The 49,315-nt window shown below is 71.5% G+C and carries 48 protein-coding genes; 25 read left to right on the plus strand and 23 right to left on the minus strand.

The features are described 5' to 3' along the window. The first annotated feature begins 715 nt into the window (after nt 1-715). On the plus strand, nt 716-1,441 hold the full coding sequence (locus ABZ923_RS26135) for an XRE family transcriptional regulator (RefSeq protein WP_361476016.1): 726 nt from the start codon (nt 716-718) through the stop codon (nt 1,439-1,441). Between the two features lie 3 nt (nt 1,442-1,444). Continuing rightward, a complete protein-coding gene (locus tag ABZ923_RS26140) occupies nt 1,445-1,918 on the plus strand; it encodes an NUDIX domain-containing protein (RefSeq protein WP_361476018.1) in 474 nt (157 codons plus the stop codon). Here ABZ923_RS26140 and ABZ923_RS26145 read toward each other — a convergent pair. The 4 genes from ABZ923_RS26145 to ABZ923_RS26160 all read right to left on the minus strand — a co-directional run bounded on the left by ABZ923_RS26145 (nt 1,906) and on the right by ABZ923_RS26160 (nt 4,740). Then, nucleotides 1,906-2,472: an HD domain-containing protein gene (locus tag ABZ923_RS26145; RefSeq protein WP_361476020.1), complete on the minus strand. Its 567-nt coding sequence runs from the start codon at nt 2,470-2,472 to the stop codon at nt 1,906-1,908. The two genes, ABZ923_RS26140 and ABZ923_RS26145, sit on opposite strands and share 13 nt — an antisense overlap. Before the next feature lies 1 nt (nt 2,473). Next, nucleotides 2,474-2,962, minus strand: a complete 489-nt coding sequence (locus tag ABZ923_RS26150; RefSeq protein WP_361476022.1) for a GntR family transcriptional regulator — start codon at nt 2,960-2,962, stop codon at nt 2,474-2,476. Nucleotides 2,963-3,262: 300 nt separating this feature from the next. Continuing rightward, nucleotides 3,263-3,838 (minus strand): hypothetical protein, encoded by a 576-nt coding sequence (locus ABZ923_RS26155; protein WP_361476024.1) that lies wholly within the window; start codon nt 3,836-3,838, stop codon nt 3,263-3,265. Nucleotides 3,839-3,876: 38 nt separating this feature from the next. Then, nucleotides 3,877-4,740, minus strand: a complete 864-nt coding sequence (locus tag ABZ923_RS26160; protein ID WP_361476026.1) for a hypothetical protein — start codon at nt 4,738-4,740, stop codon at nt 3,877-3,879. A gap of 424 nt (nt 4,741-5,164) precedes the next feature. Between ABZ923_RS26160 and ABZ923_RS26165 the strand changes: the two genes are divergently transcribed. Further along, nucleotides 5,165-6,199 carry a DUF3883 domain-containing protein gene (locus ABZ923_RS26165; RefSeq protein WP_361476028.1) on the plus strand — a complete coding sequence of 345 codons (1,035 nt, stop codon included), beginning with the start codon at nt 5,165-5,167 and terminating at the stop codon, nt 6,197-6,199. 203 nt (nt 6,200-6,402) lie between these two features. Here the strand turns inward: ABZ923_RS26165 and ABZ923_RS26170 are convergent, their stop codons facing one another. Then, complete coding sequence (locus tag ABZ923_RS26170; RefSeq protein WP_361476030.1) at nt 6,403-8,247, minus strand: SpoIIE family protein phosphatase; 1,845 nt, start codon at nt 8,245-8,247, stop codon at nt 6,403-6,405. A gap of 316 nt (nt 8,248-8,563) precedes the next feature. Between ABZ923_RS26170 and ABZ923_RS26175 the strand changes: the two genes are divergently transcribed. Further along, on the plus strand, nt 8,564-9,457 hold the full coding sequence (locus ABZ923_RS26175) for a glycosyltransferase (RefSeq protein WP_361476032.1): 894 nt from the start codon (nt 8,564-8,566) through the stop codon (nt 9,455-9,457). Nucleotides 9,458-10,002: 545 nt separating this feature from the next. Here ABZ923_RS26175 and ABZ923_RS26180 read toward each other — a convergent pair. Continuing rightward, nucleotides 10,003-10,155 (minus strand): hypothetical protein, encoded by a 153-nt coding sequence (locus ABZ923_RS26180; RefSeq protein ID WP_361476099.1) that lies wholly within the window; start codon nt 10,153-10,155, stop codon nt 10,003-10,005. A gap of 181 nt (nt 10,156-10,336) precedes the next feature. On the opposite strand from ABZ923_RS26180, the gene ABZ923_RS26185 reads away from it, so the two are divergent. Beyond that, nucleotides 10,337-13,582, plus strand: a complete 3,246-nt coding sequence (locus ABZ923_RS26185; RefSeq protein WP_361476095.1) for a BTAD domain-containing putative transcriptional regulator — start codon at nt 10,337-10,339, stop codon at nt 13,580-13,582. Nucleotides 13,583-13,608: 26 nt separating this feature from the next. Here the strand turns inward: ABZ923_RS26185 and ABZ923_RS26190 are convergent, their stop codons facing one another. Further along, complete coding sequence (locus ABZ923_RS26190) at nt 13,609-15,297, minus strand: bifunctional 3'-5' exonuclease/DNA polymerase (protein ID WP_361476034.1); 1,689 nt, start codon at nt 15,295-15,297, stop codon at nt 13,609-13,611. A 48-nt stretch (nt 15,298-15,345) separates the two neighbouring features. After that, nucleotides 15,346-16,092, minus strand: coding sequence for a Clp protease N-terminal domain-containing protein (locus ABZ923_RS26195; protein ID WP_361476036.1), 747 nt, complete (start codon nt 16,090-16,092; stop codon nt 15,346-15,348). A 134-nt stretch (nt 16,093-16,226) separates the two neighbouring features. On the opposite strand from ABZ923_RS26195, the gene ABZ923_RS26200 reads away from it, so the two are divergent. Next, nucleotides 16,227-17,336, plus strand: coding sequence for a DUF2786 domain-containing protein (locus ABZ923_RS26200; RefSeq protein ID WP_361476038.1), 1,110 nt, complete (start codon nt 16,227-16,229; stop codon nt 17,334-17,336). 3 nt (nt 17,337-17,339) lie between these two features. Here the strand turns inward: ABZ923_RS26200 and ABZ923_RS26205 are convergent, their stop codons facing one another. The 4 genes from ABZ923_RS26205 to rpmB all read right to left on the minus strand — a co-directional run bounded on the left by ABZ923_RS26205 (nt 17,340) and on the right by rpmB (nt 19,137). After that, nucleotides 17,340-17,855 carry a DUF4232 domain-containing protein gene (locus ABZ923_RS26205; RefSeq protein WP_361476040.1) on the minus strand — a complete coding sequence of 172 codons (516 nt, stop codon included), beginning with the start codon at nt 17,853-17,855 and terminating at the stop codon, nt 17,340-17,342. Nucleotides 17,856-18,022: 167 nt separating this feature from the next. After that, entirely contained in the window at nt 18,023-18,526 is a 504-nt protein-coding gene (locus tag ABZ923_RS26210; RefSeq protein WP_361476041.1) for a hypothetical protein, read from the minus strand. A gap of 69 nt (nt 18,527-18,595) precedes the next feature. After that, entirely contained in the window at nt 18,596-18,901 is a 306-nt protein-coding gene (rpsN, locus tag ABZ923_RS26215) for a 30S ribosomal protein S14 (RefSeq protein WP_361476042.1), read from the minus strand. Then, nucleotides 18,901-19,137, minus strand: coding sequence for a 50S ribosomal protein L28 (gene rpmB / locus ABZ923_RS26220; protein WP_361476044.1), 237 nt, complete (start codon nt 19,135-19,137; stop codon nt 18,901-18,903). Before rpmB ends, rpsN begins: the two co-directional genes overlap by 1 nt. 61 nt (nt 19,138-19,198) lie before the next feature. Between rpmB and rpmG the strand changes: the two genes are divergently transcribed. From rpmG to ABZ923_RS26245, 5 genes are all read left to right on the plus strand, one after another. Beyond that, a complete protein-coding gene (gene rpmG, locus ABZ923_RS26225; RefSeq protein WP_361476046.1) occupies nt 19,199-19,363 on the plus strand; it encodes a 50S ribosomal protein L33 in 165 nt (54 codons plus the stop codon). Nucleotides 19,364-19,368: 5 nt separating this feature from the next. Then, nucleotides 19,369-19,623 carry a type B 50S ribosomal protein L31 gene (locus tag ABZ923_RS26230; RefSeq protein ID WP_361476048.1) on the plus strand — a complete coding sequence of 85 codons (255 nt, stop codon included), beginning with the start codon at nt 19,369-19,371 and terminating at the stop codon, nt 19,621-19,623. Further along, nucleotides 19,620-20,774: a GTP-binding protein gene (locus ABZ923_RS26235; RefSeq protein ID WP_361476050.1), complete on the plus strand. Its 1,155-nt coding sequence runs from the start codon at nt 19,620-19,622 to the stop codon at nt 20,772-20,774. The genes ABZ923_RS26230 and ABZ923_RS26235 overlap by 4 nt, the downstream gene beginning before the upstream one ends. Next, nucleotides 20,774-21,007: a 30S ribosomal protein S18 gene (gene rpsR / locus ABZ923_RS26240; RefSeq protein WP_361476052.1), complete on the plus strand. Its 234-nt coding sequence runs from the start codon at nt 20,774-20,776 to the stop codon at nt 21,005-21,007. The genes ABZ923_RS26235 and rpsR overlap by 1 nt, the downstream gene beginning before the upstream one ends. A 351-nt stretch (nt 21,008-21,358) precedes the next feature. Further along, nucleotides 21,359-21,628 (plus strand): DUF397 domain-containing protein, encoded by a 270-nt coding sequence (locus tag ABZ923_RS26245; RefSeq protein WP_030342654.1) that lies wholly within the window; start codon nt 21,359-21,361, stop codon nt 21,626-21,628. A 110-nt stretch (nt 21,629-21,738) separates the two neighbouring features. Here the strand turns inward: ABZ923_RS26245 and ABZ923_RS26250 are convergent, their stop codons facing one another. Beyond that, nucleotides 21,739-22,236: an ATP-binding protein gene (locus tag ABZ923_RS26250; RefSeq protein ID WP_361476054.1), complete on the minus strand. Its 498-nt coding sequence runs from the start codon at nt 22,234-22,236 to the stop codon at nt 21,739-21,741. 344 nt (nt 22,237-22,580) lie between these two features. Between ABZ923_RS26250 and ABZ923_RS26255 the strand changes: the two genes are divergently transcribed. The 4 genes from ABZ923_RS26255 to ABZ923_RS26270 all read left to right on the plus strand — a co-directional run bounded on the left by ABZ923_RS26255 (nt 22,581) and on the right by ABZ923_RS26270 (nt 26,332). Further along, a complete protein-coding gene (locus ABZ923_RS26255) occupies nt 22,581-23,405 on the plus strand; it encodes a helix-turn-helix transcriptional regulator (RefSeq protein ID WP_361476097.1) in 825 nt (274 codons plus the stop codon). Between the two features lie 87 nt (nt 23,406-23,492). Beyond that, nucleotides 23,493-24,953, plus strand: a complete 1,461-nt coding sequence (locus ABZ923_RS26260) for an aldehyde dehydrogenase family protein (RefSeq protein WP_361476056.1) — start codon at nt 23,493-23,495, stop codon at nt 24,951-24,953. Nucleotides 24,954-25,150: 197 nt separating this feature from the next. Continuing rightward, the gene (locus tag ABZ923_RS26265) at nt 25,151-25,702 is read left to right on the plus strand and encodes a DinB family protein (RefSeq protein WP_361476058.1); all 552 of its coding nucleotides are present in this window, start codon (nt 25,151-25,153) and stop codon (nt 25,700-25,702) included. A gap of 24 nt (nt 25,703-25,726) precedes the next feature. Next, nucleotides 25,727-26,332 (plus strand): PadR family transcriptional regulator, encoded by a 606-nt coding sequence (locus tag ABZ923_RS26270; protein ID WP_361476060.1) that lies wholly within the window; start codon nt 25,727-25,729, stop codon nt 26,330-26,332. On the opposite strand, the gene ABZ923_RS26275 is transcribed toward ABZ923_RS26270, so the two are convergent. Continuing rightward, nucleotides 26,326-27,732, minus strand: coding sequence for a glutamate decarboxylase (locus ABZ923_RS26275; protein ID WP_361476062.1), 1,407 nt, complete (start codon nt 27,730-27,732; stop codon nt 26,326-26,328). The two genes, ABZ923_RS26270 and ABZ923_RS26275, sit on opposite strands and share 7 nt — an antisense overlap. Before the next feature lie 26 nt (nt 27,733-27,758). Beyond that, nucleotides 27,759-29,042: an ion channel protein gene (locus ABZ923_RS26280; protein WP_361476064.1), complete on the minus strand. Its 1,284-nt coding sequence runs from the start codon at nt 29,040-29,042 to the stop codon at nt 27,759-27,761. A 112-nt stretch (nt 29,043-29,154) separates the two neighbouring features. Between ABZ923_RS26280 and ABZ923_RS26285 the strand changes: the two genes are divergently transcribed. Further along, entirely contained in the window at nt 29,155-29,919 is a 765-nt protein-coding gene (locus ABZ923_RS26285; protein ID WP_361476066.1) for a MerR family transcriptional regulator, read from the plus strand. Between the two features lie 139 nt (nt 29,920-30,058). Next, a complete protein-coding gene (locus ABZ923_RS26290) occupies nt 30,059-31,090 on the plus strand; it encodes a VTT domain-containing protein (protein ID WP_361476068.1) in 1,032 nt (343 codons plus the stop codon). A 27-nt stretch (nt 31,091-31,117) separates the two neighbouring features. On the opposite strand, the gene ABZ923_RS26295 is transcribed toward ABZ923_RS26290, so the two are convergent. Beyond that, nucleotides 31,118-32,770, minus strand: coding sequence for a threonine/serine exporter family protein (locus tag ABZ923_RS26295; protein ID WP_361476070.1), 1,653 nt, complete (start codon nt 32,768-32,770; stop codon nt 31,118-31,120). Nucleotides 32,771-32,884: 114 nt separating this feature from the next. Continuing rightward, nucleotides 32,885-33,376 carry an inorganic diphosphatase gene (locus ABZ923_RS26300; RefSeq protein ID WP_030342671.1) on the minus strand — a complete coding sequence of 164 codons (492 nt, stop codon included), beginning with the start codon at nt 33,374-33,376 and terminating at the stop codon, nt 32,885-32,887. A gap of 124 nt (nt 33,377-33,500) precedes the next feature. Between ABZ923_RS26300 and dacB the strand changes: the two genes are divergently transcribed. The 6 genes from dacB to folE all read left to right on the plus strand — a co-directional run bounded on the left by dacB (nt 33,501) and on the right by folE (nt 41,209). Next, entirely contained in the window at nt 33,501-35,057 is a 1,557-nt protein-coding gene (dacB, locus tag ABZ923_RS26305) for a D-alanyl-D-alanine carboxypeptidase/D-alanyl-D-alanine-endopeptidase (RefSeq protein ID WP_361476072.1), read from the plus strand. Between the two features lie 89 nt (nt 35,058-35,146). Next, entirely contained in the window at nt 35,147-36,280 is a 1,134-nt protein-coding gene (locus ABZ923_RS26310; RefSeq protein ID WP_361476074.1) for a zinc-dependent metalloprotease, read from the plus strand. 192 nt (nt 36,281-36,472) lie between these two features. Next, nucleotides 36,473-37,531 carry a tRNA lysidine(34) synthetase TilS gene (gene tilS / locus ABZ923_RS26315; protein WP_361476076.1) on the plus strand — a complete coding sequence of 353 codons (1,059 nt, stop codon included), beginning with the start codon at nt 36,473-36,475 and terminating at the stop codon, nt 37,529-37,531. A gap of 110 nt (nt 37,532-37,641) precedes the next feature. Continuing rightward, nucleotides 37,642-38,202, plus strand: coding sequence for a hypoxanthine phosphoribosyltransferase (hpt, locus tag ABZ923_RS26320; RefSeq protein WP_030342680.1), 561 nt, complete (start codon nt 37,642-37,644; stop codon nt 38,200-38,202). 217 nt (nt 38,203-38,419) lie between these two features. After that, entirely contained in the window at nt 38,420-40,459 is a 2,040-nt protein-coding gene (gene ftsH / locus ABZ923_RS26325; protein WP_361476078.1) for an ATP-dependent zinc metalloprotease FtsH, read from the plus strand. A gap of 144 nt (nt 40,460-40,603) precedes the next feature. After that, on the plus strand, nt 40,604-41,209 hold the full coding sequence (gene folE, locus ABZ923_RS26330) for a GTP cyclohydrolase I FolE (protein ID WP_030342684.1): 606 nt from the start codon (nt 40,604-40,606) through the stop codon (nt 41,207-41,209). 115 nt (nt 41,210-41,324) lie between these two features. Here folE and ABZ923_RS26335 read toward each other — a convergent pair whose 3' ends face one another. The 6 genes from ABZ923_RS26335 to ABZ923_RS26360 form a co-directional block, all read right to left on the minus strand. After that, nucleotides 41,325-41,813, minus strand: coding sequence for a DUF3180 domain-containing protein (locus tag ABZ923_RS26335; RefSeq protein WP_361476081.1), 489 nt, complete (start codon nt 41,811-41,813; stop codon nt 41,325-41,327). Nucleotides 41,814-41,914: 101 nt separating this feature from the next. Next, a complete protein-coding gene (folK, locus tag ABZ923_RS26340; RefSeq protein WP_361476083.1) occupies nt 41,915-42,526 on the minus strand; it encodes a 2-amino-4-hydroxy-6-hydroxymethyldihydropteridine diphosphokinase in 612 nt (203 codons plus the stop codon). Continuing rightward, nucleotides 42,523-42,882, minus strand: coding sequence for a dihydroneopterin aldolase (folB, locus tag ABZ923_RS26345; RefSeq protein WP_059251576.1), 360 nt, complete (start codon nt 42,880-42,882; stop codon nt 42,523-42,525). The genes folK and folB overlap by 4 nt, the downstream gene beginning before the upstream one ends. 254 nt (nt 42,883-43,136) lie before the next feature. After that, nucleotides 43,137-43,667: a nuclear transport factor 2 family protein gene (locus tag ABZ923_RS26350; RefSeq protein WP_361476085.1), complete on the minus strand. Its 531-nt coding sequence runs from the start codon at nt 43,665-43,667 to the stop codon at nt 43,137-43,139. Beyond that, entirely contained in the window at nt 43,664-44,578 is a 915-nt protein-coding gene (folP, locus tag ABZ923_RS26355) for a dihydropteroate synthase (RefSeq protein WP_361476087.1), read from the minus strand. Before folP ends, ABZ923_RS26350 begins: the two co-directional genes overlap by 4 nt. Before the next feature lie 127 nt (nt 44,579-44,705). Then, on the minus strand, nt 44,706-46,520 hold the full coding sequence (locus tag ABZ923_RS26360) for a phosphatidylglycerol lysyltransferase domain-containing protein (RefSeq protein WP_361476089.1): 1,815 nt from the start codon (nt 46,518-46,520) through the stop codon (nt 44,706-44,708). A 225-nt stretch (nt 46,521-46,745) separates the two neighbouring features. Here ABZ923_RS26360 and ABZ923_RS26365 point away from each other — a divergent pair, with 225 nt between their 5' ends. Both ABZ923_RS26365 and ABZ923_RS26370 read left to right on the plus strand, forming a co-directional pair. After that, on the plus strand, nt 46,746-47,873 hold the full coding sequence (locus ABZ923_RS26365) for an alpha/beta hydrolase-fold protein (protein WP_361476091.1): 1,128 nt from the start codon (nt 46,746-46,748) through the stop codon (nt 47,871-47,873). Nucleotides 47,874-47,970: 97 nt separating this feature from the next. Beyond that, complete coding sequence (locus tag ABZ923_RS26370; RefSeq protein ID WP_361476093.1) at nt 47,971-49,269, plus strand: hypothetical protein; 1,299 nt, start codon at nt 47,971-47,973, stop codon at nt 49,267-49,269. Nucleotides 49,270-49,315: the final 46 nt, after the last annotated feature.

The following is a 49,315-nucleotide window of genomic DNA, read 5'->3' on the forward strand; positions in this document are numbered from 1 at the left end:
CTGTGGGGGTCCCCCCCCCCGGCTCCCCCCCCCCCCCCGCGGCGCCGTGTCCCCCCCCCGGCCCCCCCGCGCCGTTGAAGTCGGATCGTTCCGGCTCCCCACGCCTCGCCCGTACGGTCACCCCAGGAAGCTGGGGTCCGGACGGGCGAGGGAGGCAACCGGCCGCAGCGCTAGCCGCTGCGAGGGCAGTAGAGAGCGGACCGGGGTGACGTGCTGGCGCTGGCCGGCCGGTCCGTCGCGGCGGCGCCCAGAGTCTTCGTCTGTGCACGGGGCTTCCCCATCAGTCGAGGTCACAGGGGTGAAGCACTGCAAGGGGGATCACGTCCCCACTCTCCGGCCGTTGATCGCGGTCGCCGGGCCACCTCGCCAGTACGGGCCGTAGCCCTGTTCTGCCTGGCCTTCAGCGGGATTGCAGCGTCCCCGCCTTCTGCACATGCGGCATGAAGCCGCCAACCAGTCGAGTCGTTGCGTTCGGCTGTGTAGTACCTGTTTTACAGGTACTACATGAGGGCCCGTCAAGTAGCTCGGCGGATCCTCCTGGTGTGGCGCCGGGACGTCTCGACGCACATTCAGAATCGCTGCACGTCAGGGGAGTTGGTCACCCCGTGCGTAGACAGCTGTGGGACTTCTGGCTACGGTCGAGAAGTCCCTAGACGTCCCAACGGGGGTGCAGATGTCGAACGAGCGGTTACGGTCGGCCCTTCTCGCCCGCGGTATGACCGTGCAGAGCCTCGCTGAAGCGATCGCGGTTAACCCGAAGACGGTCGAACGCTGGATCACTCAGGGCAAGGTGCCGTACCGACGTCACCAGTACGCGACAGCGGCGGTGCTCAAGGTCGACGTCACGACGCTGTGGGAAGACGGCCGGACCGTCGACAGCGCGACGGATCTGACGAAAGCCGAGATAACGACCGTCTACCCGCACCGGCATACCGTGCCGTCGGGACTGTGGCGGGAACTCTACGGCCGTGCTGAGCGGAACCTGGACGTACTCGTGTACTCCGGTCTGTTCCTCTCCGAGGATCCCCGTTTCCATGACCTGGTGAAGGCCAAGGTGGAGGCTGGCGCCCAGGTGCGCATCCTGCTCGGAGACCCTGACTGCGCAGCCGTCCGACAGCGCGGCATTGACGAGGGCCACCAGATCATGGACGGCAAGATCCGCAACGCCCTGCTGCTGTACCGCCCGCTCCTGCGCAGCCACCCGGACATCGGCTTCCGGCTGCACGACTCGACGCTCTACAACTCCATCTACCGTGCCGACGACGAGATGCTGGTCAACCCCCACGTCTACGGCATCGGCGCCTATCTGGCGCCAGTCCTGCACCTGCGTCGCCTACCGGGCGGAGGACTCTTCGACACGTACGCGAATAGCATCGACCACACGTGGGAGAACGCCCGTCCGATCACCGCCCAGGACATAACCAGCATCACGGGAGCCTGAACCATGGGACGCATCGACTACCTGCACGACCCCGACGCCCCGCCGGCCAACTCCGTCGTGCCGTCCGTCGTCGCGTTCGTCCAGAACGACGCCGGCGAGGTGCTGATGATTCAGCGGTCCGACAACGGGCGCTGGGCACTGCCGGGTGGTGGCCACGACGTGGGCGAGTCCATCAGCGACACCGTCATCCGCGAGGTTTGGGAAGAGACCGGGATCAAGGTGGAAGTGGTCGACGTGTCCGGGCTCTACACGGATCCGGGGCACGTGATGCAGTACGACGATGGCGAGGTGCGACAGCAGTTCAGCATCTGTTTCCGTGCGCGGCCGGTCGGCGGCGAACTTCGTACGAGCAACGAGACGACTCAGGTCCGCTGGGTCGCCCCGGCGGACCTGATGGAGCTGGACGTGCACCCCACGATGCGGCTCCGCATCGAGCACGCCCAGGACAGGGCACGCACGGCGCCCTACATCGGCTGACGCTTGGCGGCGGCGACGCGTTCGAGCACCCGGGACGTGCACGCCAGGATCTCGGGTTCGGCCCGGCGAATGAACGTCCCGATCAGGCTGTCCGGCCCGTACCGCCCGGCAATCTCGTTGATCCGATCAACCGGGTTCGTGGGCGTGCCATCCGGCGTGGTGTTCATGTCGCAGTAGCAGAGCGCATCGTTCAAGTGCTCCTGCTCGCGGGGGAACTCGCCGTCCAGCTCCTCGCGCATGCCGCGCGCTTCCGCCTCCAACCAGGCGCAGGAGTGGTGAGCGACCAGGTTGATGACTCGCTCGTCGGCGCCGGCAACATCTCGGAGGTAGCGCGCACCGTCCAGCGGGTGAAAGCCCGTCTTGGCGAGATCCGGCGCGTACCCGATGTCGTGCAGGACGGCCGCGGCCTCCAGCAAGTCCGCGTCCTGGTCGAGGACGAGTGCGATGGTGCGCGCCCGCTCGGCGACCCCAAGGCAGTGATTCCAGCGCCGGGGCAACGGCTGGGCGAGCAGGGACTCGGCCAGGGGATAGGCCCACTCGGTCAACTTCGGCAAGCTATGAACGCTCCTCTCGAACCGGCACGGCGCGGACCCTCCGCACCTTGCCTTGGCCTCCGCTCGCGAGCACGCCAGCGACTTCCAATCTGTCCAGAGCCTTGGTCACAGTGGGACGCGAGACCCCGAAACGTTCGGCCAGCTCTGAAGCGCTCGGGAACTCGGACCCTGCTTGGAGCTTTTCAGCGGGGATGATCTCCGCGATGCGCTCGTGCAGCGGTCGCCTGTCGATGGCATCACCCGCCCGCACGACTCGCCACCGACTTCCGCGTACTGGCTCGGCTAGGCCCTGTTCCTGGAGAACTTTGAACGCTCGGAGCGCGACACCACGAGACACCCCGTGATCGCGCATGACGTCTGCGGCAGACGGGAGATGGGTCATCTGAGGATCCGCCGCGATCCGAGCCTTGACCGATTCTGCAACTTGCAAAAACGTCCCCCGCGGGCTGGCCTGCTGAGCCACGCGGTCTCCCTCCCTGGATGCCTGCATGCCACCGTATCTACCCTCTCAGCATTGCACTGCAATGCTTGAAGCGGTATGCGGTTGGTGCTGGTAGTGCCCACGACCGGCTCCTTCGTTCCGGGATACCGCCCACATCCGACCGCGCTCGGCAGGGGGCTCGGGTGATCGGACGGGCCCTGAACGGCCGGCGAAGCCCCTGCCCGCCATGTGTTCGATAGGGGTTGAGGCGGCAGACGAGTGCGGAACCCCTTGGGGTGTCACCGTTCCCATGGCAGACGCAGGAGGGGGCTGTCGTTGAGCTGGGTGAAGGCGTGCTCGACCATCAACCTATTCGGGTGTGGTCGGATGATTCCCAGTGCCCGGACGTCTGGTCTGAGGAATTGCCACGGCTGGAGACCGACGTGGCTCTGTCACGTCTTGATCCGCTACATCGATAAGCATGCCGAAGAGCCAAATCAAGCGAACAGCTCGCATCGTGCCTAGAAGAAGTGCAACTTCAACTAGCCATCCTGTGAGGCCGGGATTTTTCTGAGAGTCAAGCATCAGAGCGAGCAGGCAAATCCCAGTGATGATCAGCATGGAAGAAAGTATGCCGCCCCAATTGCGCCGGAGGCTGGCGCCAAATCGGCGACGGATCTCTAGCATTCTCCTGCCGCTTGCTGTGGCGTACTGACTGATTGCAGCCGTCCCGAAGCCGCCGATCAGCGCTGATGCCGATGCGGCGGTGGTGTAAATATCCTTTCGTCGGTCCGGTGTAATCGATACGAAAAAAGCATCGGTGTTGGCTGCGTGACAGTAGATGAGGTGGCCAGCGAGTAACGCCAGAGCCATGAGCCAGTCGACTGCGGGTCGTTCGCCCCATAGATCGCGTATGCGGCGTGCGAAGACACCGAAAGATGCCACGTGACTACCCCCCTAAGCTGAGGTTCGTCACTGTAGACCTAGCCACTGACAGCGCGTCGGAGGTCGCTCGCGTGCTCCTGGGCTGCCTCGAGGATCGCTTCCACGGCCGCCGTGTACCTGGGACGCGCGTCTTCGTTGCTTCGCACTTCCACGTGCTTCTTGGCAGTCACGTGGTGCTTGAGGAAGTCGAGCGCCTCCTCCTTAACGTGACCATCTTCCGTGGGAAGGGTGACCAACGCTCTCGCGCGTTCGATGCCACTCGGGCCAATCAGATAACCCAACTCCGACATGAAATGCATGGCATCTTCCTGGAGGCGTCTGTGCCCTCGGGCTCGAGAGGTGACTTGCCCGCGCTTTGGAACTTCAACCTTGAAGGTGATGCGGTGATCAGGGTAACGGTTGCTCGCCTGCTTGAATCCGAAAATGGATGAGCTTTCCGATGGCATGAATGCCGGATTGGGGCGAAAGGTGAACTCAAAATTATGGACTGCGTTCGCGTTCTGAAGCTTCGTCCAAACGTCCTGGCTGATCACTGGCCAGAGGGCAACTTCTTCTGCTGCTAATCCGCAAGCGTTCATCCATCGCTGGATAGCTGTTGCGCGAGGAGAGGCCTGACTGCTCCCCATCATGCCGATAATGTTTCCGTGCTCCAGGAAACAGACTGTCGTGGTGTCTACAAAGCCGCGGTTCCCGTCAAGCCGCAGGTCCTCGATGTGGCCATGGTCAAGGTCAACTGTTTGCAGTTCCCCGGAGCCGATCCGCCCGACGAGTAGATGCATAGCATCAGACGCGAACACTGCCTCCCCGATATAGCGGTCGCCATCGGGTGTGACAAACCTGCGCTCCTCGTAGCGCTTGGCGGACATCTCTTCAAGCGCCCGCTGCCAGGGGACGTCATCCATGCGCGGGTTGTAGTCGTCCTTCGCGCGTACCACTTCATAGAAGTAGACAGTCCTGACGCGCCTTGTCATGGCGAAGCCCCCCTCGCGCTGCCCAGTCGAGATCGTGATGCTATCGCCTGTGCGCCGCACGAATCAGTGCATGGGGCAACTCTGTAACACCTTAGGGATGCCAGACTGCTTGGCCAGATCACGGGCAGCTGCGAGGCCGTCGATCGGTCCACGCCTGCGGCAGTGCACGAGTGAGCCCAGCACGGCTCCCCCCGGTCCAGCGAGACGGTAGGGCGAGTGAAACGAACTCAGGAGCCGCCTCATCGCCTCTGAGGCGAGAAGGGTCCGGCCACCGCCCGGCGTTGGGTGTGTGTTCGGAACGGTACCCAAGCCTGGAAGGATCAGCGGCAGCGTGCTGCTGAGAGTCAGGGGGACCATGATCATAAACAAGTGGTGGAGACACGATCCGCACGAGCGGTACTGGCTGGAGATCACGAACCGCGAGGACATCGGTACCAACCTGCTGGCCCCTCAGACCAACGATCGGGGCGAGGAGTATTGGTCCTACACACTCGTCCGTGAGGTAAGACCTGGTGATCTGGTGCTGCACTGGGACAAGAACCACGGTCCTGGCGTGGTGGGGTACTCCCATGTTCGGGGTGAGGCCTTTGCTTCCACGATCGTCTGGCAGAGCCGGGGGACGTACGGCCGGCAGCGGGGTGCGTCCGGTCCCGAGCCCGCTTGGGAAGCTCCCCTTGGCGGATACCGAGAGTTGGAGCGACCCGTAACTCAGGCGCGCCTCCGTGAGATCGAGTCCACCATCCGAGCTCTGCGCGATTACCTCACGGAGGCGGTCGTTGGGCCGCTCTACTTCCCATTTGCGTTGTCGGAGAAGCGGCCCCTTCGCACAGCGCAGGGCTACCTGACCAAACTGCCGCGAACGGTAGTGGAAGCACTGCCTGAGCTGCGGGAGTTGCGCCAGACGGCCGTCTCTGAGCCCCACGAGCCGGAAGTCCCCGACCTGTCGCCCGCTTCGCTACCCAAGCAACGCAGTCCCACCGGCTACGGCCGGCAGAAAGACGTACAACGGCGGCGGGCCGTCGAGCGGTACGCGATGGATCTTGTACTCAGCCACTATCGCTCCCACGGCTATGAGGTTCAGGACGTGGGTGCACATTCGCCGTGGGACGTAACAGCGCGCAAGAACGGTGCCGAGGTCCACATAGAGGTGAAGGGCAGCACCGTCACACGCGAGGTGATCGACCTGACCGAGGGGGAGGTGCGTCACGCTGAAGGCATCCCCACCTGCCTCGTGGTGATAGATCAAATTGAACTTGGTGACGACCTCCGCTGTCATGGGGGGCGCTGGCGTTCGTGGAGCGACTGGTCGCCATCACGTGGCGAGCTTGTCGCCACTGCTTACCGCTACCCGCTGCCGGCGGGAGGCCAAGAGGGCCGACCCCCTGTTTAGCCGGCACTGGTCTCAGTCGTGGTCTCGTTCGGGGTTGAGTCCGTAGCTATCCGGCCGCATCCACTACCGTCCGGCAGGCTGTCTGATCAGGAGCGTAAGCAACCCGACGAACGACGACGGACACCCCCGGACCAAGATCGCACAACTCGTAATGCGTAGGTCTCGGGTTCGAATCCCGAAAGCGGCTCCACTGGGACCCCAGGTCAGTCACCGGCTGACCTGGGGTTCTTGCGTTCGGTGGATGCGGCGGTGCTGTGGTTGCCGGCAGGGGGATGCGTGGCCTCGGGGCGGAGGCGGGCGGCCAGGAGGGCTATGTCGTCCTCGCACATGCCGTCGGTCAGCTGGGTGAGGACGGTGTCGAGCAGGTGCTCCAAGGGGTCGTCGGCCGACAGGTCCATGGTGGTGAGGGCGTGGACGGAGTCGTCGATGTCCACGCCCCGCTGTTCGACGAGGCCGTCGGTGTAGAGCAGCAGGACGGAGCCCGGCTCGAATGCGAACGTTGTCATCTCGTAGGTGCCGAGCTCGGTGCCGATGGGCGGGCCGGCCGGGAGGTGCATCAGGCCGGAGCTGCCGCCTGGGCGGATGACGAGGGGCGGCAGGTGTCCGGCCGTGGCCGCGGTGCAGGTGCCGGCCGGGGTGTCCACGAGGACGAGCAGGCAGGTGGCGGCGCGGTCGAGGCCGATGCGTGACGCCCTGCGGTCCGCCTCGGTGAGCATGGCGTCCACGGGCAGCCCGGCGGCGGCGACGGTGCGCAGGACGGAGCGGTACTGGCTCATGGCCACCGCCGCCTGGAAGCCGTGCCCCATCACGTCCCCCATGACCAGCAGGGTGCGGCAGTCCGGCAGCGCGATGGAGTCGTACCAGTCGCCGCCGACGAGGGCGCTGCGGCCGGAGGGCAGGTAGCGGGTGGCCACCTCGACCGTGGGGTGCGGGCGGTCGGGTTCGGAGAGCAACGCGCGCTGGAGTTCCAGCGTCATCGTGTGCTCGTGGCTGTACCGGTGGGCGCTGTCGATGGAGACCGCGGCCCGCGCGGCGACCCCCTGCGCGGTCAGGATGTCGTCGTCGCTGAAGGCGGGGGACGCCCCCACCCGCATGAGGATGACGATGCCGACGCTGCGGCCGGCCGTCGGCAGGGGGACGACGAGCGCGGAGTGGACCCCGGCCGCCCGGAGGAGCCGCACCCGCTCGGGATCCACGACGATCTTCTGGAACAGCTCGTCGGAGGCCAGGTTGCCCAGCCACGGCCGTCCGCTGTCCATGCAGCGCCGGGGTGCCGAGCCGCGCGGCAGATCCACGTACGGCTTGGATCCGCCCAGGTCCTTCAGGTGCCGTTGCAGTTCGGGCGGCGCCGACAGACTCATCCTGCGCAGCCGGAGCACGCCGGCGGGCGGCGGGGGCGCGCCGAAGAACTCCTGCTCGACGAGTCCGACCGCCGCGATGTCCGCGAGGGACGGCGCGAGGAAGCCGGCCAGCTCGGCGCAGGTGGCCTCCACGTCGAGGGTCGTGCCGACCCGGGTGGCCGCGGCGTCCACCAGGGCGAGCCGCTGGTGGGCGTTCTCCAGGTCGTCCAGGTACTGGCGCAGGTTGCTGGCCTCCACGGCGATCCCGCACACGCCGAGGACGTGCCCCTGCGCCTCCAGCCGGTGGAAGACGGCACGCCAGAGCCTGCGGCCGACGGGTGAGGGGACGCGCGTGGTCCCGGTCAGGGTGACTTCCCGGGGCCGGCCGTCGGCCAGGACCTCGATCAGCACGTCGTCGGGTGTCCGTACGTCCGGCAGCACCTCGCCGGGTGTCCTGCCGAGGAACGCGGCGGCGGGGATCCCGGTGACCCGGGACCAGGCCGGGTTGACGTAGAGGTAGCGCAGATGACGGTTCAGGATGACGACGGGGGCGGAGGTGCCCTCGATGATGCCGCGCAGGAATCCGCACTCGCAGGCCATCCGGGTGCCGTCGACCGACGGCAGGAAGGGCTCGGCGCCGATGCCTCTCGGTGCCTGGGCCTGGGCCTCGGGGAAGAGCCACGACGGCGGGAGTCGTTCTGCGCTCAACGTCTTCTCCAGCTGTCCGGGTCGGGTGCGGGCGGCCCCTTCCCATCGTGGGAGGACAGGAGAACCGGCGCATCTCGGCCGAGCAGCTGGTTGGGTGTTCAACCAACAGTCCCGCCGCTGTCGTTGCCGCCGCCGCGGCTCGGGGAGGGAGCCTGTTGCCGCCCCCGGAGGGAACGTGGTGACAAAACCGGATCAAAGACGCGGCAAAGTGAATCCGCGCCAGGTGAACCACCGCCGCTGAGGCAACATCTTGGTGAACGGCGGACAGCGCGCGGTCGGAGCGTGGTGCCGCCGTCGGCCGGATGGGGTGAGGGACGTGGCGGAGCCGAGGATCGCCGTCGCCGTGGTGACGATGGGCAACCGGCCCGCCGAGGTCGACGCCCTGCTGGAGTCCGTGGCCAAGCAGGACCTCGCCCCCGCCCGCATCGTGATCGTCGGCAACGGCTGCCGGCTGCCCGAGTTCGCCCGCCGGCTCTCGCTGCCCGGTGAGGTCACGGCCGTCGAGGTCGAGGAGAACCTGGGCTGCCCGGGCGGCCGGAACGTCGCGTTCGCCCGGCTGCGGGAGTTCGGGGACGTCGACGTCGTCGTGGAACTGGACGACGACGGGCTGCTCGTCGACGCCGACGTGCTGCGCCGGGTGCGGGACCTGTACGCCGCCGACCCCCGCCTCGGCATCGTCGGCTTCCGCATCGCCGACGAGCGCGGCGAGACCCAGCAGCGGCACGTGCCCCGGGTGGGCAAGTCCGACCCGATGCGCGGCGGTTACGTCACCGGCTTCCTCGGGGGCGGGCACGCCCTGCGCATGGCGATGCTCGCCGAGACCGGGGACTGGCCCGCGGAGTTCTTCTTCGCGCACGAGGAGACCGACCTCGCCTGGCGGGCCGCCGACGCCGGCTGGAAGATCCTGTACGCACCCGAACTGCTCCTCCAGCACCCCAGGACCTCCCCGGCCCGGCACGCCATCTACTACCGCGTCAACGCCCGCAACCGCGTCTGGCTCGTCCGGCGCCGGCTGCCGCTGCCGCTCGCCTTGGTGCACCTCGGGCTGTGGACGCTCCTCACCCTCGCCCGCACCCGCTCGCTGCCGGGTCTCAGGGCGTGGTTCGGCGGGTTCGCGGAGGGGCTGCGGAAACCGGCCGGCGAGCGGCGGCCGATGCGCTGGCGGACGGTGTGGCGGCTGACCCGGCTGGGGCGCCCGCCCGTCATCTGAGCCGGCGGCGGGCCAGGGAAGAACCGGCAAGGCGGGCCAGGGAAGAACAGTCAAGGCGGGCCAGGAGAAAGGGAACGGCGGAACACCCGCACGAAAAAAGCGGGACGGGGCCCCGGTCGTTCACCTCCGCCGGCCGGGGCCCTTGTCGTCCCCGGACCCAGCCTGCGGCGACACTCCCCCGAGTTACGCGTCCTACGCGCGCGCCGTCGGGCCAGATCCGATGGAATGATCACATCAGGATTCGCCAACGGATCGCTAACATGTGGCCAACGGTTCGTCGGCGGGTCGCGGAGCGGTTGGCCGGAACTCGTCCGGCAACAGCGCCAAGAGCCCGTCGGCCGGGCGGATTCCGGTGGCCGGACCGGCGGTCGGCCGGCGAGCGGAAGGTGGCAGGAAACCGTTGTGGACAGGGCGGAATTCCGCCAGGCAACGGCGGGCACACGCCCGCCGCGGAGCACGGTCGGCCCCGACCGCGCGGGAAGGCAGTGGAGCGGCGTGATGCGGCGGTGCGAGCTGCGCTTCGGACTGCTGGGACCGCCGGTCCTCTACGACCGACCGCCGTACGGGATTTCGTACGACCCCTCTCCCGGTCCCCCCGGCACCTCTTCCTCCGAGACGTCCGGCACCTCTTCCTCCGAGACGTCCGGCACCTCTTCCTCCGAGACGCCCGGCACCTCTTCCTCCGGAACTTCCGGCACCTCACCCTCCGGAACGCCCAGTACCTCTTCCTCCGGAACCCCCGGCTACTCCCTTCCCGGCACCCCCGCCCTCAGCGAAACCGCTGCCGGCGGCCCGTCCGGGAGGACCGGCGCCGGTGCCCCCCACGCATCCGCCGTCCCGGCCTCCGGCGACGACCACCCCGACAACGGCGTCCGGGCCATCGGCAGCCCCAAGGTCCGTGCCCTGCTCGCCACTTTGCTGTTGGAGCCCGGTCGGGTCGTGTCGGTCGAGGCGCTGAAGGACGCGCTGTGGGGCGGTGCGCCGCCCGTCTCCGCGCAGGCCTCCCTGCACAACCACGTCACCCGGCTGCGCCGGCTCCTGGACGACCCCGAGCGGCTCAGGGCCGTACCGCCGGGCTATGTGCTGCGGGTCGACCACGGCGAACTGGACGTGCACGTCTTCGACGCCCAGGTCGCCGAGGCGCGGTCCGCGCACGCCCGGCGGGACTGGCCGGGCGTCGTACGGGCCTGCGCCTGCGCGCTCGCGCTGTGGCGCGGCACCCCGCTCAGCGGACTCCCCGCCGACATCGGCGGCTACGCGCTGGTGCAGCGGCTGGAGGAGGCCCGGCTGCTCCTGCTGGAGTGGCGCTACGACGCCGAACTGGCCCTCGGCGGAGCCCGCTTGGCCGAACTCGTCCCCGAGCTGGCCGCGCTGGTCGCCGAGCATCCGCTGCGCGAGGCGTACCACCGCCAGCTGATGCTCGCCCTGCACCGCACCGGCCGTCAGGCCGAGGCGCTCGCCGTCCACCGGGATCTGCGCGCCCGGCTGGTGGAGGAACTCGGCATCGAACCCGGCCCGGCGGTCCGCGAGGCACACGTCGAGGTGCTGCGGGGCAGCGGCGAGGGGCGCCGGGACGAGGAGCACGGCGACCAGCGGACGGCCGGCCAGGACGGCCGGCCGCGGCGCGGCGGCGAGCTGTCCGGCGGCACCGGCACCGCCGGGGAGGCCGCTTCCCCGGAACACCCCGATGCCGCCGCCGCTCCGCCCGCGCCCTCCGCTTCCCCGGCGCCACCCGCGTCCGCGCGGGACGGTGGCGGGGCGGCCGCGCGGCAGACCCCGCGCCCGGCGCAGCTGCCGGCCCCGCCGGCCCACTTCACCGGCCGTGCCGACGTGCGCGAGGAGCTGCGCCGCACGCTGACCGAGCCGCCCGCACCGGCGCCCGCGGTCGCGGTGATCAGCGGTATGGCCGGCGTCGGCAAGAGCGCGCTGGCCCTGTACGTCGCCCATGAGCTGCGGGAGCGTTTCACTGACGGGCAGCTCTACGTCAACCTGCACGGTGCCACGCCCGGCATGACCCCGCTCACCGCCACCCAGGCGCTCGCCGCGCTGCTGCGCGACCTCGGCGCCGAGCCCCGGAACATCCCGGAACACCCCGATGCCGCGGCCGCGTTGCTCCGCTCACTGCTCGCACCCGCCCGCATCCTGCTGGTCCTGGACGACGCGGCGAACGCCGCCCAGGTACGGCCCCTGCTGCCGGCCGGGCCCGGCTGCGCGGTGATCGTCACCAGCCGTTCGCCGCTCACCGCGCTCGACGGTGCCCGGCGCTTCCCGCTCTCCCCGCTGACCGGTGAGGACAGCGCGGCCCTGCTCCGCGCGGTGAGCGGGCGCGCGGGACTGGACGCCGGCCACGCGCTGGTCGAGCTGACCGGCAGGCTGCCGCTGGCGCTGCGCGTGGTCGCCGCCCGGCTCGCCGCCCGCAGCGCCCTCACCCCGGACGTGCTGGCCGGTCAACTCGCCGAGACCGGCGGACGGTTGCGGCACCTGGAGTACGACGACCTGAGCGTCCGCCGCTCCCTGGCCGTCGCCCACGACGCGCTCGCCGCCGCCGAGCGGGAGGCCGACCGGGACGCGGCCCTCGCCCTGCGCCACATCGGCGCGCTCGACCTGCCGACCTACGGCGCCCCGCTGATCGCCCGCCTCACCGGCACCGACGAGCGCCGCGCCGAGGCCGCGCTGGACCGCCTGGTCGACGTCGCCCTCCTGGAGGAGACGGCGTACGGCCGCTACGCACCCCACGACCTGGTCCGCGACTTCGCCCGCGAACTGGCGGACGCCGACAGCCTCCAGCCGGCCCCGGACCCGGCCGAGGGCTTCGGCGGGCCTTCCGCACCGGGCGGGGGCACGGCCGGGACGGATTCCCCGGGCGCCCCAGCCCCGCGCAACCCCGGCAGCGTGAACGGCACCGCCGGCCCGGCCGCCTCGGAGGAGGCCACGCCGGCCTCTGCGACGGCCCATGCCCCCAGCGGCCCCGCGCACGCCCCTCACCCCGACCTGACCGCCCTGCGCTGGTACGCCGCCATGGCCGAGCGGGTGCTGACGGCGGTCGTGGAGCCGGGGCTCGACCAGGACGACCGGCGGCGGCCGACCTCCGCGCAGCCGGGCGGGCATGCGGCGGACGTGGCCGCCCTGGCGCCTTTCGAGTCGGCCGAGGAGGCCTTCGCCTGGGGCGAGGTGGAGCTGGAGAACGTCGTCGCGCTGGTGGCGCGGAACGCGGACGCCGACGAGCCGCGCATCGCCGCCCATCTCTCCGCGCTCGTGCGGCTGCTCTTCCCCTATGTGCAGCGCAGCGGCCGGGTCGCCGAGATGGAGGTGCTGGGCGGGGCCGCGCTCGGTGCGGCGCGGCGGCTCGGGGACGCGGCGGCGGAGGCGTACGCCCTGGGCGACCTGTCGGGCCTGCACTTCCTGACCGGCCGGCACAACCACGCCCTGGCCCTCACCGACCAGGCCCTGGAGATCTGGGAGCGGCTGGGCACGGCCTCCCGGATCCGCCGCTGCCTGAACAACCGCGGGCTGCTGCTGGAGGGGCTCGGACGGTTCGAGGAGTCGGGGGAGGCGCTGCGGCAGAGCCTCGCCTACTCGCGGCTGCTGAACGACCCCTACGGCGAGGCCGTCACCCGCAGCCACCTCGGCAACCTCTACGAGCACACCGACCCGCGCGCCGCCATCGAGCAGCACCGGCGCTCGCTGGCGATCGGCGACGCGATGGGCGCGGTCATCGTGCAGCACTCGGCGCACTGCAACATCGGCTACGCCCACCTCTCCCTCGGCGAACCGGCGGCCGCCGCCCGGCACTTCGAGGAGAGCCTGCGCATCCTCGGCGGCCACGGCGACTGGCACGGCGAGTCGCAGACCCGGCTCGGCCTGGTCCGCGCGCTGCGGCAGCTGGGGGAGACCGGCCGGGCGGCCGGCGAGTGCGCCGAGCTGCTGGACCGGGCCGACGCCCGCGCCGACCGCTACATGGGCGGGCTGGCCCTGCACCAGCACGGGCTGCTGCTGCGCGAGCAGGGGCGGCGGGCGGAGGCGTACGACGCCTGGCGCGCGGCCCGCGCGGCGCTGGACGGCACGGACGAGCAGGCGGTCCTGGCGGAGCTGCGGGAACTGCTGGACGACGGCCCGACCGCCTGACACCCCGACGCCCCGACCGCACCGGCCTACTTGGCGTCGGCATAGCACTCCACCACCGCCGTCGTGAACGGGAACCGCACCGGTGTGTCACCGAAGGTCAGCCGGCCGGCGAGGGCGGAGGACTCGCGGACGGCTTCGACGACGGCATCGGCCTCCTCGGCGGGGCAGTGCACGATCACCTCGTCGTGCTGGAAGAAGACCAGCTCGGCCGCCATGTCCCGCAGGGTCCGGCGCAGCGCGGCGAGCAGCAGCAGGGCCCAGTCGGCGGCGCTGCCCTGCACGACGAAGTTGCGCGCGAAGCGGCCCCTCGCGCGGGAGTCGGCGGAGGCGTATCCGGGGACCCAGCCGGTGCGGCCGTCCTGTTCCTCCTCGCCGGCCGGGATGCCCGCCTCCTCGGTCGCGTCCCCGCCGGCCCCGGCGGCCGGCGGGCAGGTGCGGCCCAGCCAGGTGCGCACCAGCCGGCCCTCCTCGCCCGCGCGGGCCGCCTCGTCGACGTAGGCGACGGCCTTCGGGAAGCGGCGGCGCAGTGCGGCGAGGTTCTTCAGGCCGTCGCCGGAGGTCTGTCCGTAGACCGCGCCGAGGACGGCGAGCTTGGCCTGGTTCCGGTCGCCGGCGAAGGCGCGGTCGGAGACGGACTGGTAGAGGTCGCTGTCGCGGCCGGCCACCTCCATCAGGCCGGGGTCGCGGGAGATCGCGGCGAGCACGCGCGGCTCCATCTGGTCGGCGTCGGCCACCACCAGCCGCCAGCCGGGGTCGGCGACCACGGCCCGGCGGATCACCTTGGGGATCTGCAGGGCGCCCCCGCCGTTGGTCACCCAGCGCCCGGTGACCGTGCCGCCGGCGAGGAACTCGGGGCGGAACCGGCCCTCGCGCACCCAGTCCTGCAGCCAGGACCAGCCGTGCGCCACCCAGATGCGGTACAGCTTCTTGTACTCCAGCAGCGGTTCGACGGCCGGGTGGTCGACGGACCGGATCTCCCAGCGGCGGGTGGACTTCACCTTGATCCCGGCCTGCGCGAAGGCCTTGATCACGTCGGCGGGCAGGTCGGGCCGCACCCGGCGGCCGAAGGCCGCGGACACCTGGTCGGCCAGCTCGGCGAGGCGGCGCGGTTCGCCCCCGCCCGCGTACCGCTCGCCGAGCAGGCCGTGCAGCAGCTCGCGGTGGACCTCGGCGCTCCAAGGCAGGCCCGCCCGGTTCATCTCGGCGGCCACCAGCATCCCGGCCGACTCGGCGGCGGTCAGCAGCCGCATCCGCTCGGGGTGGGCGGTCTTGTCGTGCCGCCGCAGCTGCTCGGCGTAGACGGCGAGCAGGTCGGGCAGGGGCAGCCGGGTGCCGGCGGGCTCGAACAGCGGGGACTGGGCGCCGGGTTCGGCCGCGCGCTGCGGCGGATCGGGCGGGACGGGGCCGCCGCGGAGGCGGGCCAGGGCGGCGGCGGCCGAGCGTGGCTCGCCGTACCGTCCCTCATGGCCCAGCAGGAGTGTTTCGGCGTCCTCGATGTCGTAGCACCGCTCCACTCGCACCCCCGTGGCGAGCAGTCGCGGGTAGACCTCGGGGGTCGACCGCCACACCCAGCGCGTCACCTCCGGGCGGCTCCGCACCGCTTCGGCGAGATCGCTCTCCCGCCGCACCGGTCCGGCGGGCAGCCCGTCCGGGCCGAGGGGGACGAGGTCCACGCCCGAGTCCTCGGCCGGTGCGAGAGCCCACCGGTCGGTCATGGAAGCGAGTGTGGCAGGGGGGTCTGACAATCGCTGTGACCTGCGGTTCTACCCCTGCTCGCCGGTTGCTTCGGTCTGCTGCTCCAGCAGCAGGGCCAGCATCCTGGCGACGTACTCCTCGACGGCCGGCTTGGTGAGGCCGAGGCCGCTCAGGACGCCCTGGCCGTTCTCGTGCTCCAGCAGGGCGAGCAGGAGGTGTTCGGTGCCGATGTAGTTGTGGCCGAGCCGGAGGGCCTCGCGGAAGGTGAGTTCCAGGACCTTCTTGGCCTCGGGGCCGTAGGGGACGAGGTCGGGGACGTCGTCCGCGGCGGGCGGCAGCGCGGCCGTCGCGGCCTGGCGTACGGAGTCCGGCAGGATGCCCTGCGCGGTGATCGCCTTCGCGGCCAGTCCGTCCGGTTCGGCCAGCAGCCCGAGGACCAGGTGCTCGGGGCGGCCCTCGGCGTTGCGGGCGGCCAGCGCCTCGTTGTGCGCGGCCATGACCACGTTCCGCGCGCGCGGGGTGTAGCGGCTGAAGCCCTGGCTGGGGTCGAGGTCGGCGGACTCCTTGGGCACGAACCGCTTCTGCGCCGCCTGCCGGGTCACGCCCATGCTCCGCCCGATGTCGGTCCAGGACGCGCCGGAGCGGCGGGCCTGGTCGACGAAGTGCCCGATCAGGTGGTCGGCAACGTCACCGAGGTGATCGGCGGCGATCACCGCGTCCTGGAGCTGTTCGAGGGGTTCGTCGTGAACCTTCTTGATCGCCTCGATGAGGTCGTCGAGGCGCACGGATACCGGGTTGTTCTGGTTGGTCGCCATAGTGTCAACCGTAGGTTGCGCCTCCCCGACTGTCAACCGGCAGTTGACAGTCCGTCCTCGTCATCCCGGCCCACTGTCCACAGCCTGTGGACGACCGCCGCCCGCTGTCGGCCGGCCGTGGCACGATCGACGGCGTGACCAGTACCGCCAGCACCGTCGAGCAGGCCTTCCGGGCCGCCCTCTACGACGACACCGACACCGGCCTCGACACGGGCGCCTCGCTGCTCGCCGCCGACCCGGCCGCCGACGCCGAACTCGCGCGGCGCGGCGAGGACTTCGTGGCGACGGCCTGGCAGCGCGGCTGGCAGCCCGCCGACGTCGTACGGCTGGTGCGGCGGGAGCTGGACGAGGCGCACGTCCGCCTGGCCGCTGCACTGATCCGGGCGCAGGCCGGGCGGGACCGTCCGCGCGGGCGCCGCTGGGCCGACCAGCTGGCGGCGCTGCCCGCCGGCCCCGACCGCATCGCCGACCGCTTCTCCCATGCCACGGCCGTCCTGGAGCTGTACCGCCTGCTGCTGCGGCTGCCCGCCCTGGAGCCCCTGGAGGAGGAGTCCCGCCGCACCCCCGGGCCGGCCGCCTCCCGCATGCTCGGCCGCATCCGCGCGCTGCTCGCCAAGGCCGAGGCGACCGGTTACCCGGAGGAGGCCGAGGCGCTCACCGCCAAGGCGCAGGAGCTGATGGCCCGGCACAGCGTCGACGAGGCGCTGCTCGCCGCCGGGGCGCCCGCGCCGGACGCGCCCGGCGCCTGCCGTATCGGGGTCGAGCCGCCGTACGAACAGGCCAAGGCGGTCCTGCTGGACGCGGTGGCCACGGCGAACCACTGCCGCGCGGTGTGGAACGAACCGCTCGGCTTCTCCACGGTCGTCGGCTTCGAGGCCGACCTGGAGGCGGTCGACATGCTCTACACCTCCCTGCTGGTGCAGGCCACGCACGCGATGACCAAGGCCGAGGCGGCCCAGCGGGCCGGCGGACGCAAACGGACCAAGACCTTCCGGCAGTCGTTCCTCGCGGCCTACGCCCACCGCGTGGGCGACCGGCTCGCGGCCGCCGCCGAGACCCAGGTGACCCGGGACCTGCTGCCGGTGCTGGCCACGCGCGCGATAGCCGTCACCGGCCGACTGGAGCGGATGTTCCCGGAGACCACCACGACCCGGCTGCGCGGGGTGAGCGACGCGGCGGGCTGGACCGAGGGCGCCCGCGCGGCGGACCGGGCGCAGGTCAGAGCCCGCCCGCGACTGGAGTGAGACTCAGTCGCCCACCTGTTGGAAGGCGCTCACCGAGGCGTCCGGCCCGCTCCCGTCGGCCTTGGCGGCGACCGGGCCGTACGTCCACGGGAAGCTGCGGTTGTTGTCCGAGCCGGGCAGGGCGATCGTCACGGTCTTGGCGGCCAGTGCGTTCCCGGCGCCGTCCTTGCCGCGCACGTAGCTGATGGAGAAGGACGCGGAGTCGCCCTTGGCCAGCTTCAGCTTCTGCGCCTTCGCGCCCTTGAGCACGGGCACGGTGGCCTTGCTGCCGTCGCCGCTCAGCACGACGGCCGGGAAGTGCTCCAGGGTGCAGGGCGCGCTCTGGTTGGTGAGGCTCACCGGGATCTCCCCGGTGTCGCCGGCGGCCGGCGCCACGCTCGCCGAGCCGATCTGCACGGAGACCCCGCCGATGTCGCAGGCGGAGCCGCTCTTGCCGTTCTTGTCCCCGCCGCTGTCGTTGCAGGCGGTCAGCAGCACGGCGGCGGCGAGGGCGGTGACGGTGAGCGGAATGGCGCGCATGAGCAGATTCCCATCGAGGTCGGGACGGTCTCCCCGCATCATGGCCCCTGCGCCCGGGGCGCGATCACGCGCCCCGGCCCGATTCACCGCTTCAGGGGTGCCTTCGCCGCTTCACGGGCGCCTGCACCGCCGCCCGCGGGCGCCGCCGCTTCCTCCCGCCGGCGCCTTCACTGCTTGACGGGGGCCGTCGGCAGCCCCGACGGCAGCTTGCCGCCCTCGGCCTTGGTGTAGGTCTCCTGGCCGGTCTTGCCCGACCAGGTCACCTTCAGTGTCGTGCCGTTGACGGAGTCGACCATGCCGGTGGTCCGCTCCTTGCCGCCGCCGGGGCAGGTCAGGTGGATCATCTGCATGCCGTCCTCGGCCCCCGCGGTCCCGTTGCACACGGTCCCGCCGGTCACGAAGACGCCGGCCTGCTTCCCGGTGACCACCAGGGCCACGATCTTGCCGTCGGCGGTGGTGATCCAGCTGCCCTGGAGCCTGGCGGAAGCGCCGGTCAGACCCGGCGAGGCCGTATCCGCGGACGCGCCCGACGAGGCGGGGGAGCCGGCCCTCGCGCCGGAACCTCCGGACTCCCCGTCCCCGGAACCGCCGCTGCACGCCGTCAGCGCCAGCGCGCCCGCCAGTCCCGCGGCCAGGGCCGCGCCCCGCACCCTCGCACTCGCAGTAGTCACCGGAAAGCTCCCTCCGCGGTAGCGGCCGGCCGCCCTCGCCGGACGGCCCGCAGCGCAAGCTACCAGGAGTTACCAGGAGGACTTCCGCACCCCGGGCAGGTATCCCCGGTGTGCCTGGTCGCGCAGGCTCACGCGGGACAGGCCGAAGGCGCGCAGATAACCGCGGGGACGGCCGTCGACCTGGTCGCGGTTGCGCACGCGCGTGGCACTGGCGTCCCGGGGCTGTCCGCGCAGTTCCCGCTGGGCGGCGAGCCGTTCGTTCTCGGGGGTGGCGGGCCGGCGGATGATCTCCTTCAGCTCGGCGCGGCGCTCGGCGTAGCGGGCGACGGTCTCCTTGCGCCGCTCGTTCTTCGCGATCTTGCTCTTCTTCGCCATCAGACCCTCACTCCCCGGGCACGGATGCGGGCGACGGCCGCCTCGACGCCGATCGCGTCCACCGTCCTGACGGCCCGCGCGCTCAGCCGCAGCCGGACGTACCGGCCCTCACTCGGCAGCCAGTAGCGCCTGGTCTGGAGGTTCGGGTCGAAGCGGCGGGAGGTGCGCCGGTGGGAGTGCGAGATGCGGTTGCCGAAGCCCGGTCGGGCCCCGGTGAGCATGCAGTGCGCGGACACGGTGACGTAGCTCTCCTCAGACGGTGATGCTAATGGAATTCATTTTCAGTAAGGTAGCAGCATGGCACGCAACGAACTCCGCCCCGTCGTCAGGCTCCGGTCCACGGCCGGAACCGGCTACACCTACGTGACCCGCAAGAACCGGCGCAACGACCCGGACCGCATGACGCTGCGCAAGTACGACCCGGCCGTCGGCCGGCACGTCGACTTCCGAGAGGAGCGCTGACCACCGTGCGCAAGGGGATCCACCCCGCCTACGGGCCGGTCGTCTTCCGTGACCGCGCCGCAAACCACGCCTTCCTCACCCGGTCGACCATGACGAGCGAGAAGACGGTCGAGTGGGAGGATGGCGCGGTCCACCCGGTCGTGGACGTCGAGACCTCCGACGTCAGCCACCCCTTCTACACCGGTACCGCGCGCGTGCTGGACACCGCCGGGCGCGTGGAGCGCTTCGAGCGCCGGTACGGGAAGCGGGGCGCGGTATGAGCCTGTCGGTGGCCGTCGTGGCCGGGCTGCACTCCGCCGCCCGCACGGCGGCCGTCGACCGGCTCCTCGCCGACGTGCCCGGGAGCGTCGCCCTCCACCACGACCTGGCGACGGCCGCCGCCGGCACGGTCGTGCGGACGGTCCGCGACCGCCACGGGACCATGTCGACGGGGGAGACGCCGCTGGTCAACGACTGCGCGTGCTGCGCGCTGCGCGAGGACCTGGTGCCCGAGCTGCGGCGGCTCGCCGACGCCGGCACGGCCCGGCTGGCGGTCGTCGAACTGTGGGACTCGGTCGAGCCCAAGGCGATGACCGAGGTGATCGCGTCCGGCGGACTGGCCGTCACGTCCGTGATCACCGCGGTCGACCCGGCGCTGGTGCTGCCGTACCTCGGCAACGGCGACGACCTCGCCGAGGCCGGGCTCGCCGCGGCGGCCACCGACCGGCGCACGGTCGCCGACACCTTCGCCCGGCAGCTGGAGTACGCGCCCGTGCTCGCCGTCGCCGACGCGCCGGAGGCCGACGACGAGGACCGCGAGCTGCTCGCGCAGCTCCATCCGACGGCCCGCCGGGTCCCGATCGGACGCGGTGGCCCGGCGGGCGCGCCCTCCCCGGGGCCGCTCGCCCGGGCCGCCCTCGCCGGGTTCGACGTGGAGGCCGCCGCAGCCGCGCAGCACCCGGCCTGCGCGCTGCTGCCCCAGGAGGCCGACGGTCACGGCGTGTCCACCCTGGTCTGGCACCGCCGCCGGCCCTTCCACCCGGAGCGGCTGTACGCGGCGCTGGAGGACCTGACCTGCGCCGCCGCGCGCAGCCGGGGCCGGTTCTGGCTCGCCGACAAGCCCGATGTGCTGCTGCACTGGGACGCGGCCGGCGGGGCGCTGTGCGTGGAGAGCGCGGGGCCCTGGCTGGCCGCGCTGCCGGACGCGGCCTGGGACGTGGTCCCGCCGGTGCGCCGGGCCGCGGCCGCCCTGGACTGGCACCCCGAGCACGGCGACTGCTGCAACCACCTGGTCTTCACCTCGCCCGGCCTCGACCGCGACGGGCTCGCGCACCTGCTGGAGTCCTGCCTGCTCACCGACGCCGAGTACGCCGCCGGGCGGGAGGCCTGGCGCAAGCTCCCGCCCGCCTTCGACACCCTGCTGGAGGTCTGATGCCCCGCCAGAGCGGCCGCGCCCCGGCCCGCCGCCGCCCCAACCCCCTGGACCAGGCGGGCGTGACCCGCATCGACTACAAGGACACCGACCTGCTCCGCAGGTTCCTCTCCGACCGGGGCAGGATCCGCAGCCGCCGGGTCACCCGGGTCACGGCCCGGCAGCAGCGCTTGCTGGCACGGGCCGTGAAGAACGCCCGGGAGATGGCGTTGCTGCCGTACTCCTCTCGCTGACGGAAGCGGTGCTCCGGCGGCGGGGCGGCCTCCCCCCGGCCGAGGCCGACGATGTCGGCCGACCCCGCCGACCGGACCGTCGACCCGACCCTGGAACATGAAGGGCGCGCTACGCGTCTCTTCCTAGGGCACGAGGGGTTCACCCGGACGACCCGGGGACATGTCCTGCCCGCTCCCGGGCAGACGCTGAAACGGCTTTCGGTAAAGCGGACGTCAAGGTTGTAACCGCAGGACCACTCCTCGTGCACGTGCATTTGCTCATGCATCCGCACGTGAACCAAGTTATGATCCGGGTCAGTTGACCACAGCATCTATGGCCTCACCAGCCAGTGCACCACCGGGGAGCGACCTGTGGACCGCGACGTCGACGGCGTGTACGGGGGGTACGACGTGTACAACGGCATGGCTGCCACGCAGCTGAACGGAGTGGCCTGGCAGAAGAGCAGGCACAGCAACTCGCAGGGTTCCTGCGTGGAGTTCGCGCGCTTGCCGGGCGGCGAGGTCGCCGTACGCAACTCGCGGTTCCCGGACGGGCCGGCGCTCGTCTACACGCGCGCGGAGATCGAGGCGATGCTCCTCGGCATCAAGGACGGCGAGTTCGACCACCTGATAACGAGCTGACGCGGGCGATCCGTCCGCGGGGACCGATGGCAACGATGTCGGACGCACCGGCATCCGCACGTGAGGAGTGGACGCGCGTAGACGCAGCGCGTCCACCGGTTCCGGACGGATCAGCCGGCCGTCGGCAGCCGGAACATCGCCCAGACCACCTTGCCCTCGAGCGTGCTCGCGAGCGGATGCCAGCCCCAGCTGTCGGCGAAGGACTCGACCAGGAACAGCCCGCGGCCCGACTCGGCGGAGAAGTCGTCCGAGTCGCGGGGGACCGGGGTCTCGTGACTGGGGTCGCGCACCCCGCACACCAGCCGCTCGCTCCACCGCATCAGGTGCAGCCGCACGGACGGCTGGTGCGCCTCGCCCCGGCACGGAGCGGACGGCACCGCGTGGCGCAGGGCGTTGGTCACGAGTTCGGAGACGACGAGACAGATGTCGTCGAAACGGTCCCCGACGTCCCACCGGTCCAGGGTGTCGCGGGTGAAGCGCCGGGCCTCGCGCACCGCCTCGTAACGGGCGGGCAGGGCACAGGAGGCGGCATCGGACACGGCCGCGGGGTCCAGCGGCGGAAGGCCCTGCCGTAACGGCTTGAGCATGGTCGATCCATTCGTCCCCATGCGAGGCACTCCCGGGAATTCGCGGTCGTTGCGATGCAGCGGTGGCGCTGCACCATGGTTTCGGATGCGCAGAGCAGATGCAAGGGCAGATGCACGTGCACGCGACCGAAATGGCCCTGCCCGTACCGCTTCTTGGCCATTTTTTCTGCCATCTTCGTGTCGATCCCGCCAGAGGTCCGGACCTCTTCCCGGTCGGGGCCCGGCAGAAACGGCCGACCTCTTTCCGTTTCCGTAACCGGGCGAGTACTGCTCGGAGTGTTTTAGTGGCAGACTTCGGCCCCTGAAGACGGTTGGGGAGGCTGGCGAACGTGAGCGCGGGAGAGCCCGGATCGGTGGTGCGGCGGATGCTGCTCGGCTCGCAACTCAGGCGACTGCGTGAAGCACGGGGGATCACGCGCGAGAAGGCCGGATACTCGATCCGCGCCTCCGAGTCGAAGATCAGCCGGATGGAGCTGGGCCGGGTGAGCTTCAAGACGAGAGACGTCGAGGACCTGCTGACGCTCTACGGCATCACCGACGAGGCGGAGCGCGAGTCGCTGCTCTCCCTCGCCCGGGAGGCCAACGTGGCGGGCTGGTGGCACAGCTACACCGACGTCCTGCCCAGCTGGTTCCCCACCTACGTGGGCCTGGAGGGCGCCGCCTCGCTGATCCGCGCCTACGAGGTGCAGTTCGTGCACGGCCTGCTGCAGACCGCCGAGTACGCCCGAGCGGTGGTCCGGCGCGGCATGAAGGGCGCGAGCGCCGCCGACGTCGAACGCCGGGTCGCCCTGCGCCTGGAGCGGCAGAAGCACCTGCTCGCCGACAACGCCCCCGAGTTCCACATCGTCCTGGACGAGGCCGCCCTGCGCCGCCCCTACGGCGACCGCGAGGTGATGCGCGGCCAGCTCCAGCACCTGATCGACATCTCCGAGCGGCCCAACGTGCGCCTGCAGGTCATGCCGTTCAGCTTCGGCGGGCACTCCGGCGAGAGCGGTGCCTTCACCATCCTCAGCTTCCCCGAGTCCGACCTGTCCGACGTGGTCTACCTGGAGCAGCTGACCAGCGCCCTGTACCTGGACAAACGCGAGGACGTCGCCCAGTACGAGCAGGCCCTGAAGGAACTCCAGCAGGACAGCCCCGGGCCCGACGAGAGCAGGGACCTGCTGCGCGGTCTGCTGCAACTGTCGTGACCGCCTCCAACTCCCTTTACTTGCAAGTAGGATGACGTCCGCTCAGGCATGCACGGATCTGGTGTCCGCTAGCGATTGAGGGATCACATGTCGTCCTACTTCACCGACCTGGCCCAGCAGTACATCGACGGCGAGTGGCGCTCGGGCACCGGCTCCTGGGACGTCATCGACTTCAATCCCTACGACGACGAGAAGCTGGCCTCGATCACGGTGGCCACGGTCGACGAGGTGGACCAGGCCTACCAGGCCGCCGCCCGCGCCCAGAAGAAGTGGGCCGAGACCAACCCCTACACCCGGCGCGCGGTGTTCGAGCGGGCCCTTCGGCTGATAGAGGACCGCGAGCAGGAGATAGCCGACCTGATCATCGCCGAACTCGGCGGCACGCGCGTGAAGGCCGGTTTCGAACTGCACCTCGCCAAGGAGTTCCTGCGCGAGTCGATCCACCTCGCGCTGCGCCCCGAGGGCAGGATCCTGCCCTCCCCGACCGAGGGCAAGGAGAACCGCGTCTACCGGGTGCCGGTCGGCGTCGTGGGCGTGATCAGCCCGTTCAACTTCCCCTTCCTGCTGTCGCTGAAGTCGGTCGCGCCGGCCCTCGCGCTCGGCAACGCCGTGGTGCTCAAGCCGCACCAGAACACCCCGATCGCCGGCGGCACCCTGCTCGCGAAGATCTTCGAGGAGGCCGGGCTGCCCGGCGGCCTGCTCAACGTGGTCGTCACCGACATCGCCGAGATCGGCGACGCGTTCCTGGAGCACCCGGTCCCGAAGGTCATCTCCTTCACCGGCTCCGACAAGATCGGCCGGCACGTCGCCACCGTCTGCGCCAGGAACTTCAAGCGCTCGGTGCTCGAACTGGGCGGCAACAGCGCGCTGGTGGTGCTGGACGACGCGGACGTCGACTACGCGGTGGACGCGGCCGTCTTCAGCCGGTTCGTCCACCAGGGCCAGGTCTGCATGGCCGCCAACCGGGTCCTCGTGGACGCCTCCGTCGCCGAGGAGTTCACCGAGAAGTTCGTCGCCAAGGTCCGGACCCTCAAGGTGGGCGACCCGCGCGACCCGGAGACCGTGATCGGCCCGGTGATCAACTCCGCGCAGGCCAACGCCGTATCGGGCACCGTGGAGCAGGCCCTCGCCGAGGGCGCCACCGCCCTGGTGCGCGGCACCACCAGCAACAACCTGGTCGAGCCGACCGTACTGACCGGTCTCCCCGCCGGCTCCCCGCTGCTCCAGCAGGAGGTCTTCGGCCCGGTCGTCTTCCTCGTCCCGTTCGACGGGGAGGAGGAGGCGGTGCGGATCGTCAACGACACCCCCTACGGCCTGAGCGGCGCCGTGCACACGGGAGACATCGAGCGGGGCGTGGCCTTCGCCAAGCGGATCGACACCGGCATGTTCCACGTGAACGACGGCACGGTCCACGACGAGCCGATCGTGCCCTTCGGTGGTGAGAAGCACTCGGGCCTCGGCCGCCTCAACGGCGAGACCACGCTGGAGGCGTTCACCACCGTCAAGTGGATCTCGGTGCAGCACGGCCGCAGCGGGTTCCCCTTCTAGGCCGTGTCCGCAAAGTCCCTCCTGCCCCGCGACACGACCTAGCCGCGCGCCGCTTCCCCGGTCCCCGTCCGGCTTTTTCCGCGCCCCGGACCATTGAGGACGGCCATTGAGGACAGCACCTGTCCTCAATGGCCCGTAGCGTCTTCGGTGTCGGGGGGAACAGCCCCGGCGAACGGACCGACGAAAGGCGGCACGCCATGGTCATGCACGTTCCGGCGGAGGCGAAGGGTGACGAGCGCGGGGCGCTGCTCGCGTTCATCGAGGAGCAGCGCGGCGGGATCCGCCGGGCGCTGCTCGGGCTGACCGAGGAGCAGGCCCGTACCCGCCCCAGCGCCAGCGAGCTGTCCCTGGGCGGCCTGCTCAAGCACGTCGCCGAGGTGGAGCAGAGCTGGATCGCCCGGGCGAAGCAGGAGCCGCCGGCGGTGCGGCGCGACGAGTCGAACTGGCACGAGACCTTCCAGCTGGTCGGCGACGAGACGGTCGCCTCGCAGCTGGCGTACTGGGCGCAGGTGGCCGCCGAGACGGAGAAGTTCATCCGGTCCGCGCCCAGCCTGGACGACACCTTCCCGCTGCCGCCGGACCCCTGGTTCCCGCCGGAGGGCCGGGTCTCGCTGCGCTGGCTCTGCCTGCACCTGATCCGCGAGACGGCCCGGCACGCCGGTCACGCCGACATCGTCCGCGAGTCGCTGGACGGCAAGACCGCGTTCGAGCTGGTGGCGCTGGAGCAGGGCGGCTCCTGGGGGCAGTGATCGCGGGGTCCTAACCTGGACCCCATGTCAGCGATCCGACTCCTCGTGCTGGGCGCGGTCCGCCAGCACGGGCGGGCCCACGGCTACCAGGTCCGGGGCGACCTGGAGTACTGGGGCGCGCACGAGTGGTCCAACGCCAAGCCGGGCTCGATCTACCACGCCCTGAAGCAGATGGCCAAGCAGGGACTGCTGCACGCGCACGAGATCGCGCCGTCCACGGCGGGCGGGCCGCCGCGGGTCGAGTACGAGCTCACCGGCAAGGGCACCGAGGAGTACTTCGGCCTGCTGCGCGAGGCGTTGGTCACCTACGACCAGCGCGGCGACGTGAAGACGGCCGCCATCGGCTTCATGGTGGACCTGCCGAGGGCCGAGGCGGTGGCCCTGCTGAAGGAACGCACCCGGCGGATCGAGGAGTGGCGGTCCTCGGTCACCGAGCACTACGTCCCCGAGGACGGCCCCGAACAGCTCGGCCACATCGGCGAGATCATGAACATGTGGCTCCACACGGCCGACTCCGAGGCCCGGTGGACCCGTGGCCTCGTCGACCGCATCGAGCAGGGCGCCTACACCTTCGCCGACGAGGGCGAACCGTTCGCCGGCCTGCTCGCCGAGGACGCGGAGGGTCAGTGATGGAACCCGGTGGCCGAGCCCTTGTCCCGGGTCAGCGGCTGCGGCTGGCGCCGTAGCTCCGGCAGCAGACGGGCCAGGTCGTCGACGAACAGGTCGGCCAGGTCGTGCGAGAAGCCGTTGCGGCACACGACCCGCAGCACGGACAGGTCCTCCCGGTTCGGCGGGAAGGTGTAGGCGGGCACCAGCCAGCCGCCCTCGCGCAGCCGCCGGGAGACGTCGAAGACGTCGTACGACGTGACGTCGTCGGCCGTGGTCAGTGCGAACACCGGAAGCTGGTCCCCGCGCGTGAGCAGCCGGAAGTCGCCGAGCTCGGCGATCCGGCCGGCGAGCGAGCGCGCCACGTCCCGGGTGGTCTGCTGCACCGCGCGGAAGCCCTCCCGGCCCAGCCGCAGGAACGTGTAGTACTGCGCGACCACCTGGGCGCCGGGCCGGGAGAAGTTCAGCGCGAAGGTCGGCATCTCGCCGCCCAGGTAGTTCACCCGGAACACCAGCTCCTCGGGCAGCGCCTCCCGGTCCCGCCACAGCGCCCAGCCGACGCCCGGGTACACCAGGCCGTACTTGTGGCCGGAGCAGTTGATCGACGCCACGCGCGGCAGCCGGAAGTCCCACAGCAGGTCCTCGTCCAGGAAGGGCGCCACCATTCCGCCGGACGCGCCGTCGACGTGCACCGGGACGTCGAGCCCGGTGAGCTCCTGGCGGGCGTCCAGGGCCGCGCACAGGTCGGCGATCGGCTCGTAGGAGCCGTCGAAGGTGGAGCCGAGGATGCCGACGACCCCGATGGTGTTCTCGTCGCACAGTGCGGCGGCGGCCTGCGGGTCCAGGTGGAAGCGCTCGCCCTCCATGGGCACCAGCCGGGCCTCCACCTCCCAGAAGGTGCAGAACTTCTCCCAGCAGACCTGGACGTTGATCCCCATCACCAGATTGGGCCGCGCGCCCGGGTACCGGTCGGCGTTCCGCTTCGCCCAGCGCCGCTTCAGCGCCATCCCGGCGAGCATGCACGCCTCGCTGGACCCGGTCGTGGAACAGCCCACCACGGCCGCCGGGTCCGGCGCGTTCCACAGGTCGGCGAGCATCGCCACACAGCGCCGCTCCAGCTCGGCCGTGCGCGGGTACTCGTCCTTGTCGATCATGTTCTTGTCCCGGCACTCCGCCATCAGCACCCCGGCCTGCGGCTCCATCCAGGTGGTGACGAACGTGGCCAGGTTCAGCCGGGCGTTGCCGTCCAGCATCAGCTCGTCGTGCACCAGCTGGTACGCCGTGGACGGGGGCAGCGGGGTGTCCGGCAGCCGGTGGGTGGGCGGGGCCTCGGCCATGCCGCCGACCGGGTTGGCCTCCCCGAAGAACGGGTTGACCGACACCGTGCGCGTCTGGTGCCGTTCGGGACCTTTGTGCAGGGCCATGGGGTGCCTCCAGAGGGGGACGGGGGTCAACGGACCGGGGTGCCGTCCGCGCACAGCTGCATCTGCGGCCGGCCGGTCACCAGCAGCCAGGCCGGCAGCGAGGCGATGCACAGCAGGGCGAGGACGGCGGGCGAGGTGACCAGGACGGCGGCGGTGAACAGGCTCACCCAGCCCTGCCGGGTGATCGCCAGGAGCACGCCGAGGACGCTGGTGGCCACGCCCAGCGAGGGATGCACGGCCGGCACGAGCGCGTGGGCGGCGAGGCCCAGGGCGGTGCCGACGAAGACCGCGGGGAAGATCCGGCCGCCCCGGAAGCCGCAGGAGGCGGCCACGAGCAGCGCGGCCAGCTTCACCACCGTCATGGTGAAGAGCTGTCCCGCCGACCAGCGCCCCGGATCGCGGGCCAGCTGCCCGAGCTCGGACAGGCCCTTGAACAGTGTGAGATGCCCGCCCAGGGCCGCGAGACCGGCCAGCAGCACCCCGCCGGCCGGAAGCATCAGCATCGGGTGTCGCAGCCGTCCCAGGGCCGTGTGGACGTGCGGGAAGGCGTAGACGGCGCACATGCCGAGCGCCGCGGCCGCCGGGGCGATCACCAGCGCGGCCAGCAGGTCCTTCCCGTTCGGGTGGCCCAGGGGCGGCAGGCCCAGGTCGAAGGTGGGGTGTGCCACCAGGGTGGTCGTCATCGCCCCGCACGCGCCGGCGGTCAGCGGGGCGAACAGGTTGTCCCACAGCCGCCCCCGCATGGGCCGCCCCGCCAGCGCCTCGGAGATGACCAGCGCCGCCGCCACGGGCGTGCCGAACAGCGCGCCGATCGTCGCGGACTCCGCCAGTACGGGCCACAGGGTGCCCGGCGTCCGGGGCATGAGACGCCCGCCGAGCCAGGCGGCGAGCCCCACGTTCACGGCGATGACCGGGTTCTCCGGGCCGAGGCTGGGCCCGCCGGCCAGCATCAGCCCGGTGGCCAGCACCAGGCCCGGCAGCACGGCCGGCGGCAGGACGGGGGAGTGCAGCGCGAGGGTGGCGGGGTCGGGACCGGCGTGGCCGGGCACCTTCCAGACCACCAGCCCCACGGCGATCCCGGTGGCGGTGAGCATGACGAACATCCACAGCACGGACCAGCGGCCCACGCCCAGCGCGTCCGGCAGCGGCCCCCACAGCAGGCGCTGGAGCTGCTCTGCCGCCGAGCTCACCCCGACGAAGACCAGGCTCGCGGCCACGCCCACGACGACGGCGGGCAGGATGAACGGCAGCAGTGCCCGTGCCGGGGCGGTCGGAGCGCTCGGGGGCACCTGCGTCGACTCCTGGGCCACGCGCTCACCATAAGCGGACGGAACGGATGCAACATCCCGAACCGAATCGGGCTTGCACCTCACCCGACGTGAGGCCGCAGCGTGGAGGCGTACCGACGACAAGGAGCGGAAAGTGAGCTACTCCGTGGGACAGGTCGCGGGGTTCGCCGGCGTCACGGTGCGCACCCTGCACCACTACGACGAGATCGGCCTGCTCGTGCCCAGCGAGCGGACGTACGCCGGCCACCGGCGCTACGGCGACGCCGACCTCGACCGGCTCCAGCAGATCCTGTTCTACCGCGAGCTCGGCTTCCCGCTCGACGAGGTCGCGGCCCTGCTCGACGACCCGGACGCGGACCCGCGCACCCACCTGCGCCGCCAGCACCGGTTGCTGACCGCCCGGATCGAGAAGCTGCAGAAGATGGCCGCGGCCGTGGAGCAGGCCTTGGAGGCACGCACGATGGGCATCAACCTGACGCCGCAGGAGCGGTTCGAGGTGTTCGGGGACAAGGACCCCGAGCAGTACGCCGAGGAGGTCGAGCAGCGCTGGGGCGACACCGAGGCGTACGCCGAGTCACAGCGCCGCGCGGCGGCCTACACGAAGGAGGACTGGAAGCGCATCCAGGCCGAGGTCGACGACTGGGGCGCGCGGTACGCCGCCCTGGTCGCCGCCGGCGAGCGGCCGGCCGGCGAGGCGGCCATGGACCTGGCCGAGGAACACCGCCGGCACATCAGCCGGTACCACTTCGAGGTCCCGTACGAGATGCACCGGTGCTTCGGCGAGATGTACGTCTCCGACGAGCGCTTCAAGGCGTTCTACGACTCCCTGGAGCCCGGCCTCGCCGAACACCTGCGCGAGGCGATCCTCGCCAACGCGGACCGGCACACCGCGTCCTGAGGTCCTGGCCCGGGGCCGGCCCCCGGTCCCGGGCCAGGACGGTACGGCGGTGGAACCCGGGGTTGCCCCGTCACGTTGATAGTTTTGTACGGCGCCCCATCGACGTGCAGCCGCCTTCACCCCTCAGGAGCCCGGACCCGTGATGACACTCGCCCTCGGCCCGAGCTGGCTGGACCCCAACTACCTGCTCGACACCTACAGCATCTGGGGCCTGCTGCTCATCGTCTTCGCCGAGTCCGGCCTGCTCATCGGCTTCTTCCTGCCGGGTGACTCGCTGCTGTTCACCTGCGGCCTGCTGATCACGTCCGGCGACCTGGACTTCCCGCTGTGGGCGGCGATCGCCCTGATCTGCCTCGCCGCGGTCCTCGGCGACCAGGCGGGCTACATGTTCGGCAGGAAGGTCGGGCCCTCCCTGTTCAACCGACCGGACTCGCGCCTGTTCAAGCAGGAGAACGTCACCAAGGCGCACGAATTCTTCGAGAAGTACGGCCCGAAGTCCCTGGTCCTGGCGCGGTTCGTACCGATCGTGCGCACGTTCACGCCGATCATCGCGGGCGTCAGCGGCATGAAGTACCGCTCGTTCCTGATCTTCAACGTCATCGGCGGCGTCCTGTGGGGCGCGGGCGTCACCCTGCTCGGCTCCTGGCTCGGCAACATCGGCTTCGTCAAGAACAACATCGAGGCGATCCTCATCCTGATCGTCCTCGTCTCCGTGGTCCCGATCGCGATCGAGTTCCTCCGCGCCCGTGGCAAGAACAAGAAGGCCGGGCAGGCCCGGCCCGAGCCCCGGCCGCAGTCCCCGCAGCAGCCCGCCCACCAGCAGCCGCAGTACCAGCAGCAGTACCAGCAGCCCCCGGTCATGGACGACGCCACGACCCGCCTGCGCCGCATCGAGCCGGAGCACCCCCAGTACCAGCAGCCGCAGCAGCAGGACTGGAACCGGCAGCAGGGCTACGACGAGTACTACGACCAGCAGCCGTACGCGCCCCAGCAGTACCCGCAGCAGCACCACCCCGAGCAGCACCACCCGCACCAGCAATACGACCAGCGGCAGTACGACCGGAACCAGTACGACCCGAACGGGCACGGCCAGGACCAGTACGGGCAGGACCAGTACGGCCAGGGTCAGTACGACCAGAACCAGTACCCGTACGACCACCGCCGGCAGTAGCAGGGGGCGCGGGGGAGCCGGACGCGCCTAGAAACCCCTGGTGCGCTTGGCGGCCCGCCGCTTCCCGGCGGAGCCCACCCGCAGGAACAGCCGGGAGATCTCCGACCCGAGGTGGACCCCGATGGCGATGGCCATCGCCAGCGACGCGGCCTTGGCCAGCGACACCAGCCCCTTGTCCACGTCGTTCTGCGCCATGGACAGCAGTCCGAAATAGGTCGCGGAACCGGGCAGCAGCGGCCCGATCGCCGCCGTCGTGTACGGCAGCGCGGAGGCGAACCGGTACCGGGACAGCAGCTGCCCGAACAGCCCCACCAGGCCCGCCGCCACGGCCGTGGAGGCCACCGGCGAGATGTCGCCCACGTAGTGCATCGCGCCGTACACCGACCAGGCGACACCCCCGTTGAGGGTCACCCAGAGCACGGTGGACCGTTCCTGCTGGAGCAGGATCGCGAAGGTCAGCGAGAGCAGCATCGAGGCCGCGATCTGGATCAGCGGCCGCTCGGAGATGGTCGGCACCGCGTCCGGATTGAGCGCACCGCCGATCTTCACGCCGAAGTACAGGACGACCAGCACGCCGACCACGATCCCGACGAAGAAGTACATGACCTCCAGCAGCCGGGCGGAGGCGGTGATGTAGAAGCCGGTCAGGCCGTCCTGCACGCCCGCCACCAGCGCCCGCCCGGGCAGCAGCGCGAACAGCCCACCGGTGATCACCGCGGAGCCGTTCACGTCCACGTGCGCCAGCGCCAGCGCCACCCCGATCGCCGCGGGCGGCATCGCGGCCACCGTGAACTGGTAGAACTCCGGCAGCCCGCGCCCGGCGCACAGCCACGCCAGCCGGTCGCCGAGCATCGCGCCCACCGCGGCCGCCACGAACACGATCACGTCACCGCCGACCAGCACGGAGGCCGCACCGGCCAGCAGCCCGCTCGCCAGGGTCAGCGCCCAGCCGGGGTACGGGTGCCGGTTGCGGCGGATCTCCGCCAGCCGCCGGTAGGCCTCCTCCAGCGAGACATGGGTCTCCGGGTCGGTCAGATCGTCCACCAGCCGGAAGACGGCCGCCAGACGCGTGTAGTCCGTGCCGCGCCGCCGTACCGTCCGGGACGCCGTGACCGGGTCCTCCACCAGGGACGGCTGGTGCGAGATCGACAGCAGCGTGAAGGTGACGTTCGGCTCGCACCGGTCCAGGCCGTAGGACCGGCACACCGCGAACATCGCGGCCTCCACGTCCTCCGCGCCCTCGCCACCGGCCAGCAGCAGCTCCCCGATACGCAGGGTCAGGTCCAGCACGCGCGGGACAGCCGGGCCGCCCTCCTCCACCCGCTGCACCGGCTCCGGCGCCGGCCGCTCGGCCACCGGCATGCGCAGCATCGTGCGCATCCGGTCCTGCCAGGGCGCGTCCTTGACCAGGCTGACCAACGGCACCCCGGTGGCCGGCGTGAACGCGGCCGGGGCGTGCTCCGCGCTGTAGGTGCTCGGCGGACTGAACGCCGACCCCTCCGGCTCGGCACTCGGCGGCTGCGGCGTCAGCAGCCCCTCCGGTACGGCGAACTCGGACGTCGTCTCCGAGTCCTCACCCTTGGGAACGTCGAGACCCCGGGGGATGGCGAACTCGGACGTGATCTCCGGGTCGTACCGCGCCTCGTCGGACCGGGGCTTCCGGTCCTCCGCCTCCGTCACCTGCACCGCTCCCTGAACGACACCTTCCGTAGGCCTCAGTATGCGCATGGGCACGCAAACGGGCCGCGCCACCCCACGCAGGGTGCCGCGGCCCGCGGAAGACAAACCGGCCGGTCAGTGGCCGCCCTGCTCCTTGAAGCGCTTGTACGACCGCTCGATCTCCACCTCGGCGTCCGTACGGCCCACCCAGTTGGCACCCTCGACCGACTTGCCGGGCTCCAGGTCCTTGTAGACCTCGAAGAAGTGCTGGATCTCCAGGCGGTCGAACTCCGACACGTGGTGGATGTCGCGCAGGTGCTCCACGCGCGGGTCCGTGGCCGGGACGCACAGCAGCTTGTCGTCGCCGCCCGCCTCGTCCGTCATACGGAACATGCCGATCGCGCGGCAGCGGATGAGGCAGCCCGGGAAGGTCGGCTCGTCCAGGATGACCAGCGCGTCCAGCGGGTCGCCGTCCTCGCCGAGGGTGTTCTCGACGAAGCCGTAGTCGGTCGGGTAGGCGGTCGAGGTGAAGAGGCGACGGTCCAGGCGGATCCGACCGGTCTCGTGGTCCACCTCGTACTTGTTCCGCGAACCCTTCGGGATCTCGATCGTGACGTCGAACTCCACCGGTGGCTCCTCCATGATCAGCACATAGTTCTGGTGGTTAAGTGTCCCTCACGCAGGTGTGTGATCGCGAAAGGGGCTGGTGGTCGTGCCAGAGCTGAGGCCTTGGCGAGCCGCGAGACCGCAGATGGAGCGGATCGCGAACGCCGTACGACCGCGTCTGGCGAGCGCCGTGACGGCCGCCGGGCCGCGCCTCGCGGGGCTGGCGAGGGCCGCCGTGCGCGTCAGGCCTGGGCACCTCCCCCGTCTCCCCCGTCCGCGGACCGGCCGGACCTGGCAGTACACCGCGGGCGCCGCCACCGCCGGCCTGGCGCTGGCCGCCGGCGTGGTGACCGTCGCCGGTCCCTGGGACGCCAGTGGTCAGCGTACGGCCGAGCGGGACCGGGCCGCCGCCCTGGAGCGGTCAGGTGGCGCAGATCACGGCCGCTCCGGGACGGCCGCCGAGGCGCCCCGGCCCGCGCCGAGCGCCGCGCCCGTCCTGGCGGGCCTGGGCGGCACCACGAGCGCCGTCGGCACCAAGAAGGCCGCCCCGGGCCCCACGGACCTCACGGGCCTCCTGAAGCCCCTCCTGGACGCTCCCGCGCTGCACGGCCCCCACGCGGCGGCCGTCGTCGACGTCACGACCGGCGCCCGGCTGTACGGCGCCGACGCCGGCAAGGCCCTCATCCCCGCCTCCACCACCAAGATCGCCACCGCGGTCGCCGCCCTGTCCGCCCTCGGCCCCGACCACCGCCTCACCACCCGCACCGCCCTCGAACCCGACACCCGGGAGCTCGTCCTGGTCGGCGGCGGCGACCCCACCCTCACCGCGCACCCCCGGACCGACGGCTGGGCCGGCCTGCGGGCGCTGGCGGCGGACACCGCCGGGGCACTGGACCGGCGCGGCATCCGCGAGATCACCCTCTCCTACGACACCACCCTGTTCACCGGCCCCGCCCTGCACCCCATCGGCGTCAACGACAACCTCGCCCCGGTCAGCGCCCTCACCGTCGACGAGGGCCGCACCGACGGGTCCGCCAGCGGCCCGGTCACCCGGGTGGGCGACCCGGCGGCGGACGCGGCGGCCAAGTTCGCGGGCTTCCTGAAGGACGCCGGCATCACCACCACGTCCCCCGGCCCCTCGAAAGCCAGCACGCGCGCGCAGACCCTCGCCACGGTCTCCTCGCCGCCGCTGTCCGCCCTGGTCGAGCGGATGCTGACCAACAGCGACAACGACATCGCCGAGGCCCTGGCCCGGCACACCGCCCTGGCCGGCGGGCAGCCGGCGAGCTTCGACGGCGGCGCCGAGGCCATCGCCACGCAGCTGCGCAAGCTGGGCCTGCCCATGGCGGGCGCCGCCTTCCACGACGGCAGCGGCCTCGACCGCGACGACCGGCTCACGGCCGACCTCCTGACCGCCCTGCTGGTCAAGGCGGGCGACCCGCACCGCCCCGGCCTGCGCCCGGTCCTCACCGGCCTGCCCGTGGCCGGTTTCACCGGCACCCTGAGCAGCCGGTACGGCGACGGCGCCGCCGGTGTCGTACGCGCCAAGACCGGCACCCTGACCGGCGTGAACACCCTGGCCGGCACGGTCGTGGACGGCAACGGCCGCCTCCTGGCCTTCGCCTTCCTGGCCTCGGACACGACCAACGCCCCGGAGGCCCAGGCGGCCCTGGACAAGGCGGCGACGGCACTGGCGGGCTGACGGCCGTACCGGGCGCCCCGCCAACACCTCCGGCACCCGCAGGCCCCATGGCCTGCCCGAAGCGGGAGCGCTCACGTACGGTTGACAGCATGACTGGCTTCGGCGGCACCGCATCTACCGGGATGGTCGACTGGAACCTCGCGGTGGCGACCGCGACACGGCTCGTGCGCCCCGGTCCCGACGTCAGCCGCGACGAGGCCAGGTCCGTCGTCGCGGAGCTGCGCCGGCACGCGAAGGCCTCGGAGGGACACGTCCGGGGCTTCACTCGTATGGGCACCGAGGACACCCACGACACCCCGGTCCTGGTCGTCGACCGGCCCGGCTGGGTCCGCGCCAACGTCGCCGGCTTCCGGGAGATCCTCAAACCGCTCCTGGAGAAGATGCAGGAACGGCGCGGCAACAACCCGGGCAGCGCGGTCCTCGGCGCCGTCGGCGGCAAGGTCACCGGCGTGGAACTCGGCATGCTCCTGTCGTTCCTGTCCTCCCGCGTCCTCGGCCAGTACGAGACCTTCGCCCCCGCCACCCGCGAGCTCCCGGCCGGCGGGAACGGCGGCGGCCGGCTGCTGCTCGTCGCGCCCAACATCGTCCACGTGGAGCGCGAACTCGACGTCGAACCGCACGACTTCCGCCTGTGGGTGTGCCTGCACGAGGAGACCCACCGCACGCAGTTCACCGCCGTGCCCTGGCTCCGGGACCACCTGGAGGGCGAAATCCAGTCGTTCTTGGCGGAGACCGACGTCGACCCGATGACCTTCCTGGAGCGCATCCGGGACGCCGCCCAGTCCCTGGCCGGCGGCCGGCCCGAGGGCGAGGAGGAGGACGGCGGACGCTCGTTCGTGGAGCTGGTGCAGACCCCCGCCCAGCGAGAGATCCTCGGCCGACTGACGGCCGTGATGTCCCTGCTGGAGGGGCACGCCGACTACGTCATGGACGGTGTCGGCCCGAGCGTCGTCCCGACCGTCGCGGAGATCCGCGAGAAGTTCCAGCAGCGCCGCGCGAAGGGTGCATCCCGCCTGGACATCGCCCTGCGCAAGCTGCTCGGTCTGGATGCCAAACTCAGGCAGTACCGGGACGGCGAACGGTTCGTACGGGCCGTGGTCGAGGAGGTCGGCGTCGACGGCTTCAACCGCGTGTGGACCTCGCCCAACACCCTGCCCACGAAGGCGGAGATCGCCAAACCGGCGGACTGGGTCGCACGGGTGCACCGCAGGCCCGAGGCGTGAACGGCGTGGGGGAGTCGTGAAAGGAATCCGGCCGACGGCAGGCGAACGCCCCTCCAATCACCCGTCCGAGGGACCGTGGGCCATGCGTAGGCGTGCAATGCTCGGGGAACGGCCCGCTTCTGTCACCATCTACACACTCTGAGTGACCGACTCGGGCTCACCCCCGGAAAAACTTCATGAAGGGAACCGGACATGGGTCCCCATCCTGCGGTCGCGGCGATACGCCTGGCGGTCCGCCGCGTCCTCCACGACATCCTGAACGACCACCAGACCTCCCGCGTGCACCCGGGCCCGCAGCCCCCCGGCGCGCAGCCGGACCGGACGGCCGAGCGGCCCCCCTCCCCGCTCGTCCTCGTCGCGTGCTCCGGCGGCGCCGACTCCATGGCCCTCGCCTCCGCCCTCGCCTTCGAGGCCCCCAAGCTCGGCATCCGGGCCGGCGGCGTCACCGTCGACCACGGTCTCCAGCCCGGCTCCGACCTCCGCGCCGACGAGGTCGCCCTGCGACTGCGCGGACTGGGACTCGATCCGGTCGAGTCCGTCGCCGTGACCGTCGGCCGCGAGGGAGGCCCCGAGGCCGCCGCCCGGGACGCCCGCTACGCCGCCCTGGACGCCGCCGCCGAACGCCACGGCGCCGCCGCGGTCCTGCTCGGCCACACCCGCGACGACCAGGCCGAAACCGTCCTGCTGGGCCTCGCCCGCGGCTCCGGCATCCGCTCCCTGTCCGGCATGGCCGCGGTCTCGGGGGCCGGCGGCCGTTACCGGCGGCCCTTCCTGCAGCTGGACCGGCAGACCGCCCGCAAGGCCTGCATGGTCCAGTCCCTGCCCGTCTGGGACGACCCGCACAACGCCGACCCCGCCTACACCCGCTCCCGGCTCCGGCACGAGGGCCTGCCCGCGCTGGAGAAGGCCCTCGGCAAGGGGGTCGTGGAGGCGCTCGCCCGCACCGCCCAGCTCTCCCGCGACGACGCCGACGCCCTGGACGCCTGGGCCCGCCAGGCCGAGGCCTCGGTGCGGGACGCCGCCGGCCTTCTGGAGTGCGCCAAGCTGTACGCCCTCCCGCCCGCCGTGCGCCGCCGGATCCTGCGCCGGGCCGCCATCGAGGCCGGTGCCCCGGCCGGCGCACTGTTCGCCCGCCACATCGAGGAAGTCGACCGCCTGATCACCGGCTGGCGCGGTCAGGGAGCCATCAATCTCCCGGGCAGGGTCGTCGCCCAGCGGCAGGGTGGCAGACTGGTGATTCGGCAAGGCTGAATCCCGACCCTCCCGGAGTGACCTCCGGCGGGCCGGGCAGCCGGGGGCCGTACATGCGGCCGGAGCCGGTGGCCGCGCACGCGGCCTCAAGTGCGGGACGACCGAAAGTGATGCGGGTGGACGCGAAAGACATGGGTGCCGACCTCCAGCAGGTGCTCATCACCAAGGAAGAGATCGACGCGAAGCTGGCCGAGCTGGCCGCGAAGATCGACGCTGAGTACGCGGGCAAGGACCTGCTGATCGTCGGCGTCCTCAAGGGCGCGGTGATGGTCATGGCCGACCTCGCCCGGGCGCTGTCCACCCCCGTCACCATGGACTGGATGGCCGTGTCCTCCTACGGCGCGGGCACCCAGTCCTCCGGGGTCGTGCGGATCCTCAAGGACCTCGACACCGACATCAAGGGCAGGCACGTCCTGATCGTCGAGGACATCATCGACTCCGGCCTGACCCTGTCCTGGCTGATCAACAACCTCGGCTCCCGCGAGCCCGCCTCCCTGAAGGTGTGCACGCTGCTGCGCAAGCCGGACGCCGCCAAGGTCGCCATCGACGTGGAGTGGGTCGGCTTCGACATCCCGAACGAGTTCGTCGTGGGCTACGGCCTCGACTACGCCGAGAAGTACCGCAACCTGCCGTTCGTCGGTACGCTCGCGCCTCACGTCTACGGCGGCTGAGCCGTCCCGGGCCGTGGGCTGAGCCACTCGGCCCAAGCCCGGTAGGACGATCGGGAACCCCAGCGGGTTCCGTTCCGTTGAAGCATGCAGAGACGGGATTCCCAGCCGTCGAATCGGCTCCGTGCGGCTTCGGGCAACATTGCTGGGGTACCGTCAGAAGAACTGTCTTATCAAACTCACTATGGCAGGAGGGACGGGGCGGCACCGCTCCGTATGGATGGACGTGAAGCGATACTTCCGTGGGCCGGTCATGTGGATCGTGCTGGCCGTCCTTGCCGTGGTCGTGTTGATGCAGGTCGTCGGCTCGTCCGGCGGCTACAAGACGGTGGACACCGGCCAGGTCGTTGCGGCGATCAATGACAACAGGGTCCAGTCGGCCAAACTGACCACAGGCGACGAGCAGACCATCAAGGTCACCCTCAAGGACGGCCAGAAGGTCGACGGCAGCTCCAAGATCCAGGCGAGCTACATCGGCGACCAGGGCGTGCAGCTCGCCGGCTCGCTGCAGACCAAGTACCAGGACAAGCAGATTCCGGACGGCTACACGGTCTCGCCGTCCAAGCAGAACCCGTTCGTCGGCGTCCTGCTCTCCCTGCTGCCCTTCGTCCTGATCGTGGTCGTCTTCCTGTTCCTGATGAACCAGATGCAGGGCGGCGGCTCCCGGGTCATGAACTTCGGCAAGTCCAAGGCGAAGCTCATCACCAAGGACACCCCGAAGACGACCTTCTCCGACGTCGCGGGCTGCGACGAGGCCGTCGAGGAGCTCCAGGAGATCAAGGAGTTCCTCCAGGAGCCGGCCAAGTTCCAGGCCGTCGGCGCCAAGATCCCCAAGGGCGTGCTGCTCTACGGCCGCCCGGGTACCGGCAAGACCCTGCTCGCGCGCGCCGTCGCCGGCGAGGCGGGCGTCCCCTTCTACTCGATCTCCGGTTCCGACTTCGTCGAGATGTTCGTCGGTGTCGGTGCCTCCCGGGTCCGTGACCTGTTCGAGCAGGCCAAGGCGAACGCCCCGGCGATCGTCTTCGTCGACGAGATCGACGCGGTCGGCCGCCACCGCGGCGCCGGCCTCGGCGGCGGTCACGACGAGCGCGAGCAGACCCTGAACCAGCTGCTGGTCGAGATGGACGGCTTCGACGTCAAGGGCGGCGTCATCCTGATCGCCGCCACGAACCGCCCGGACATCCTCGACCCGGCGCTGCTGCGCCCGGGCCGCTTCGACCGGCAGATCGCGGTCGACCCGCCGGACCTGCAGGGCCGCCTGGAGATCCTCAAGGTCCACCAGAAGGGCAAGCCGGTCGCGCCCGACGTCGACCTGTCCGCCGTGGCCCGCCGCACCCCGGGCATGACCGGTGCCGACCTCGCCAACGTGCTGAACGAGGCCGCGCTGCTCACCGCCCGCGGCGACCAGAAGCTGATCGACAACAGGGCGCTGGACGAGGCGATCGACCGTGTGGTCGCGGGCCCGCAGAAGCGGACCCGGATCATGTCGGACAAGGAGAAGAAGATCACCGCGTACCACGAGGGCGGTCACGCCCTGGTCGCGGCGGCCTCGCCGAACTCCGACCCGGTCCACAAGATCACCATCCTGTCCCGCGGCCGCGCCCTCGGGTACACGATGGTCCTGCCGGACGAGGACAAGTACTCGACCACCCGCAACGAGATGCTCGACCAGCTCGCCTACATGCTGGGCGGCCGGGCGGCCGAGGAACTGGTCTTCCACGACCCGACCACCGGTGCCGCGAACGACATCGAGAAGGCCACCAACCTGGCCCGCGCGATGGTCACGCAGTACGGCATGACCGAGCGTCTCGGCGCGATCAAGTTCGGCGGCGACAACAGCGAGCCCTTCCTCGGCCGCGAGATGGCTCACCAGCGCGACTACTCGGAAGAGGTCGCCGCGCTGGTGGACGAGGAGGTCAAGAAGCTGATCGAGACGGCGCACAACGAGGCCTGGGAGATCCTGGTCGAGAACCGGGACGTGCTCGACAACCTCGTCCTCCAGCTGCTGGAGAAGGAGACGCTGGGCAAGGAGGAGATCGCCGAGATCTTCGCCCCCATCGTCAAGCGCCCGCCGCGGCCCGCCTGGACCGGCTCCTCCCGTCGCACCCCGTCCACCCGCCCGCCGGTGCTCTCCCCGAAGGAGCTGGCACTGACCAACGGTGCGAACGGCGCGACGGCGGCGATCAGCACGGCCAAGTCGACCCCGGCGGAGTCCGCCCCGGTGACCGAGCAGTCCCCGGAGGACCGCCCGGAGCACTGACGGCGAGCTGACCGTGTTCCGGCCAACAGGGCCGGAATGGATGCCGCGCCCCCCAGGTTCTAGCCTGGGGGGCGCGGCATTTCGCATGTCCGCGGACAGAACGCGGGGTACACGCGCGTGCAAGGCACAGGAACGAGGAACCAGATGACCGACCCGGTGACGCTGGACGGCGAGGGCCGCATCGGCGAGTTCGACGAGAAGCGCGCCGAGAACGCCGTGCGGGAGCTGCTGATCGCGGTCGGTGAGGACCCGGACCGCGAGGGGCTGCGGGAGACGCCGGCCCGGGTCGCGCGGGCCTACAAGGAGATCTTCGCCGGCCTGTGGCAGCAGCCGGAGGACGTCCTGACGACGACGTTCGATCTGGGGCACGACGAGATGGTCCTGGTGAAGGACATCGAGGTGTACTCGACCTGCGAGCACCACCTGGTGCCGTTCCGGGGCGTCGCCCACGTCGGCTACATCCCGTCGGAGACCGGCAAGATCACCGGCCTGTCCAAGCTCGCCCGGCTGGTCGACGTCTACGCCCGCCGGCCGCAGGTGCAGGAGCGCCTCACCACGCAGATCGCGGACTCCCTGATGGAGATCCTGGAGCCGCGGGGCGTCATCGTGGTGGTCGAGTGCGAGCACATGTGCATGTCCATGCGCGGCATCCGCAAGCCGGGCGCGAAGACCATAACGTCCGCCGTGCGCGGTCAGCTGCGGGACGCCGCCACGCGGAACGAGGCGATGAGCCTCATCATGGCGCGCTGACCGCGCTGACCGCGCCGACCGCGCTGACCGCGCCGACCGCGCTGACCGCGCCGACCGCGCCGACCGCGCCGACCGCGCTGACCGCGCCGACCGCGCCGCCGGGCGGGGCCGGGGTTCAGGCCACCGGCTCCGCTCCCGGGCGGTTCTGGTCGTCGTCCTCCGGGAGCTTGCACACCCGCTCCAGGAACAGGGCGGCCGCTATCACGCCGAGACCGGCCAGCACCGAGAGACCGGCGTAGATCGCCTGGTCCCGGCGGGCCGGGATGTCCAGCAGCTCCAGCAGGAAGACGCCTGTGCCGCCGTACATGCCGGAGACGAGGGCGGCGACCAGGGCGCTGGCCTGACCGAAGACGACCGCGCGGGCGGCCATCAGCGGGTCGACGCCCTTGGCGCCGGGCCGGCGCTCGCGCTGGGCCTTCAGCCGGGCGCGCAGCGAGAGCGCCGTCGACAGCAGGACCACCGCGATCAGCGCGAGGACGACCGGAGCGGCCAGGGGGACGCTGGGGAGGGTCCCGATCGAGTTCCAGAGGCGGGCGCCCGCCCAGGACAGGACGCCGGCCACGACGAACACGCCCGCCAGCACCCTGATGCGCAGCTCTCTCACGGTGTCCCTTCAGTTCCCCCGGACCGTCCCGGGTCGCTCCGCCCGGGCCGCCCCGGAGGGACGGTGGTCGTCGTGGTCTTGATCCGTCTCGACCTTAACGACTACTCGGGCAGCCGGAGTTCCAGGTCCGCGCGCGGCGCCACACCCTCACGGGTGACGCCGGACAGCAGATCGGCCACCGTACCGCGGCCGGGGAGCTGTGCCTGGGGGTCCACGTCGTGCCAGGGCGCGAGCACGAACGCGCGCTCGTGGGCGCGCGGGTGGGGCAGGGTGAGGTGCGGGTCGTCCGAGGTGACGTCGGCGTAGGCGACGATGTCGACGTCCAGCGTGCGCGGGCCCCAGCGCTCGTCCCGGACGCGGTGGAAGGCCTCCTCGACGGCGTGCGCCCGCTCCAGCAGGGAGGAGGGCGGCAGGGTGGTCTTGAGGACCACGACCGCGTTGAAGTACGACGGCTGGCTGCCGGGCTCGACGCCCCACGGCTCGGTCTCGTACACCGGGGAGACGGCCTTCACGCGGACGCCCGGGGTGTCCTCCAGGGCGTCGACGGCCCCCTGGAGGGTCTCCAGGCGGTTGCCGAGGTTGGAGCCGATGGAGATCACGGCCCATTTGGGGTTGCTGAGCGTCGTGTCGGCGGCGTCCACCTGCTCGACGACCGAGGCGGGCACCGGCTGGACGGTCGGGTCGCTGTGACCCTGGCGGAAAGGTCGGGTCATACTCGGCTCCGGGTGATGGTGACGGTCACGTCGTCGAAGGGGACGGTGATCGGGGCGTCCGGCTTGTGCACGCACACCTCGACCTCCTGGACCCCTTCGTGCTTCAGGCAGGTCCGGGCGATCCGCTCGGCGAGGGTCTCGATGAGGTCCACCGGCTCGCCCTCGACCACGGCCACGACCTCCTCGGCCACGATGCCGTAGTGCACGGTCTTCGCCAGGTCGTCGTCGGCCGCGGCCGGCCGGGTGTCCAGGCCGAGGACGAGGTCCACGATGAAGGTCTGGCCCTCCTCGCGCTCCTTGGGGAACACACCGTGGTGCCCGCGGGCCTTGAGGCCGCGCAGCGCGACACGATCCACGCGAATCACTCCTGCAATCGTCGGGAAGGACCGGCCCGTACCGCGTGCGGGCGGCACACCGGCCTCAGACGAATCTACCTGCGGGCACCGACAGAGCCGGGCCGCGGGGGCGTGGGCGCGGTTCGCTCCCCGGAGGGTTCACCGGGTGTTTCCCCCGGGGAACCCGGCCCTGTCATGGGCTGGTAGCCGCTCCTACCCCGGGGTAGGTGATTCCAACCACTCCCCGGACCGGATCCGCGTACCCGAGCCTCGGGTCAGGCCAGGGGGTCGTCGTCCGGGTTGACGCCGTTCACGTGGTTCTCGTCGTCGCTCTCGTCGGTCTCGGCCAGCACCGGGGAGGCGTGGTGGGACCACAGCTTCCAGCCGGAGGGGGTGCGCCGGAACACGTTCGTGGCGACGACGAGCTGGCCGACCAGCGGGCCCAGTTCCGCGCCCTCCTCGGCGGGGCCGCCGCTCAGGATGTTCTCCGTGCAGGTCACCAGCGCGGTGTCGCCGGTCACCGAGACGTGCACGTCGGTGAGGAAGAACTGGATGTAGTCCGTGTTGGCCATGATCAGCGCGTACGACCGGAGGACCTCGCCGCGGCCGGTGAGTACCGGCCAGCCCGGGTGCACGCAGGAGATCACGCCGGAGTCCGCGGGGTCGTGGTAGGTCTCGTCCACGCCCAGGTCGGCGGGGGTCAGCCAGAGGGAGGAGACCTCCTCGAAGTCGCCGCGTTCGAGTGCCTCGTAGAAGGCGGTGTTGGCGGCCTCCACCTGCTCCACGTCGGTATGGGGGGCGCTCACCGCTCTGCTTCCGCTCGGCGCTCGCCGTCCGTCCCGCGCGCGGGGTCCGCCGCGCGCGCCTGCTCCACGGCCCGTGCGACGCGTACCGCGTCCGCCGTGGCGCGTACCTCGTGGACGCGCACCGCCCAGGCGCCGGCGTGTGCCGCCAGCGCGGAGACGGCGGCGGTGGCCGCGTCGCGCTCCCGGGCCGGCGGGGGCGCGCCCTCCGGTCCGGCGAGGACCCGGCCGAGGAACCGCTTGCGGGAGGCGGCGACCAGCAGGGGGTGGCCGAGGGCGCGCAGCCGGTCCAGGTGGGCGAGGAGCGCGAGATCGTGCTCGGCCTGCTTGGAGAAGCCCAGGCCGGGGTCGACGACGACGCGGTCCGGGGCGATGCCGCCGGCCAGGACGGCCTCCACGCGCGCGTGCAGTTCGTCCACGACCTCCCCGACGACGTCCGCGTAGACCCCCGCGACGTTGCCGCCCTGGAGGAAGCCGCGCCAGTGCATGACGACGAAGGGGGCGCCCGCCTCGGCGACCACCGGGATCATCGCGGGGTCGGCGAGGCCGCCGCTGACGTCGTTGACGAGGGCGGCGCCGGCCGCGAGGGACTGTTCGGCGACGGAGGCGCGCATGGTGTCGACGGAGACGACGACTCCCTCGGAGGCGAGGCCGCGCACCACGGGGATGACCCGCCGCAGCTCCTCGGCCTCGTCCACGCGCGTGGCGCCGGGCCGGGTGGACTCCCCGCCGACGTCGACCAGGTCCGCGCCCTCGGCGACGAGATCCAGGCCGTGCTTGACGGCGACGGTCGTGTCGAACCAGCGGCCGCCGTCGGAGAAGGAGTCGGGGGTCACGTTCACGACCCCCATGACCGCGCACCGGTCCCATGCCGGAAGGTCGGCCACTCGGCCGCGCCCGCTGAGGTTGTTCATACGTTCAGCGTAGGCCCCGGCGGATGGCGGGAACGCGCGGCGGCCCGGGCGGAAGCCCCCGGGCCGGAGGGGGAGGGGCTTCCGCCCGGGCCGGTCCCCGGGGCGTACCATCCGGCGCGTCCGCGGCTCAGGCCGCTCGGACGTCCCGTTCGGTCACGGCGTGCGTGCACGGGCGTCCCGCGGCGGCCCTGCGCCGGCGCAGGAAGCGCGGCATCGGCAGTGCGACGTTGACGAAGCCCTCGGCCTGCATGGCGGCGAAGCCGATGCGGGGCAGGTCGGCGGAGGCCCGGTAGACCACGAACCGCGGCTCCCAGCGGGGCTGGAACTTGGCGTTGAACTTGTACAGCGACTCGATCTGGAACCAGCGCGAGAGGAACACCAGCAGTCCGCGCCAGGCGCGCAGCACCGGACCGGCGCCGATCTTCTCGCCGCGCGCGAGGGCCGAGCGGAACATCGCGAAGTTCAGCGAGACCCGGGCGATGCCGAACCTCGGGGCGGCCTGCAGGGCGGCGACGATGAGCAGTTCGTTCATGCCGGGGTCGGCGCTGCGGTCACGGCGCATCAGGTCCAGCGAGGCACCGTCCGGGCCCCAGGGCACGAAGTGGAGGATTGCCTTCAGGTCGCCGTAGTCGCCCGGCTCGTCGTCCTGCTTGTGGGCGGTGGCGATCAGGCAGTCCCCGTCGGAGGGGTCGCCGATGCGGCCGAGCGCCATGGAGAAGCCGCGCTCGGTGTCCGTGCCGCGCCAGTCCTCCGCCGCCCGGCGGATCCGCTCCAGCTCGGCGTCGCCGAGGTCACGGATGCGCCGGACCCGGGTTTCGTAGCCGGCCCGCTCGATGCGCTTGACCATCTGGCGCACGTTGCGCATCGCGCGTCCGGCGAGTGAGAAATCCGCCACGTCCACCACCGCCTCGTCACCCAGTTCCAGGGCGTCCAGGCCGGTCTCGCGGGTCCATACCTCGCCGCCCGTCTCCGAGCAGCCCATGACCGCGGGCGTCCAGGAGTGGGCCTTGGCCTCGTCCATGAAGCGCTCGATGGCGCCCGGCCAGGCCTCGACGTCCCCGATGGGGTCGCCGCTGGCGAGCATCACGCCGGACACGACCCGGTAGGTGACCGCGGCCTTGCCGCTCGGGGAGAACACGACCGCCTTGTCGCGGCGCAGCGCGAAGTGGCCGAGCGAGTCGCGCCGGCCGTGCTTCTCCAGCAGCGCGCGCAGCCGGGACTCGTCCTCCTCGGTGAGGCGCGCGGCCGGGTGCTCGGGCCGGAAGGCCAGGTAGATGGTGGTGGCCGCGGTGATCCAGCCGAGGGCGCCGAGGGAGAACGCGACCGTCCAGGAGGTGTTGCCCTGGTAGTCGACCGGGCCCTCGAAGCCGAACAGGCCGTAGATGACGTGCGTCAGCCGGTCGGCCAGGCTCGGGTCGCCGATCGTCCGGTTCGGGTGGACGCTGACGATGACCAGGCCGAGGGCGACCGAACCGGCGCTCATCAGGACGAAGTTGGCGAGCGCGCGCCACCTGCTGCGCGGGTCCGGCAGCGCCTCGAACTGCTGCCGGTGGCGCAGCAGCGGCACCAGCAGCGCGACCGCGATGAGCACGCCGACGACCGAGTGCCGGTAGGCGAACTGCGCGGCGGCGCCCGCCGGGAGCAGTGCGACCGCGGCCCGCCAGGCCCGGCGCTTGCGCCGTTTGAGCCCGTGCGCGAGCAGCAGCAACAGCACGCCCGAGCTGAGCGAGAGCGCCGCTGCGAAGGGGCCGAACGAACCCGGCAGCACCTCCGCGATAGCGTGCATACGGCTGTGCCGGAAGCGCGGGAAGACGCCCGCGGCGATGTCCAGGACGCCGACGATGGCGGCGGCCCGGCCGACCAGAGCGGGAACGGCCTCGGGACGCGGGCCGCGCAGTATGCGCCGCGCCCGGCTTGATCGGCCCGGAACCCCGCCCGACATTTCCCCATCTATCCTGACAGACATCGCATCCCGTAGTTCTGCGAGAGACCTTGGACCCGGGCCCGATCGGGCTTCCGGCGACATTGCGCCCTCTAGGACGGTGTCTCGGGGAGAGAGGTTCACTCCCCACCGGAAAGTCGGGTCAAAGGCCAAGGAAAGCCCCGGGCAAGCCCGCGTGACGAAGTGCGCGCGGGAGCGGGCGGAAAGCGCAGGCAGGAAACAGCCATGGGTCTCACGAGCAACAAAGTGCTGGTGCTGGCGATTCTGATCGCCGTCGTGCTGTTCATCGGCACGGTGTGGCTGTGGCCGCGGCTGGCGCGCCGGAACTGGCGGGCCGTCAGCGGACGGGTCGGCCTGCTGCTGTCCACCCAGCTGGCACTCTTCGCCTCCGTCGGGCTCGCCGCCAACCAGGCGTTCGGCTTCTACGCCAGCTGGGCCGACCTGCTCGGCAAGGAGACCGACCAGGGTGTGGTCATCGACCACGCGGCGCACGGCGGCACCGGCGGTCCGCTCCAGGTGGTCTCCACCTCCGAGGTGCCGGGCGTGCGCGCCACGCGGCCGGCGATAGGCGGGCAGATCCAGAAGGTGGACATAGTCGGCCGCAAGACCCACATCGTCACGCCCGCGTACGTGTACCTGCCGCCGGAGTACTTCCAGCCGCAGTACCGCACGCGTACGTTCCCGACGGCGGTCGTGCTGACCGGCTACCCGGGCACGGCGCGGTCGCTGGTGGACAAGCTGAACTACCCGAGCACGTCGCAGCGGCTGACCAAGGAGGGGCGGATGCAGCCGATGATCCTGGTGATGCTGCGCCCGACCGTGGCGCCGCCCCGGGACACGGAGTGCGTGGACGTGCCGGGCGGGCCGCAGGCGGAAACGTTTTTTGCCAAGGATCTGCCGGACGCCGTCCTCTCGCACTACCGGGCCGGCAAGCGGCCGGGCAGCTGGGGCGTCATCGGCGACTCCACCGGCGGCTACTGCGCGCTCAAGCTCGCCATGCACCACCCCTACGTCTACGCGGCCGGCGCGGGCCTCTCGCCGTACTACAAGGCGCCGATCGACCCCACGACCGGTGACCTCTTCCACGGCGACAAGAAGCTGCAGAACCGTGCCGACCTGTTCTGGCTGCTCCAGCACGAGGAGGCGCCGGACACCGCGCTGCTCGTCACCAGCAGCAAGATCGGCGAGCACAACTACAAGGCCACGACGAAGTTCATAGAGCGGGTGCAGGCCACCAACCTGACCCGGATCTCGTCGATCATCCTCGAAAGCGGCGGCCACAACTTCAACACCTGGCGGCGCGAGATCCCGCCGACCCTCCAGTGGATCAGCGGGCGGCTCAGCGACCGCTGAGCGGACGGGACCCTGACGCCCTGTGAAGCCCGAGGTGTGGCCGGGTTTTTACGATGCGTGGGCACATGATTCGCCTACGCGCGGTAAGTTTCTGGCCATGCCACGTGGACGCCACCGCCATTCCCCTCCTTTGCACCGGCTGTTGCCCCCGTCGGCGATCGCCGGCGTCTCCGTCGTCTGCGCGCTGGGTCCCTGGGTGTTCTCCGAGGCCACCGTGGTGCGCGCACTGGCCGCGGCGGCCGCCGCCACAGCGGTCGTCGGCGCCGTCGTGATGCGCCGCTGGGACGCGCAGGCCGGCAAGCAGGTCGCCGAACTCACGCGCGCGCGTGCCGGCGACGAGTGGCGGTTCGAGGAACGGGTCGCCGAACTGGAGACCGACCTGGAGGAGTCCCGCGAACTGCGCGCCAAGCTGGAGCAGCGGCTGCGCGCCAAGCGGGCCGAGCTGGCCGGCCTGCGCAACGAGCACGCGGCCCTGCTGCGCCGGTACGCCACCGCGGAGACCGAGCGCGCCAGCGCCCTGGAGGGACGGCGGCTGCTGGAGCTCGAAGCCGGGGTTCCCGAGCCCTCGTCGGCGCCCGCCCTGCCGCCCGCGCGGAGTTCCGAGCCGGAGACGGCCGGCACCGAGGTCCCTGCGGCCTCGGCGGCCTCCGAGGACGAGCCGGCGGCGTACGCGGTGTTCTCACCCGAGGGCGCTCAGCTCTACCTGCAGGCCTTGACGGCCCTGGTCCGGTTCGGCCGGGGGACTCCGGGCGAGCCCGAGCCGGAGCCCGAGCCCGAGCCCGACGGCGGGGCCGAACCCGTGGCCGACGCCGAGGCGGAGGGCGTCGAGGCGTCCGACGCCGAGCCGGACCAGGTGGAGGCCGGCGAGCCGCAGGCCGCGCTGCCCGAGCCCGCCGAGGCGGACGCGGACGCGCGTGCGGATGCCGACGCCGACGCCGTGGCCGACGCACCGGAGGCTCCCGCGGAGCACGAGTCCGGGGCGCGGGCCGACGCCGAGGAAGAAGGCGCCGCGGAGACCGTGACGGACGGCGCGGACGCCTCCCGGGCGGTCGAGGCCGCCGCCCCCGCGGGGCAGCCGCCCGCCGGGCACTTCACGGTGCCGACCGCGGTGGCCGTCGTACCGGCGCCGCCCGCGCGGCGGCCGGTCGTCGAGGGCGGGTTCGACTTCTTCGGCACCCAGAAGGACACGCCGAAGGCCACGCTGGACTCCGTGCAGAACGAGGACCTCGCCGACGTCGTCGGACCCGAGGCGCTCGCCGTGCACAAGGCGGAGGCCGAGGCGGGCTTCAAGCCCGCCGACGCGCGGTCCCGGGAGGTCGGCCAGGTCATCGACCTGACGGCGCACGACGAGACCGAACAGATCGACGTCCAGCGGCTGCGCAGCGCGGCTTCCTGAGCCACCGCCGGCCGTACGCACCGGGCCCGGTCTCCCCCGCGGGGAG

It is taken from the genome of Streptomyces sp. NPDC046881 (assembly GCF_040645015.1).
Taxonomy (GTDB): Bacteria; Actinomycetota; Actinomycetes; order Streptomycetales; family Streptomycetaceae; genus Streptomyces.

What these genes read in the sequence shown, in the direction of transcription:
- ABZ923_RS26135 (WP_361476016.1), top strand. Translation starts at nt 716, where the DNA reads ATGACCGTGCAGAGCCTCGCTGAAGCGATCGCGGTTAACCCGAAGACG.
- ABZ923_RS26140 (WP_361476018.1), top strand. Translation starts at nt 1,445, where the DNA reads ATGGGACGCATCGACTACCTGCACGACCCCGACGCCCCGCCGGCCAAC.
- ABZ923_RS26150 (WP_361476022.1), bottom strand. Translation starts at nt 2,962, where the DNA reads ATGCAGGCATCCAGGGAGGGAGACCGCGTGGCTCAGCAGGCCAGCCCG.
- ABZ923_RS26160 (WP_361476026.1), bottom strand. Translation starts at nt 4,740, where the DNA reads ATGGATGACGTCCCCTGGCAGCGGGCGCTTGAAGAGATGTCCGCCAAG.
- ABZ923_RS26165 (WP_361476028.1), top strand. Translation starts at nt 5,165, where the DNA reads ATGATCATAAACAAGTGGTGGAGACACGATCCGCACGAGCGGTACTGG.
- ABZ923_RS26190 (WP_361476034.1), bottom strand. Translation starts at nt 15,297, where the DNA reads ATGACCGACCGGTGGGCTCTCGCACCGGCCGAGGACTCGGGCGTGGAC.
- ABZ923_RS26195 (WP_361476036.1), bottom strand. Translation starts at nt 16,092, where the DNA reads ATGGCGACCAACCAGAACAACCCGGTATCCGTGCGCCTCGACGACCTC.
- ABZ923_RS26205 (WP_361476040.1), bottom strand. Translation starts at nt 17,855, where the DNA reads ATGCGCGCCATTCCGCTCACCGTCACCGCCCTCGCCGCCGCCGTGCTG.
- rpsN (WP_361476042.1), bottom strand. Translation starts at nt 18,901, where the DNA reads ATGGCGAAGAAGAGCAAGATCGCGAAGAACGAGCGGCGCAAGGAGACC.
- rpmG (WP_361476046.1), top strand. Translation starts at nt 19,199, where the DNA reads ATGGCACGCAACGAACTCCGCCCCGTCGTCAGGCTCCGGTCCACGGCC.
- ABZ923_RS26235 (WP_361476050.1), top strand. Translation starts at nt 19,620, where the DNA reads ATGAGCCTGTCGGTGGCCGTCGTGGCCGGGCTGCACTCCGCCGCCCGC.
- rpsR (WP_361476052.1), top strand. Translation starts at nt 20,774, where the DNA reads ATGCCCCGCCAGAGCGGCCGCGCCCCGGCCCGCCGCCGCCCCAACCCC.
- ABZ923_RS26250 (WP_361476054.1), bottom strand. Translation starts at nt 22,236, where the DNA reads ATGGGGACGAATGGATCGACCATGCTCAAGCCGTTACGGCAGGGCCTT.
- ABZ923_RS26255 (WP_361476097.1), top strand. Translation starts at nt 22,581, where the DNA reads ATGCTGCTCGGCTCGCAACTCAGGCGACTGCGTGAAGCACGGGGGATC.
- ABZ923_RS26260 (WP_361476056.1), top strand. Translation starts at nt 23,493, where the DNA reads ATGTCGTCCTACTTCACCGACCTGGCCCAGCAGTACATCGACGGCGAG.
- ABZ923_RS26265 (WP_361476058.1), top strand. Translation starts at nt 25,151, where the DNA reads ATGGTCATGCACGTTCCGGCGGAGGCGAAGGGTGACGAGCGCGGGGCG.
- ABZ923_RS26270 (WP_361476060.1), top strand. Translation starts at nt 25,727, where the DNA reads ATGTCAGCGATCCGACTCCTCGTGCTGGGCGCGGTCCGCCAGCACGGG.
- ABZ923_RS26275 (WP_361476062.1), bottom strand. Translation starts at nt 27,732, where the DNA reads ATGGCCCTGCACAAAGGTCCCGAACGGCACCAGACGCGCACGGTGTCG.
- dacB (WP_361476072.1), top strand. Translation starts at nt 33,501, where the DNA reads ATGGAGCGGATCGCGAACGCCGTACGACCGCGTCTGGCGAGCGCCGTG.
- ABZ923_RS26310 (WP_361476074.1), top strand. Translation starts at nt 35,147, where the DNA reads ATGACTGGCTTCGGCGGCACCGCATCTACCGGGATGGTCGACTGGAAC.
- tilS (WP_361476076.1), top strand. Translation starts at nt 36,473, where the DNA reads ATGGGTCCCCATCCTGCGGTCGCGGCGATACGCCTGGCGGTCCGCCGC.
- hpt (WP_030342680.1), top strand. Translation starts at nt 37,642, where the DNA reads ATGCGGGTGGACGCGAAAGACATGGGTGCCGACCTCCAGCAGGTGCTC.
- ftsH (WP_361476078.1), top strand. Translation starts at nt 38,420, where the DNA reads ATGGACGTGAAGCGATACTTCCGTGGGCCGGTCATGTGGATCGTGCTG.
- folE (WP_030342684.1), top strand. Translation starts at nt 40,604, where the DNA reads ATGACCGACCCGGTGACGCTGGACGGCGAGGGCCGCATCGGCGAGTTC.
- folK (WP_361476083.1), bottom strand. Translation starts at nt 42,526, where the DNA reads ATGACCCGACCTTTCCGCCAGGGTCACAGCGACCCGACCGTCCAGCCG.
- folP (WP_361476087.1), bottom strand. Translation starts at nt 44,578, where the DNA reads ATGAACAACCTCAGCGGGCGCGGCCGAGTGGCCGACCTTCCGGCATGG.
- ABZ923_RS26360 (WP_361476089.1), bottom strand. Translation starts at nt 46,520, where the DNA reads ATGTCGGGCGGGGTTCCGGGCCGATCAAGCCGGGCGCGGCGCATACTG.
- ABZ923_RS26365 (WP_361476091.1), top strand. Translation starts at nt 46,746, where the DNA reads ATGGGTCTCACGAGCAACAAAGTGCTGGTGCTGGCGATTCTGATCGCC.
- ABZ923_RS26370 (WP_361476093.1), top strand. Translation starts at nt 47,971, where the DNA reads ATGCCACGTGGACGCCACCGCCATTCCCCTCCTTTGCACCGGCTGTTG.